At 39.5% G+C, this 57,671-nt stretch carries 44 protein-coding genes and 1 pseudogene (2 of these 45 cut by a window edge); 26 read left to right on the forward strand and 19 right to left on the reverse strand.

The window, feature by feature from the left end; genetic code table 11:
• The 4 genes from gltB to CXF74_RS13400 form a co-directional block, all read left to right on the forward strand.
• On the forward strand, nt 1–2,835 hold the 3' portion of the coding sequence (gltB, locus tag CXF74_RS13385; RefSeq protein WP_198552853.1) for a glutamate synthase large subunit. The gene continues 1,683 nt to the left of window position 1, outside the view; 2,835 of the gene's 4,518 nt are visible here — the last part of the coding sequence; its start codon lies beyond the left edge, outside the window; the stop codon is at nt 2,833–2,835.
• Nucleotides 2,835–4,304: a glutamate synthase subunit beta gene (locus CXF74_RS13390; protein ID WP_101082997.1), complete on the forward strand. Its 1,470-nt coding sequence runs from the start codon at nt 2,835–2,837 to the stop codon at nt 4,302–4,304. The genes gltB and CXF74_RS13390 overlap by 1 nt, the downstream gene beginning before the upstream one ends.
• 540 nt (nt 4,305–4,844) lie before the next feature.
• A complete protein-coding gene (locus tag CXF74_RS13395; protein WP_232772521.1) occupies nt 4,845–6,407 on the forward strand; it encodes a Na+/H+ antiporter NhaC family protein in 1,563 nt (520 codons plus the stop codon).
• Nucleotides 6,408–6,603: 196 nt separating this feature from the next.
• Entirely contained in the window at nt 6,604–8,223 is a 1,620-nt protein-coding gene (locus CXF74_RS13400; protein ID WP_101083001.1) for an NAD(P)/FAD-dependent oxidoreductase, read from the forward strand.
• A 109-nt stretch (nt 8,224–8,332) separates the two neighbouring features.
• Here CXF74_RS13400 and CXF74_RS13405 read toward each other — a convergent pair whose 3' ends face one another.
• Nucleotides 8,333–10,597, reverse strand: coding sequence for a sensor domain-containing diguanylate cyclase (locus tag CXF74_RS13405; RefSeq protein ID WP_101083003.1), 2,265 nt, complete (start codon nt 10,595–10,597; stop codon nt 8,333–8,335).
• Nucleotides 10,598–10,668: 71 nt separating this feature from the next.
• Between CXF74_RS13405 and CXF74_RS13410 the strand changes: the two genes are divergently transcribed.
• Both CXF74_RS13410 and CXF74_RS22550 read left to right on the forward strand, forming a co-directional pair.
• The gene (locus CXF74_RS13410; RefSeq protein ID WP_101083005.1) at nt 10,669–11,607 is read left to right on the forward strand and encodes a D-2-hydroxyacid dehydrogenase; all 939 of its coding nucleotides are present in this window, start codon (nt 10,669–10,671) and stop codon (nt 11,605–11,607) included.
• A gap of 930 nt (nt 11,608–12,537) precedes the next feature.
• Nucleotides 12,538–12,671: pseudogene (locus CXF74_RS22550) on the forward strand (IS110 family transposase); the annotation flags it as partial.
• 31 nt (nt 12,672–12,702) lie between these two features.
• Here the strand turns inward: CXF74_RS22550 and CXF74_RS13420 are convergent.
• The 4 genes from CXF74_RS13420 to cmoA form a co-directional block, all read right to left on the reverse strand.
• Nucleotides 12,703–13,311 (reverse strand): hypothetical protein, encoded by a 609-nt coding sequence (locus CXF74_RS13420; protein ID WP_101083007.1) that lies wholly within the window; start codon nt 13,309–13,311, stop codon nt 12,703–12,705.
• A 773-nt stretch (nt 13,312–14,084) separates the two neighbouring features.
• Nucleotides 14,085–15,380: an NCS2 family permease gene (locus CXF74_RS13425; RefSeq protein WP_101083009.1), complete on the reverse strand. Its 1,296-nt coding sequence runs from the start codon at nt 15,378–15,380 to the stop codon at nt 14,085–14,087.
• A 288-nt stretch (nt 15,381–15,668) separates the two neighbouring features.
• Nucleotides 15,669–16,655, reverse strand: a complete 987-nt coding sequence (cmoB, locus tag CXF74_RS13430; protein WP_101083010.1) for a tRNA 5-methoxyuridine(34)/uridine 5-oxyacetic acid(34) synthase CmoB — start codon at nt 16,653–16,655, stop codon at nt 15,669–15,671.
• 9 nt (nt 16,656–16,664) lie between these two features.
• Nucleotides 16,665–17,399 carry a carboxy-S-adenosyl-L-methionine synthase CmoA gene (gene cmoA, locus CXF74_RS13435; protein ID WP_101083093.1) on the reverse strand — a complete coding sequence of 245 codons (735 nt, stop codon included), beginning with the start codon at nt 17,397–17,399 and terminating at the stop codon, nt 16,665–16,667.
• A gap of 144 nt (nt 17,400–17,543) precedes the next feature.
• Here cmoA and aspS point away from each other — a divergent pair, with 144 nt between their 5' ends.
• Nucleotides 17,544–19,328 carry an aspartate--tRNA ligase gene (aspS, locus tag CXF74_RS13440; protein ID WP_101083012.1) on the forward strand — a complete coding sequence of 595 codons (1,785 nt, stop codon included), beginning with the start codon at nt 17,544–17,546 and terminating at the stop codon, nt 19,326–19,328.
• Nucleotides 19,329–19,469: 141 nt separating this feature from the next.
• Nucleotides 19,470–20,621, forward strand: coding sequence for an HD-GYP domain-containing protein (locus CXF74_RS13445; protein ID WP_101083015.1), 1,152 nt, complete (start codon nt 19,470–19,472; stop codon nt 20,619–20,621).
• Nucleotides 20,622–20,659: 38 nt separating this feature from the next.
• On the opposite strand, the gene CXF74_RS13450 is transcribed toward CXF74_RS13445, so the two are convergent.
• Complete coding sequence (locus CXF74_RS13450) at nt 20,660–21,295, reverse strand: carbonic anhydrase (protein ID WP_101083017.1); 636 nt, start codon at nt 21,293–21,295, stop codon at nt 20,660–20,662.
• 115 nt (nt 21,296–21,410) lie between these two features.
• Between CXF74_RS13450 and CXF74_RS13455 the strand changes: the two genes are divergently transcribed.
• Nucleotides 21,411–22,364: a LysR family transcriptional regulator gene (locus tag CXF74_RS13455; protein WP_101083019.1), complete on the forward strand. Its 954-nt coding sequence runs from the start codon at nt 21,411–21,413 to the stop codon at nt 22,362–22,364.
• Between the two features lie 38 nt (nt 22,365–22,402).
• Here the strand turns inward: CXF74_RS13455 and CXF74_RS13460 are convergent, their stop codons facing one another.
• Complete coding sequence (locus CXF74_RS13460; RefSeq protein ID WP_101083021.1) at nt 22,403–23,782, reverse strand: MATE family efflux transporter; 1,380 nt, start codon at nt 23,780–23,782, stop codon at nt 22,403–22,405.
• A gap of 98 nt (nt 23,783–23,880) precedes the next feature.
• On the opposite strand from CXF74_RS13460, the gene CXF74_RS13465 reads away from it, so the two are divergent.
• Complete coding sequence (locus tag CXF74_RS13465; RefSeq protein ID WP_101083023.1) at nt 23,881–24,780, forward strand: LysR family transcriptional regulator; 900 nt, start codon at nt 23,881–23,883, stop codon at nt 24,778–24,780.
• On the opposite strand, the gene CXF74_RS13470 is transcribed toward CXF74_RS13465, so the two are convergent.
• On the reverse strand, nt 24,758–25,666 hold the full coding sequence (locus tag CXF74_RS13470) for a LysR family transcriptional regulator (protein ID WP_101083025.1): 909 nt from the start codon (nt 25,664–25,666) through the stop codon (nt 24,758–24,760). The two genes, CXF74_RS13465 and CXF74_RS13470, sit on opposite strands and share 23 nt — an antisense overlap.
• Before the next feature lie 173 nt (nt 25,667–25,839).
• Between CXF74_RS13470 and CXF74_RS13475 the strand changes: the two genes are divergently transcribed.
• The 6 genes from CXF74_RS13475 (at nt 25,840) to ruvB (ending at nt 30,790) form a co-directional block, all read left to right on the forward strand.
• Nucleotides 25,840–26,862, forward strand: coding sequence for a Gfo/Idh/MocA family protein (locus CXF74_RS13475; protein ID WP_157822404.1), 1,023 nt, complete (start codon nt 25,840–25,842; stop codon nt 26,860–26,862).
• A 35-nt stretch (nt 26,863–26,897) separates the two neighbouring features.
• A complete protein-coding gene (locus CXF74_RS13480) occupies nt 26,898–27,362 on the forward strand; it encodes an SRPBCC family protein (RefSeq protein ID WP_157822405.1) in 465 nt (154 codons plus the stop codon).
• A 54-nt stretch (nt 27,363–27,416) separates the two neighbouring features.
• Entirely contained in the window at nt 27,417–27,938 is a 522-nt protein-coding gene (ruvC, locus tag CXF74_RS13485; protein ID WP_101083031.1) for a crossover junction endodeoxyribonuclease RuvC, read from the forward strand.
• A 78-nt stretch (nt 27,939–28,016) separates the two neighbouring features.
• Complete coding sequence (gene rarD, locus CXF74_RS13490) at nt 28,017–28,904, forward strand: EamA family transporter RarD (protein WP_101083033.1); 888 nt, start codon at nt 28,017–28,019, stop codon at nt 28,902–28,904.
• Nucleotides 28,905–29,102: 198 nt separating this feature from the next.
• Entirely contained in the window at nt 29,103–29,726 is a 624-nt protein-coding gene (gene ruvA / locus CXF74_RS13495; RefSeq protein WP_101083035.1) for a Holliday junction branch migration protein RuvA, read from the forward strand.
• 41 nt (nt 29,727–29,767) lie between these two features.
• Nucleotides 29,768–30,790 carry a Holliday junction branch migration DNA helicase RuvB gene (gene ruvB, locus CXF74_RS13500; RefSeq protein WP_101083037.1) on the forward strand — a complete coding sequence of 341 codons (1,023 nt, stop codon included), beginning with the start codon at nt 29,768–29,770 and terminating at the stop codon, nt 30,788–30,790.
• A 76-nt stretch (nt 30,791–30,866) separates the two neighbouring features.
• Here ruvB and CXF74_RS13505 read toward each other — a convergent pair whose 3' ends face one another.
• The gene (locus tag CXF74_RS13505; protein WP_101083038.1) at nt 30,867–31,988 is read right to left on the reverse strand and encodes an ABC transporter substrate-binding protein; all 1,122 of its coding nucleotides are present in this window, start codon (nt 31,986–31,988) and stop codon (nt 30,867–30,869) included.
• Nucleotides 31,989–32,443: 455 nt separating this feature from the next.
• Between CXF74_RS13505 and CXF74_RS13510 the strand changes: the two genes are divergently transcribed.
• From CXF74_RS13510 to cydX, 3 genes are read left to right on the forward strand one after another with little or no spacing between them, the layout of a single operon-like run.
• Nucleotides 32,444–34,033, forward strand: a complete 1,590-nt coding sequence (locus tag CXF74_RS13510; protein ID WP_101083040.1) for a cytochrome ubiquinol oxidase subunit I — start codon at nt 32,444–32,446, stop codon at nt 34,031–34,033.
• Nucleotides 34,033–35,172, forward strand: a complete 1,140-nt coding sequence (cydB, locus tag CXF74_RS13515) for a cytochrome d ubiquinol oxidase subunit II (RefSeq protein WP_101083042.1) — start codon at nt 34,033–34,035, stop codon at nt 35,170–35,172. The genes CXF74_RS13510 and cydB overlap by 1 nt, the downstream gene beginning before the upstream one ends.
• Nucleotides 35,173–35,186: 14 nt before the next feature.
• Complete coding sequence (gene cydX / locus CXF74_RS13520; protein WP_101083044.1) at nt 35,187–35,333, forward strand: cytochrome bd-I oxidase subunit CydX; 147 nt, start codon at nt 35,187–35,189, stop codon at nt 35,331–35,333.
• Nucleotides 35,334–35,482: 149 nt separating this feature from the next.
• On the opposite strand, the gene CXF74_RS13525 is transcribed toward cydX, so the two are convergent.
• The 6 genes from CXF74_RS13525 to queF all read right to left on the reverse strand — a co-directional run bounded on the left by CXF74_RS13525 (nt 35,483) and on the right by queF (nt 44,456).
• The gene (locus tag CXF74_RS13525; RefSeq protein ID WP_101083046.1) at nt 35,483–37,207 is read right to left on the reverse strand and encodes a hypothetical protein; all 1,725 of its coding nucleotides are present in this window, start codon (nt 37,205–37,207) and stop codon (nt 35,483–35,485) included.
• A gap of 101 nt (nt 37,208–37,308) precedes the next feature.
• Complete coding sequence (gene xni, locus CXF74_RS13530) at nt 37,309–38,094, reverse strand: flap endonuclease Xni (protein WP_101083048.1); 786 nt, start codon at nt 38,092–38,094, stop codon at nt 37,309–37,311.
• Nucleotides 38,095–38,184: 90 nt separating this feature from the next.
• Nucleotides 38,185–39,540, reverse strand: a complete 1,356-nt coding sequence (ppnN, locus tag CXF74_RS13535; RefSeq protein ID WP_101083050.1) for a nucleotide 5'-monophosphate nucleosidase PpnN — start codon at nt 39,538–39,540, stop codon at nt 38,185–38,187.
• Nucleotides 39,541–39,753: 213 nt separating this feature from the next.
• Nucleotides 39,754–41,214 (reverse strand): GGDEF domain-containing protein, encoded by a 1,461-nt coding sequence (locus CXF74_RS13540; protein ID WP_101083052.1) that lies wholly within the window; start codon nt 41,212–41,214, stop codon nt 39,754–39,756.
• A gap of 144 nt (nt 41,215–41,358) precedes the next feature.
• Nucleotides 41,359–43,569 carry a tetratricopeptide repeat protein gene (locus CXF74_RS13545; protein ID WP_101083054.1) on the reverse strand — a complete coding sequence of 737 codons (2,211 nt, stop codon included), beginning with the start codon at nt 43,567–43,569 and terminating at the stop codon, nt 41,359–41,361.
• 17 nt (nt 43,570–43,586) lie between these two features.
• Entirely contained in the window at nt 43,587–44,456 is an 870-nt protein-coding gene (gene queF / locus CXF74_RS13550; protein WP_101083056.1) for an NADPH-dependent 7-cyano-7-deazaguanine reductase QueF, read from the reverse strand.
• A gap of 121 nt (nt 44,457–44,577) precedes the next feature.
• On the opposite strand from queF, the gene syd reads away from it, so the two are divergent.
• Entirely contained in the window at nt 44,578–45,135 is a 558-nt protein-coding gene (gene syd / locus CXF74_RS13555) for a SecY-interacting protein (protein WP_101083058.1), read from the forward strand.
• Here syd and CXF74_RS13560 read toward each other — a convergent pair.
• On the reverse strand, nt 45,122–45,616 hold the full coding sequence (locus tag CXF74_RS13560; RefSeq protein WP_101083060.1) for a YcxB family protein: 495 nt from the start codon (nt 45,614–45,616) through the stop codon (nt 45,122–45,124). The genes syd and CXF74_RS13560 overlap by 14 nt on opposite strands.
• 104 nt (nt 45,617–45,720) lie before the next feature.
• Here CXF74_RS13560 and CXF74_RS13565 point away from each other — a divergent pair, with 104 nt between their 5' ends.
• Nucleotides 45,721–46,893: a cystathionine beta-lyase gene (locus tag CXF74_RS13565; RefSeq protein ID WP_101083062.1), complete on the forward strand. Its 1,173-nt coding sequence runs from the start codon at nt 45,721–45,723 to the stop codon at nt 46,891–46,893.
• A gap of 85 nt (nt 46,894–46,978) precedes the next feature.
• Here the strand turns inward: CXF74_RS13565 and CXF74_RS13570 are convergent, their stop codons facing one another.
• A complete protein-coding gene (locus CXF74_RS13570; RefSeq protein ID WP_101083064.1) occupies nt 46,979–48,301 on the reverse strand; it encodes a GGDEF domain-containing protein in 1,323 nt (440 codons plus the stop codon).
• A 254-nt stretch (nt 48,302–48,555) separates the two neighbouring features.
• Here CXF74_RS13570 and CXF74_RS13575 point away from each other — a divergent pair, with 254 nt between their 5' ends.
• From CXF74_RS13575 to CXF74_RS13595, 5 genes are all read left to right on the forward strand, one after another.
• A complete protein-coding gene (locus CXF74_RS13575) occupies nt 48,556–48,891 on the forward strand; it encodes a hypothetical protein (RefSeq protein WP_101083066.1) in 336 nt (111 codons plus the stop codon).
• 105 nt (nt 48,892–48,996) lie between these two features.
• A complete protein-coding gene (locus CXF74_RS13580; protein WP_101083068.1) occupies nt 48,997–50,256 on the forward strand; it encodes a TolC family protein in 1,260 nt (419 codons plus the stop codon).
• Between the two features lie 9 nt (nt 50,257–50,265).
• Nucleotides 50,266–51,723 carry an efflux RND transporter periplasmic adaptor subunit gene (locus tag CXF74_RS13585; RefSeq protein WP_101083070.1) on the forward strand — a complete coding sequence of 486 codons (1,458 nt, stop codon included), beginning with the start codon at nt 50,266–50,268 and terminating at the stop codon, nt 51,721–51,723.
• The gene (locus CXF74_RS13590) at nt 51,720–54,863 is read left to right on the forward strand and encodes an efflux RND transporter permease subunit (RefSeq protein ID WP_101083072.1); all 3,144 of its coding nucleotides are present in this window, start codon (nt 51,720–51,722) and stop codon (nt 54,861–54,863) included. Before CXF74_RS13585 ends, CXF74_RS13590 begins: the two co-directional genes overlap by 4 nt.
• A gap of 107 nt (nt 54,864–54,970) precedes the next feature.
• Nucleotides 54,971–55,648 carry a copper resistance protein CopA gene (locus CXF74_RS13595; RefSeq protein WP_232772522.1) on the forward strand — a complete coding sequence of 226 codons (678 nt, stop codon included), beginning with the start codon at nt 54,971–54,973 and terminating at the stop codon, nt 55,646–55,648.
• Between the two features lie 164 nt (nt 55,649–55,812).
• Here the strand turns inward: CXF74_RS13595 and CXF74_RS13600 are convergent, their stop codons facing one another.
• Nucleotides 55,813–57,252: a sensor histidine kinase gene (locus CXF74_RS13600; protein ID WP_232772523.1), complete on the reverse strand. Its 1,440-nt coding sequence runs from the start codon at nt 57,250–57,252 to the stop codon at nt 55,813–55,815.
• On the reverse strand, nt 57,242–57,671 hold the 3' portion of the coding sequence (locus CXF74_RS13605) for a response regulator (RefSeq protein ID WP_101083076.1). Its footprint extends 227 nt past the window's final position; only the last 430 of its 657 coding nucleotides appear in the window; its start codon lies beyond the right edge, outside the window — the gene reads right to left on this strand; it ends in the stop codon at nt 57,242–57,244. The genes CXF74_RS13600 and CXF74_RS13605 overlap by 11 nt, the downstream gene beginning before the upstream one ends.

The raw sequence follows: 57,671 nt of genomic DNA on the forward strand, positions 1-57,671 counted from the left end.
TGTCATAAAGTTGAACTTGAGTCGCCAGTATTAAGCAATGCTGAACTTGAGAAAATCAACGCGTTAGATGATAAACATCTACAAGCAAAAACGTTAGATACGTTATTTAGAGCCAACGGTAAAACCGGTAAACTAGATAAATCAATCAAACGTATTTGTCGTTACGCAGAAGATGCAATTAACGATGGTTACTCAATCATCATTCTTTCTGACCGTAATGCAACGTCTGATCACGCGCCAATTCCTTCAATGTTAATTACCGGTGCTGTTCACCATTACTTAATTAAGAAAGGCTTACGTGCTTTATGTGACATCGTTGTTGAAACAGGTGACGTGCGCGAAACACATCACTTCGCAACCGTTATTGGTTACGGTGCTTCTGCGGTAAACGCATACCTAATCGAAGAAATGGTTGTTGATCTACAAGCGAAGAAACGTCTACCTGCTGATAAAACAGTGGCAGAGTTATTTGCGACTTACAAAGGTGCTATCGACGCGGGTCTATTGAAGATCTTCTCGAAAATGGGTATCTCGACTATTCAGTCGTACCAAGGTGCACAAATCTTTGAAGCGCTGGGCGTAAGTAAAAAAGTAGTTGATGCTTACTTCACCGGTACTGTGACACGTATTCAAGGTCTATCGATTGATGATATCGCTGCTGAAGCGACTATTCGTCATCGTTACGCTTACCCATTACGCGAAGTACCAGTAACACGTTTAGATGTTGGTGGTGTTTACCAGTGGAAACAACGTGGTGAAAAACATCTTTGGAACCCTAAGACGATCTCTTTATTACAAGAGTCGACGCGTAACAAAAATTACGCGCAGTTCAAAGAATACGCAAATGAAGTTGATGCACAGGGTGAAAACGCGGCAACACTACGTAGTCAGTTTGAATTTGTACCAAAAGCATCGGGTCCAATCTCAATTGATGATGTAGAGCCAGCTGAAAAAATATTAAAACGTTTTGCAACGGGTGCAATGTCATTCGGTTCTATCTCGCACGAAGCTCACTCAACGCTTGCTATTGCGATGAACCGCATCGGCGCAAAATCAAACTCTGGTGAAGGTGGTGAAGATCCAGCTCGTTTCTTACCAAAAGAAAACGGTGACTGGGAACGCTCTGCAATCAAACAGGTTGCATCAGGTCGTTTCGGTGTAACGTCATACTACCTAACTAACGCAGCTGAAATCCAAATCAAAATGGCTCAAGGCGCGAAACCAGGTGAAGGTGGTCAATTACCAGGTCACAAAGTTGATGACTGGATTGGTCGTACACGTCACTCTACTCCTGGCGTAGGTCTGATTTCACCGCCACCGCATCATGATATTTACTCAATCGAAGATTTAGCACAGCTAATCTACGATCTGAAAAACGCGAATCGCGCTGGCCGTGTTAACGTTAAATTAGTATCAGAAGCGGGTGTAGGTACAATCGCATCAGGTGTTGCTAAAGCAAAAGCTGACGTTATCTTAATCGCTGGTTTTGACGGCGGTACAGGTGCATCACCTTTATCTTCAATTCGTCATGCGGGTTTACCGTGGGAATTAGGTCTAGCTGAAGCTCACCAAACGCTAATGAAAAACGGTCTACGTAATCGTATCGTTTTACAAGCTGATGGTCAGATGAAAACACCACGTGATTTAACTATCGCAGCACTTCTTGGTTCTGAAGAGTGGGGCGTAGCAACAGCCGCACTTATTGTTGAAGGCTGTATCATGATGCGTAAGTGTCATTTGAATACCTGTCCTGTTGGTATCGCAACACAAAACAAAACATTACGTGAACGTTTTGACGGTCGTGTTGATGATGTTGTTACCTTCTTTGGTTACATGGTTCAAGGCATGCGTGAAAACATGGCGATGTTAGGTTATGCAACAATCACTGAAATGGTTGGTCAAACGCAAAATCTAAAAGTACGTGAAGATATCAAGCACTGGAAATACAAAAATCTAGACTTGAGCACCATCTTATTCAAGCAACAAGGTAAAGCGGAAGACGGTATGTTTAACCAAACAACCCAAAACCATAACCTTGAAGCTGTATTAGATAGACAGCTTATCGAGCTTGCTAAACCTGCACTTGAAAACGGTGAAGCGGTATCGGGCGAGTTCCCTATCCTAAATACTGACCGTTCTTGTGGCACCATGCTTTCTAACGAAATCTCTAAGGTGTACAACGACGATGGTTTACCACAACCGATGAAAGTTAAATTCACCGGTTCTGCGGGTCAATCATTTGGTTGTTTCCTTGCAAAAGGTGTTGAATTTACGGTTGAAGGTGACGCGAACGATTACTGGGGTAAAGGTTTATCTGGCGGTCAAATCGTCGTTTACCCTCATCGTAATTCAGACATCGTTGCTAAAGACAATATCATTGTGGGTAACGTATGTTTCTACGGTGCAACGTCTGGTGAGTCTTACATTAATGGTATGGCTGGCGAACGTTTCTGTGTACGTAACTCGGGCGCAGAAGTGGTTGTAGAAGGTCTTGGTGATCACGGTTGTGAATATATGACTGGCGGCATCATGATTAACTTAGGTACGACGGGTCGTAACTTTGCTGCCGGTATGAGTGGCGGTGTTGCTTACATTTGGGACGAAGATGATTCTTTTGAAGCAAGCTGTAACATGGAACTTGTTGACCTAGATCCTCTTACTCAAACGGATAGAGACATTATTGTTGCCAAGGTAACAAAACACTTTGAGCTAACTGAATCTAACCTTGCCGCTGCATTCCTTGTGGATGTTAATGCGAGTTTAGCGAAAATGGTTAAAGTAATGCCGCGCGATTATAAAGCGGTATTAGCGGCACGTGTGAAAGGAGCAGCATAATGGGGAAGCCTACTGGATTTTTAGAATTAGGTCGTGAATTGCCAGGTAAATTACCGGTTGAAGAGCGTCTAAAAGATAATAAAGAATTCGTACAAATGGACGAGTTTGGTAAGAAAATTAATGACCAAGCTTCACGTTGTATGGACTGTGGTGTGCCTTTTTGTCACAACGGCTGTCCAATTGGTAACATTATTCCTGAATTCAATGATGCGGTTTACCGCGACAGCTGGCAGGAAGCTTGGGAAATTCTAAGCTCGACTAACAACTTCCCAGAATTTACGGGTCGTGTTTGTCCTGCTCCTTGTGAGAGTTCATGTGTACTAGGTATTAACCAAGATCCAATTACTATCTGTAACATCGAGAAAAACATCGTTGAAACAGCATACAAAAATGGCTACGTTAAACCAAAAATTCCAACTGCTCGTACTGGTAAAACAGTGGCGATCATCGGCTCAGGACCTGCGGGTCTTGCTGCTGCTGAGCAATTAAACTCTGCGGGTCATACCGTCACAGTTTATGAACGCGACGAGAAAGTGGGCGGTTTATTACGCTTTGGTATCCCAGACTTTAAACTAGGCATGGATGTTATCGATCGTAAAATCGCGGTAATGGAAGCGGCTGGTATCAAGATGGTTGTTAATGCACACATTGGTGTTGATTTTGACGCAAGTGAGCTACGCAAGCAGTTTGATGTTGTGGTCTTAACGGGTGGCTCTACAGTACCTCGTGATTTACCAATCCCAGGTCGTGATTTAAAAGGTGTTCATTTTGCAATGGAATTCCTAGGTCAAAATAACCGTCGTGCAAACGATATGGATTTAAAGACTGAAGAAATTCACGCTGCTGACGATCACGTTTTAGTTATCGGTGGTGGTGATACGGGTTCTGACTGTGTGGGTACTTCTAACCGTCACGGTGCAGCTTCTGTATTACAAGTAGAAATCATGCCTGTACCGCCTGAACAGCGTACACAAAATATGCCTTGGCCTTCGTACCCAATGATTCTTAAAACCACGACTTCTCATGAAGAAGGCGCAGATCGTAAATGGTCTATTCTAACTAAAGAGTTTATTGGTGATGAAAACGGCAACGTTAAAGAATTAATCATTGCTGATATCGAATGGGAAAAAGCAGAACCGGGCCAACGTCCGAACTTCAAAGAAATTGAAGGTTCTGTAAGAAGTGTTCCTTGTACTAAAGCATTCTTGGCAATGGGTTTCTTACACCCAGAACCAACAGGTGTTTTAGCACAACTAGAAATCGGTTTGGATGAGCGCGGTAACGTTAAAACTAACGATTACCAAACAACGCAAGCGGGTATTTTTGCTGCTGGTGATATGCGTACAGGTCAGTCTCTGATCGTTCGTTGTATCAATGAAGGCCGTGAAGCGTCTCGTGCTGTTGATGCTTACCTAATGGGTAACTCAAACTTAGAAGCAATGGCTGACTCGCTAATGCTATCTAACTAAGGATCGGCTTCAAAATTACTTGCGCTTTTGTTTTCAAAATAGCCAGTCACTTAAGACTTTTTGGAAGCAATTTAGCGCAAGTTATTGTGTAACGATACTAAGGATCGGCTTCAAAATTACTTGCGCTTTTGTTTTCAAAATAGCCAGTCACTTAAGACTTTTTGGAAGCAATTTAGCGCAAGTTATTGTGTAACGATACTAAGTTATTTACGGACTTTAGTTCGTTAAATAACGACTAAAAAAGCCCCTGTTTATTCATTTAAGCAGGGGCTTTTTTTATCGCTTAAGAAAATGATATTAAGCGTTCAGGTGAAAAATCGTTTAATAAATAAAACTTAAACTAAACATCTTCACAAATATAAATAGGAGTAAATGTCACTAGATTGTTTTGTTTTTATCACGTTTTCTACTCAGCCTGAGTCACATTGCATTATTTTGCCATTCCCTGTAAATTAGCGCCCATAGCTCAATGATTAGTTAGTTAAATACACAAGCCTCTTCCCAAACGGGAGAGGCTTTTCAATTTTAAAGGGAAAAATAATGTTAATCGATTTTGCAACGTCACCGTTGTCGATTTTACCTGCTGTTATTGCATTAGGTTTGGCTATTATCACACGCCGTGTTTTAGTATCGCTGGGTGTTGGTATTGTACTGGGAGCATTGTTACTTTCTAACTTTGCCCCTATTGAAGCACTCACTTATGTTGCAACCACAGTTAAAGGTGTCGTAATAGAAGATGGCGGTATTAATACTTGGAACATGAGTATTGTTGCCTTCCTATTATTACTCGGCATGATGACCGCATTATTGACGCTTTCAGGCGGTACGCGTGCATTTGCTAACTGGGCACTTGAGCATATTAAAGATAAACGTGGCGCTTCGCTACTGGCTGCCTTCTTAGGTGTGTTTATCTTTATCGATGATTACTTTAATAGTTTAGCGGTAGGTTCAATTTCACGTCCTGTGACTGACCGATTTAACGTTTCCCGCGCAAAACTCGCTTACATACTAGATTCGACAGCTGCACCTATGTGTATCTTGATGCCCGTTTCTAGTTGGGGCGCTTATATCATGACGATTATCGGTGGTATTTTAGTTAGCCACGGTATGACTGATTACTCACCTCTTGGTGCTTATATGGCGCTGATACCAATGAACTTTTATGCATTGTTCAGTTTATTAATGGTATTTGCTGTTATCTACTTCAAACTCGATATTGGTGCGATGAAACACCATGAACAAGAAGCTGAAAAACGTGGTGCTGAGCACGCGGGTGATAACAACGCGGCTAACTTAAAAGACGAACTAGGTATACATGAAAGCGAACTGGGTAAAGTTTCTGACTTAATCTACCCGATTTTAGCGCTGATTGGTGCAACCTTATTCTTCATGATGTACACAGGTAATCAAGCGCTTGCTAAAAGTGATTTAGCCTTTTCTGTATTAGGTGCTTTTGAGAATACTGATGTAGGTGCATCATTGGTTTATGGTGGACTTGTTGGTCTTTTATTAAGCTTAACAACTACTTTTAAGCAAAAACTACCGTTAAAAGAAATTGGTTATGCCCTATGGGTGGGTGCTAAATCAATGTTTGGCGCGATTATCATTCTGTTCTTTGCTTGGTCTATCGGCTCTGTCATTGGTGATATGAAAACTGGCGCTTACTTATCAAGCCTAGTACAAGGTAATATCGGTTTACATTGGTTACCGGTTATCCTGTTTGTTTTATCTGGCGCAATGGCGTTTTCAACGGGTACTTCATGGGGTACGTTTGGCATCATGTTACCGATTGCAGGCGACATGGCGGGTGCAACAGATTTAGCGCTAATGTTACCGATGTTAAGTGCAGTATTAGCGGGCTCTGTATTTGGTGATCACTGTTCACCTATCTCAGATACCACCATACTTTCTTCAACAGGTGCGCGTTGTAAACATATCGACCATGTTGCAACACAATTACCTTACGCGTTATCGATTGCTTTAATCTCTGCAATTGGTTTTGTTGTATTAGGTTTTACTAGTTCATTACTCGCATCACTGGCTGTTTGTGCTTTAGCCTTTGCAATTACGATTGTGATTATGAAACAGTTCTCGAAACGATAATTTTTTCAAAAACTGATTAAATAAAAAACCAGCTTCGGCTGGTTTTTTTGTTTTAGCTAAGCACTTCTATTTTACGTATTATTTGCTTAGCAACATGGTCTTGATTTGATTTCAATTTAGAGATAGATCACGTAAACTACGCGCTTATTTTTAAGCCAGTTTTTTAAGGCAACTTTTTCAAGTAACCAGGTGAATTATGATACGTCTCAACCAAGTTAAACTACCTCTCGATCACAGCGAAGATGCGCTGCAGCAGTTTGTTTTCGACAAACTAAATATATCTGAGCAACAGTTGGTTGATATTCATGTGTTTAAGCGTGGCTATGATGCACGTAAACGTAATGTGATCACGCTGATTTATACCCTTGATGTTACCTTAACGGATGTTGATGAAGCGCAACTGCTTATTGATTTAGAGAAAGATCAAAACGTGCGCATCTCGCCTGATACCGATTACAAATATGTTGCTAAAGCACCCGCTGATTTAAGCGAACGTCCGATTGTTATTGGCATGGGACCTTGTGGTCTGTTCACTGGGTTGATTCTTGCTCAAATGGGCTTTAATCCCATTATTTTAGAACGTGGTAAATCGGTGCATGAACGTGCAAAAGATACCTTCCGTTTTTGGCGTACCAGCGAATTAAATACTGAATCAAATGTACAATTTGGTGAAGGTGGCGCGGGCACATTCTCCGACGGTAAATTATATAGCCAAGTGAAAGATCCAGGTTTTCTTGGACTTAAAGTAAAACAAGAATTTGTTGCCGCTGGCGCACCTGCTGAAATTATCTACGTGAGTAAACCACACATTGGTACTTACAAGTTAGTGACTATGGTTGAGAAAATGCGCCGTAACATTATCGCGCTCGGTGGTGAAATTCGCTTTGAAACTCGCGTAGAAGAGATCAACATCGAAGGTGAGGGTGAAAACAGACAGGTTACCGGTGTTACATTAAACGGCGGTGAAGTGCTTCATTCTAAACACGTGACATTAGCAATCGGTCATAGTGCCCGTGATACCGTGAAAATGTTGCATGATAAAGGCGTACATCTTGATGCACAGTCTTTCTCAATTGGTTTCCGTATTGAGCACAAACAGGAGATGATCGATAAATGCCGCTTTGGTATTAATGCCGGTCATCCTATTTTAGGCGCTGCGGATTACAAATTAGTTCACCATTGTAAAAATGGCCGTAGTGTTTACAGTTTCTGTATGTGTCCGGGTGGTGTAGTGGTTGCTGCAACCTCTGAAGAACATGCGGTTGTAACAAACGGTATGAGCCAATATTCACGTAGTGAGCGTAATGCAAACAGTGCAATCGTGGTTGGTATTAGCCCAAGTGATTTTGATAACGATCCATTGCAAGGCATTGCCTTACAAAGAAAACTTGAGCGTCATGCTTATGTGATGGGTGGCAGTAATTATGATGCGCCTGCACAAATGGTAGGTGATTTCTTGAATGCAGGAAGTGGTAAACCGTTTGAAAATGTTGAGCCGTCTTACAAGCCAAATGTAAAAATGACAGACTTAACACCGGCATTACCGGGATTTGCGATTGATGCAATCCGTGAAGCGATCCCTGCTTTTGCGAAGAAAATCCGTGGATTTGATAGTGCAGATGCAATGTTAACAGGCGTTGAAACGCGTACCTCTTCTCCTGTGCAAATTAAACGTGGTAGTGATTTACAAAGTATTAATACTAAAGGTTTATACCCAGCTGGCGAAGGCGCTGGTTATGCGGGTGGTATTTTATCTGCGGGTATTGATGGTATTAAAATCGCAGAAGCCGTTGCCTTGGATATGCTAGAAAGCTAAAGGCTCTTAGTTGTTAGTTATTAGCTCTTAATTGTTAGCTATTAGCTATTAGCTGTTAGCTTTCTGCCTTTAGCTGATAACTGACAGCGAGTAACTGATCGCTAACCTACTACTTCTCATCATCACTCAAATCTTGATATGAGAAGTATTGCCCTTTGCCAAGGCTTTTAGCTTTATATAACGCCTTATCTGCACGATTAATAAACTCCTCCAAACTCATGGCATCCTGCGGTGAAATAGAAATACCAATCGTAGTGCCGACTTGTACCATTTGTCCGTCAATATTCATCGGTTTAGTAATAGTTTCAATGATTTTTTGTGCCGGTGAAATAGGATCAAAGTGGTCATTCACACTGTTTAAAATAATGGCAAATTCATCACCCCCTAAACGTGCAATCAAATCAACATTACGTGTGACATTTTGCAAACGGCAGGAGACACGTTGTAATACTTTGTCGCCAATATTATGCCCGTAGGTATCATTAATCGGCTTAAAGTTGTCCAGATCAATCATTAACAAACCAACACTGAGATTTAAGCGTTTTTTGTTGTCCATTGAGCGTTTCAATTCTTGATTAAAATGACGACGATTTGCGAGGTTGGTAAGCGGGTCGGTTAAGGCTAAATGCTGAATTTCATCTTCATCTTTTTTACGTTGAGTAATATCGCGAATAACCGCTGTAAACGTGGTTTCGTTATTAAACTCTGACTGCCCGAGGAAAATCTCGACAGGGAAAGTGGAATCATCAGCCCGTTTGATAGTCAACTCTCGACTATTTTTTTGTTCATTGATATTCTCTGGTTTATTAAATTCACTAATTATATGCGGGTATTGCGCAGCGACATCACTGGGCATTAATAAAATAATATTTTCACCTAATAACTCTACCTCTCGGTAACCCAACATTAACTCTGTTGCCGTATTGATGCTTTCAATGATACCCATTCTGTTGGTAGTGATAATGGCATCGTGGACGGTATTAAGGATGGTATTAACGCGACGTTGATTCTCGAGTGCATTGTTACGATCAAACTCCGCACTTTTTTGTAAATCAATCAGGTGGTTAGCAAGGGTTAATGCCTGCTCTGTTTTTTGCTCACTTTTAAGTTGTAACTCTTTAATTTCTACTAGTTGTTGCAGCGTGGTGCAGTTCATTTTTGTTAATGATTTTTCACTATGGCGACGTTTATTTTCGTTTTTCTTAAAGATACGAATAGAGCGAATCATCTGCTTAATTTCAAAAATCTGATAATCGGTAAAATTAACCTCTCTATTATATTTTTGACGTGCCAGTAACACCATTGCAGAGGTGACATTTTGCAACGGAATAATGACTTTTTTAAACATGATATAAGCAAAAAAGAGCAGTGAGGCAATGGTCAAAAAGATAATGCCTTTAATGAGATTCGTGATATTACCTTGGATGTGATGGATTTTTTCCCCCACGGAAAAAATTTTACTTTTTAGCTCTATTTCAATATGTTGCTGTAATATTTGTAGGGCATTAGAGGCCTCATCATTGGCGTTCTTTGAGGTGGTCGGGTTCATTTTTTCTTGTTTATTAAGCGGTCTTTTTAGGTTTGTTAACATGCTTTGATAGAAGTGAGTGGTGTTCTTTAAACTGGTTAATGCTTTTTCTTCTTCATTGGAGAGGGGAATTTTGGAAAATTTATCGAGTGTCACTCTAATATTATTAATCTTATTTTGTGACTCAATGGCGTAATAAGTATCAGCTCTTAGTTGTAAGTTTTTAATATGATGAATTAAACCACCATAACCAAGCTGAGCCACTAAATCGGTTAATAAAATAAATTTATCCGCGTGTATTGAATGCTTTTTTCCTTTGTGAACAATTCTATTTCGATTGTACTGATCTAAAATTTCTAGTCCTCGTAGTGCTGGTTTATCGTTGATACGCAGGAATTGGTCCAATTTTTTCTGAGGGACATTTTGCTGATACAGAGAGTGTAACTTATCGGTTTTTTGCTGATACTTCTTCACCACGGCTAAAATGTCGTGTAAAGCATAACGCTCAGCATTAGAAAGTTGGAATGAGAGGTAAAGTTGAATAATTGTTTCAACACTGTGAATATCGGATCTTATGCTATCTAACTGATCAAGATTATTATTTATAATGGCATTTTTAAGCTTGTGGATCATGCCGGAAAAACCCAAAAAAGAACGAATAGAGTTTTCCAAGCGCAATTTTTCTGATTGTTCTACTTGAACTTCATCCCAGAGTGTTTGAATGTTTAGGACATCTGATTTTATTTTAAGCATACTGGCAATTTGAAGGCTGGTCATAACTAAGATCAGTGAGATCAGCATTAAGCTAATAAATTTTAAGGTAATATAATGAGAAATTCTTTTCATAAAAAGCCTTTAACTGCGTATCAAAGTTAGTGTTAGTGTAGTTGCTTGTAAATGAAATAGAGGAAATAAAGATGAATATTGTATTGTTAGATGCATTAACACTGGGAGATAGTGATCTTTCCGTATTTTCTGCCTTAGGTACGTTTACAAATTATGATGTTACGCAACCCAATCAGCTCCTTGAGAGAATTGCAGGTAACGACGTTATTATTACTAATAAAGTGGTTATCGATGAGCAGGTTATTAATGCGAATCCACAGTTAAAACTTATTTGTATTGCCGCAACAGGCACCAATAATGTTGATTTAATCGCCGCTCAAAAAGCGGGTGTTATGGTTAAAAATGTAGCGGGTTACTCCACCGAGAGTGTGGCTCAAGCGACATTAGCGATGTTATTACAGCTTAATCAGCACAGCCGTTATTACGAGCAATATACGCTAGCGAAACAATGGTGTGCCAGCCCAACCTTTACACATATTGATGTTGGTTTTTCAGAATTAAAAGGCAAAAAGTGGGGCATTATTGGTTTTGGTGCAATCGGGCAGCGTGTAGCTGAAATTGCACAGGTATTTGGTTGTGAGCTTTGTTATTACTCTACCTCGGGTAAAAATACTCAGCAAAGCATTGAGCAAGTTGACTTTGATACGCTGTTATCAAGTTGTGACTTTATTACTATTCACGCGCCATTAAATGAGCAAACACAAAACCTCATTAATAAAGACGCACTGTTGAAATTAAAAGATGGCGCAATTATCTTAAACCTTGGTCGCGGTGGCATCATTGATGAAGAGGCAATGGCAGAGGCACTAGATGAGAAAGAGATTTATCATGGCACCGATGTATTAGCGATTGAACCTATGATTGAAAATCATCCTTACCTAAGTATTAAAAATCAAACTCGTTTAGTGATAACGCCACACACCGCATGGGCGAGTCGAGAAGCAAGAGCGACGTTGATTGGGAAGATTGTGGGGAATATAAAATCAGCTTTCAGTGAAGTTAAAACATAGCTGTCAGTAAGGTCAAAAGATAGCTGTCAGTTATTAGCTGTCAGCTATCAGTAAGGTCAAAACCTAGCTTCGAGTATCGAGCTATTAGCTACGAAAACAGGTAACGTTCGTCGCTAATTAACGCGTAGCTCGTGGCTTATTCCCGTCATTCCCGAGTTGTTTTATCGGGAATCCCAGAGGGGAAACATAGCGGTCAGTTGTTAGCTGTCGGCTATCAGTAAGGTCAAAATCTATCCACCGAAGATCGTCATTCCCGAGTTGTTTTATCGGGAATCTCAGAGGAGAAACATAGCGGTCAGTTGTTAGCTGTCGGCTATCAGTAAGGTCAAAATCTATCCACCGAAGATCGTCATTCCCGAGTTGTTCTATCGGGAATCCCAGAGCAGGTTACGGACTATATACATAGGTAACAGTGGTTCGCCTTCGCTCGTTGAAGCGGTGACTCTACTCACTTGGCAGTGGTTTCGCCTCTCGGCGAGTTACTTTCTTTGTGCGAACAAAGAAAGTAACCAAAGAAAATCGCCCGTATCGTTTTCTAATCTTGTCCAATAAATGACTTCTGATCGCACCAGCTCAAACAGTACATCCATGTACTGTCTTGAGCTTACCTAGGCATCCATGCCTACGGTTGCTGAAGTCATTCACCGCCCAAGGAAAACTCAAACGGTGATACGCGCAGCCACAAAGAGTTGTTTATTAGCAAAATTCAAGACTTGACCCGAATGGCACTGCATTAAGCTATAAACGCAATATTTTCAGGACATTAAAGATCAGAGTAAATTTAATGCCTTTGGTAAATCAACCTAAAAACATGAACTTAATGGGTTAACTTGAATTCGATCTCTCCCTGTAAAGCCTATTATCTATAGCTTTTAGGCTTAATGCAGTGCCATTCAGACTTGACCCGGCACTCCACACAACAGCTGCATAAGAGTGTTAGCGTTTAAGTGGGTAAGGTTAGTGTTTCGGTGTTGGAAAACGAGCACACCGTACGATGAGTCGAAATACTTGGAAGCACTAAAAAAAGAGGCTCTCCGTTGTTAAAGTTTGCCATTAATTGCTAATTATTACTGGCTGCCACCTCTGGGCGTGTTGTTAGTTGCGTTTTATGTGAGGACGCAAGTAATCCTCAATCTCCTTCACTGCACTTTGAATTTTTAAACTAAGCTCGTCATCATCCATTGACCAAACATCATCGCGAGCTTTTTCCGTTATATGTTCATAACCTTCAAACTTTCTCCCATCGCTAGCGATATCATCAACAATTTTTTTCATGGATCTATTCATTTGTAAACAACAACGTCTCAACTCAGTACATTTTGTTTTTATTTTGTCACCCCAAATCGCTTCTGCCTCTAGCAGTACAACTTCATAAGTTTGTACTGCTTCTACTACAGGCTTCCAACGATTAGTAAATGCATAACCATGTGCTTCGGCTGATGCTTTAGCATCATATTTCCCTGGTAATGGATTGTAACCATCAGGAAATTCATGTGCTAATGTCATAGGATTTCGTGCATACGACAACTGATCTCGAACTCGGTATGTTTCTTTTAAAAGACTTCGTGCAACTTCAAATTCAGCTTTCCCTTTTAGCTCTCGTTTCCAACTTTTTAACCCCAAAAGCGCAACGCTAGCAGTCGTAATGGCTGCAAAAGCAAGAAAAACATCTTTAATGGCTGTAATGATTTCTGAATCGGTCAAATTTCCTCCATAGCAACTAACTGCATGACTAAGCTGAACTATTCCGTTTATCTTGTGGATATACGGACTTTATCTGCTTATTAAACTTATTGAGAACATCATATCTTAAAACCTAAACCACTTAAATATCGATGCTCTATATTGCTTCGACAAATCTATGTGGCTGCGCGGATCCCGTTTAAGTTTTCCTTGGGAGAGTTATCACTTCAGCAATACCTGACAGGACGTCAGGTGTAGGCTCAAGACTGTACAGGGATGTACTGTTTGAGTCGGTGCGATCAGAAGTGAACATTCGGACAAGATTAGAAAACGTCACGGGCGGCATTTCCTTTGGTTACTTTCCTTTCGCCGTTTAAAGGAAAGTCACTCGCTCAAAAGGCGAAAACTACACAATGTAAGTTAATATTCAGACCGGACGAGCGAAGACGAGCAGGCGGAGGAACTGGCTGCTCGTGGCCTGTGTTTTTTACTGACAGCTGAAAACTGACCGCTGATAGCTATCCACTTCAATGAGATTCCGGCTAAAAAGACTACCGGAATGACGGCGGGGGAACTGGCTGCTCGTGGCCTGTGTTTTTTACTGACAGCTGAAAACTGACCGCTGATAGCTATCCACTTCCATAAGATTCCGGCTAAAAGACTACCGGAATGACGGATGGATTTGATTCGTCGTTTGTAAATAACACCCACAAAAAAGCCCCGCTTTATGTACATAAAGCGGGGCTTTTAATCTGTTACTGACAGCTGAAAACTAACAGCTGAACGCTATTCTATTAACCAGGGAAAAAGATCAATTTAGCTAAGAACAAAATAGCTAAGAACCAAACGCTTGCGCTTAATTCTTTTGATTTACCACTCGCTACTTTAATCGCAGCAAAAGCAATAAAGCCAATCGCAATACCATTTGCGATAGAGAATGTTAATGGCATCATGATAGCAACAATCACTACTGGTGCAGCTTCTGTAATATCATCCCAGTTAATGTCTTTTAGACCACCAACCATTAATACTGCAACATATAACAATGCACCGGCTGTCGCGTAGGCTGGAACCATGCCTGCAAGTGGAGCAAAGAACAGCGCTAGTAAGAATAAAACACCAACAACAACAGCAGTTAAACCAGTACGACCGCCTTCAGCGACACCCGCAACACTTTCGATGTAACTTGTTGTTGTAGAAGTACCTAACATAGAGCCGGCCATTGAAGCACCAGAATCCGCTAATAAAGCGCGGTCTAAGCGTGGTAGGTTACCGTCTTTATCAAGTAGCTTCGCTTTATCTGCTACAGCAATTAATGTGCCTGACGTATCAAACAGATCAACAAACAAGAAAGCAAAAATAACACTGATCATACCTACGTTAAATGCGCCTGCGATATCCATCTGCATGAATGTTGGAGCAATACTTGGTGGCATTGACATGATACCTGCGTATTGAATATCACCGAATAAAAGACCTAAAACAGTGATGCCTAATATAGCCAGCATTACGCCACCTTTAACGCGAAAATGTGCCAATGCAATAATCACGATAAAACCTAAACAAGCCAATGCTGCTGGTAATGCCGTTAAGTCACCTAAGCTCACTAATGTTGCTGGGTTAGCAACAACAATGCCTGCATTTTTAAGTGCGATTAAGCCAAGGAATAAACCAATACCGGCTGCAATACCTTTGCGCATTGGCAATGGAATTGAATTGATAATCCATTCACGGATTTTGAACAAACTTAATAGGGTAAAACAAACACCCGAAATGAATACAGCACCTAAGGCTACTTGCCAGCTGTAACCCATGTGTAAAACAACGGTGTAAGAGAAGAAAGCGTTAAGACCCATACCTGGTGCTAATGCCACTGGGTAGTTTGCGTAAAAACCCATAATGAAACAGCCGATAGCTGCCGCTAAACAGGTCGCTACAAATACAGCGCCTGGGTCCATACCGGTTGCTGATAACATCGATGGGTTAACAAAGATGATATACGCCATGGTTAAGAAGGTAGTGAACCCTGCAATTACCTCAGTTTTTAGCGACGTATTGTGTTCGCTAAGTTTAAATAATTTTTCAAGCATGTTGATAGACCTATTGAGTAGTGAGTATGAATTTCGCGCGATTATAAGGGGTTAAGGTAGTGTGAGCTAGTGATTTAACTCATTTTTAAATCATGAAATTAAACGAGGGGAGATGGCGTCAATTTTATTTATCAATTGTTGGTTGGTTGTTGATGTTTTGTTAGCGGTTTGTTGTGAGGGTTTTATTAAAAAATCTTCATTGGTGATTTTGAGGATGAAGAGCGTATTTGTTGTATTTAAACTAAATAGAACAAATACGCTTTTTGATCATGCGCTAATTTAATTTGCTTAGCTAAGTGGTTTTGCTGCTTTTTTAGCAATCAATAAAGCACGTTTTGGCGCCGGGTGACCTTCAACTGTTTTTGTTGGGTCATTCGGATCTAAATAATCTTCTAAAGATTCATTGGTCATCCACGCGGTACTACGCTGTTCGCCAGTTAAGGTATCGTTAATGTCAGCGATACGTACATCTTCAAAGCCACATTTGGTGACCCATAGTTTTAACGCCTCAGCGCTTGGCAAGAACCAAATATTACGCATTTTAGCGTAGCGATCATCTGGGACTAAAACATCGTTTTTGCCACCTTCAATGACTAAGGTTTCTAATACTAATTCACCACCTTCAACCAATTGATCTTGAAGTTGGGTGATATGGTCCATCGGTGATTTACGATGATATAAAACACCCATTGAAAACACCGTATCAAAGGCTTCTAGTTTTGGTAACTCTTGAATGCCTAAGGGTAATAGATTTACATTTTGGTCTTTGTTAGCAAAATGACGCACCGCTTCAAATTGGCATAAAAACAGATCACTTGGGTCGATACCAACAACAAACTGTGCGCCTTCACCACGCATACGCCACATATGGTAACCACTGCCACAACCCACATCTAAGACATAACGGTATTTGAGCGGGCTGATATGCGGTAAAACCCTGTCCCATTTCCAATCACTGCGCCATTCTGTGTCGATATGCACACCATGAATGTGGAAGGGGCCTTTGCGCCACGGGTGGAATTTTTGTAATAGGTTTTCTAGCTTTTTAGTTTCACCGATTGAAAGCTCATCGGCTTTACCAATCTCTACGCGCTCTTTTAATTCAATATTGTCTGTTTGAATATCGGGGAACTTGTTTAAAACACGAATCCAACTGGCTAGTTTTCCATGTACGTGCTTGTTTTCCCATTCATGTAATTGTGTTGGTAATATACGTAACCAATGGCTTAAACGGTTTTTAGCAATGGTGCTGTAGAAGTTACTGAAGTTGATCATAAATATTGCCTAGTCTTTAATGCTGATAATTGAGCCGAAATTGAAACATTGATACCATAAATTGTTATGCTTAAAACCCGCTTTTTGTAAACGTTGGTAGTGTTGCTCAACGGTATCAGCAATCAACACATTTTCAAGTGATGAACGTTTTTGGCTGATTTCTAATTCGCTATAACCATTGTTACGTTTGAAATCTAAATGCAAATCGATTAATAGCTGATGACTCACTGCATCTTCAAAAACAAACTTTTCAGAGAGTATTAATACGCCACCAGGTAATAAACCTTGGTAGATATTAGTTAATAGTTCTAAACGTTTTTCTGGGGTTAAAAACTGTAAAGTAAAATTAAGCACAACCACGGAGGCATTCTCAATTTTAATATTACAGATGTCATCCTGCAAAACAGTCACCGGTGTATCTGAACGATAAGCATGAATGGTTTCAGAGCAACGTTTTACCATCGCTTCGGAATTATCCACGGCAATAATCTGGCAGCCACTTGTTTCTTTTAATGCACTGCGCATTGATAGCGTTGCAGCCCCTAAGGAACAACCAAGATCATAAAGGTTACTGTTAGCAACGGCTTTACGCTCGGTGATCATGGCAATGGTATGAATCATTTTTTCATAACCTGGCACCGAACGTTTGATCATGTCAGGAAAGACTTGAGCAACCTGTTCATCAAACCTAAAACCGTCTACTTGCTCGAGGGGTTTATTATAAATATTGTCTGTTTGTGCCATTTTCATTCTCACGCTTAAATTTGAAGGCGTATTTTACTCAAATTAACTGCACGGGTCATTTTTTTATTTAGCCATATGACTCAAGGGCATTTTCTTTTATAATGGCGCCATTATTTTATATCGTACAAACAACAGGAATCGATGATGCGCACAATGTATTGTGGTGAAGTGACTGAAAAGAATATTGGTCAAGAGATTGTATTAGTAGGTTGGATCAATAAACAGCGTGATCTTGGTGGCGTAACATTTTTAGATTTACGTGATCGTGAAGGTATTGTGCAAGTATTCTTTGATGCGGATACGCCAGAAGCAACGGCGATTGCAACAACGGTACGTAACGAATTCTGTATTCAGCTTAAAGGCCAAGTACGTGCGCGTCCTGAAGGTCAAACAAATAAAGACATGACAACCGGTGGTATTGAAATCCGTGGTCTTGAGCTTGAAGTGTTAAACCGCTCTGAGCCTTTACCACTTGATAGCAACCAGAAAAACTCTGAAGAACAGCGTTTACGTTACCGTTATTTAGACTTACGTCGTCCTGAAATGGCTGAGCGTATGGTATTTCGTTCTAAAGTAAGTAGCTTTGTTCGTCGTTTCTTAGATGATGAAGGTTTCTTAGATGTTGAAACACCTATCCTGACTAAAGCAACACCTGAAGGTGCACGTGACTACTTAGTACCAAGTCGTACACATAAAGGTCAGTTCTTTGCATTGCCACAATCTCCACAGTTATTTAAACAACTGTTGATGATGTCGGGTATGGATAAATACTACCAAATCGTTAAATGTTTCCGTGATGAAGATTTACGTGCTGACCGTCAGCCTGAATTTACACAAATCGATATCGAAACATCATTCATGACTGGCGAACAGGTAATGGATAAAACGGAAGAGATGATTGTTAAGCTTTTCCAAAAAATGTTAGATGTTGATTTAGGCACTTTCCCTAAAATGACTTATGCAGAAGCAATGCGTCGTTTTGGTAGTGACAAACCTGATTTACGTATCGACTTTGAATTAGTAGATGTTGCTGACTTATTAAAAGAAGTTGAGTTCAACGTATTCTCTGGTCCTGCTAACGATGCAGAAAGCCGCGTATCGGTTATCTGTGTACCAGGTGGCGCTAAACTTTCTCGTAAAAACATTGATGAATACGGTAAATACGTGAACATCTATGGCGCGAAAGGTCTTGCATGGATGAAAGTGAACGAGGCTGCTAAAGGCCTTGAAGGTGTTCAATCACCGATCGCTAAATTCTTAAACGAAGAAATTGTTACTGAAATTCTTAAACGTACTAACGCACAAGATGGCGACATCCTGTTATTTGGTGCTGATAAAGCCAATGTTGTTTCTGAAGCTATCGGCGCACTACGTTTGAAAGTAGCTGAAGACCTGGGTCTTGTGAAAGATGAGTGGAAACCACTTTGGGTAATTGAATTCCCAATGTTTGAACCACTAGAAGGCGGTGCATTAACACCTCTTCATCACCCATTCACAGCGCCTATTAACCTGACTGCTGAAGAATTAGAAGCAAGCCCAGTTGGTGCTATTTCTGATGCTTACGACATGGTCTTAAATGGTTGTGAATTAGGCGGTGGTTCTGTACGTATCCACAAACAAGATATGCAAGCGGCTATTTTCCGTATCTTAAATATCTCTGATGAAGAAGCACAAGACAAGTTTGGTTTCTTATTAGAAGCATTACAGTTTGGCGCTCCACCACATGCAGGTCTTGCATTTGGTCTTGACCGTCTAGTGATGTTGATGACAGGTACAAGTTCGATTCGTGAAGTCATTGCCTTCCCGAAAACGGCTTCTGCTGCATGTCCATTAACTAACGCACCGGGTTTTGCTAATCCAGCTTCACTTGCTGAATTAAATATCGCGGTGGTTAAAGAAGAGAAGAAAGAAGCTAGAACAGAAGGCTAACCTCTTTTTCTTTTAAAACGGTGCCCTGTGCACCGTTTTTTTTTGTCTTTTATTTATTACCGTGTACATTAAATTTTAAAAACACTATATTTAAAAGTATTGTTAAAAGTCTTCTTTAAAGTGTTATTCATGGAGTGAGAAATGTTTGTAGAGATCGAGATCGCCAACCTAAAAGTTGGAATGTATCTCATTGAAATAATTAAACCTAAAGGTAAATTTCAATTACTTAAAAGTGCTTTAGTTAAAAATGAAAAAACAATCACCTTGCTTCAAAATAAAGGCGTTGAATTACTGTTAGTGGATCCTGCTCGCGCCCAGGTAATGACAGAGAAAAACAGTAATGAACCTGATTTATTTCAAGAACAGATTGCGAAAGCAAAATCAGTATTTAATGAATCTAAAAACATTCAAAAAAAGCTATTTTACGATGCAGAAAATGGCTCTCCGTTAGATTTAAGCTCAGTCAATAAGATCACCGATGAATCGATTGATCTTATCTTTGAAAACCCCGATGCACTTGCCTGTGTACTTAATTTACGTAATAAAGATGAATACCTGTTAGAGCATTCTGTTGCGGTTTCAGTATTAATCACCATGTTTTCTTTTTATCTTGAAATAGATAAATCGACGGTAAGAAAGTTAGCGGTTGGTGCATTTTTACATGACGTAGGAAAAATAAAAATTCCTGATTCCATCCTGAATAAACCGGGTAAATTAACCGTGCCAGAGTTTGAAATCATGAAAACCCATGCTTCGCATTCAATTGAAATCATTAAGAATACCCCTGGAATTGACCCAATTAGCTTAGAGGTAGTAGCGTTACATCACGAGCAATTAACTGGCAATGGTTATCCACATGGCGTGAAAGAAATATCTCTTTATGGGCGCATTATTGCAATATGCGATATTTTTGACGCGTTAACCTCAACACGTTGTTATAAAGAAGGTATGTCACAGGTCAAGGCATTTGGAATTTTGCGCAACTTAGCTAAAAGTAATCATTTAGATGTGGCATTAGTTGATAAGTTTATTCGTTGCATGGGGGTTTACCCGGTTGGGGCGATTGTGCAGTTAGACTCTAACCGTTTAGCGATTGTAGAAGCGCAGAACCAAGAAGATCCGATTAACCCTAAAGTCACCACGTTTTATAGTTTAGGGGATAAAGGTTTTGAGGTTGAAAAGAAAATCGATTTAGCAAAAAGTGAAGAGCAAAAAATTGTTAAATGTGTGCGCGCCGATGATTTTGATTTAGATATGAATCAAATCATCGAATACCTCGCACACCAGGGATAGCTTAGAGGGCTTAGCTTAAATGGGGTAGCTTAGGCGGGTTAGCTTATACGAGTAAGCTTCCCGCTTTTTTTATCCATTGCGCACAGTTCTGAGCTACTCAAATCATAACGCCAGCCATGTAATTTCAACGTACCTGCTTCAACACGTTCTTTTACCCAAGGGAAGGTCATTAAGTTCTGCAGTGATTGTTGTATGCCTTTTCGCTCACAGCAGTTATAGCGACTGATTTTAGTGGTGAGTGACTCATCTTCTAAGATGTCATTACGAACACCTTCAAGCTGTTGCATCCATTTACCAATAAACGTATCTGGCGCTTCAGTAGCAGGCGTATCCATCAATGCTTTAATGCCACCACATTGCGTATGGCCTAAAACAATAATACTTTCCACTTCAAGACCTGTTACTGCAAACTCTAATGCAGCACTGGTACCATGTAAGCTGTCGTTATCTTCTTTTGGTGGTACGAGATTTGCTACGTTACGAATAACAAATAGGTCGCCTGGTTCACAATCAAGAATAACACCGGGATCAACACGAGAATCAGAACAGCTAATAATTGCGATTTTAGGGAATTGGCCTTCTTTAGCTAGTTTCGATAATTGGTCTTTATTTTGTTCGTAATAGCCTTCGCGAAAGCGCTGGTATCCCGCGATTAACTTATCAGTTGCAGACATCAGTTTCCCCTTGTATTAATTAATGGCTCCATCATAGTGCATTTGTAGTATTAATAATAATTAAACTATATTATCAAAGCCATTAAAAAAACTTATACCTAAATGGAGCGAGGCAATGCGTACAACATTACATCAGTTAAAAGTGTTTAAGCAGGTCGCACTCTTGTTGAACTTCACTAAAGCGGGAGAGGTATTGGGCTTAACGCAACCCGCGGTGAGTATTCAAGTTAAGCAATTGGAGACAAACCTTGGCATTGCTCTTTTTGAAAAAATAGGTAAAACCCTTTATTTAACCCCCGCAGGTAAAGAGTTACGCTTATTTAGTGATGATATTTTTAATCGTTTTGAAAATATGGACATGTCACTGAGCGCATTAAAAGGTGAATTACAGGGCGACTTTTATCTCTCGGCTGTCAGTAGCGCCAAATACTTCACCCCACATTTGTTAGGGGCTTTTCATAAAAAATATCCCAAGGTAAACCTACATTTAGATATTGTTAATCGTGAAAATATCATTCAGCGTTTGCAGGAAAATAAAGATGATCTGGTTATTATGGGGCTATTACCTGAAATGATGCCGCTGGCGCGTTATCCCTTTGTTGATAACCCGATTATCTTAATTTCTAGTCCCGATCATCCATTAGCCAAGCAAAAAAACATTCCTTTAACTGCGCTTTCTGAATATGCCTTTCTGCATCGAGAAAAAGGATCCGGTACACGTAAAGCCTTAGAAGAATTTTTAGATGAAAAGTCGATTAACCTACAAGCAACAATGATGCTGGGTAATAGTGAAACTATTAAACAGGGCGTGATGGCTGATTTAGGTATTTCTGCAGTGTCTCGGCATAGTGTGTCGCTAGAACTTGCTACGAATACCTTGGTTGAGTTAGATGTAAAAGGCTTTCCACTAGTGAGAAGTTGGTATGTGGTACACCATGAGAGCAAGCACCTTTCGCCTATCGCAAAAGCCTTTATAGAGTTTGTATTATCGGAACAAGAAAACGTGCCCGCGTTATGTAACCGTTTTCTTGAACATCATTTTGATGAGTTTTCGGGCAATAATAAGTAATACAGTTTTTAACTTAACTTAACTTAACTTAACTTAAATTAATTGAGCTGCAACTGTGGATTGTGTACAAGTGGCTCTATTGTTTTTCCATTCAATCCTTTGATATCGCGATATAAAATAGGCGCGATGATCACTGTTAATAAAACATTAGAAAGCGGCACCGATAACCATACCCCATTAATGCCTAACCAATTCGGTAAAAAATAGAGAAATGGCAACTGCACCAACATATTTGAAGCAGAAATCATGATCGCTTTTGTACTGTTATTTATCGCGACATAAAACATAGCCACAACAAAAAGAAACCCATCTAACGCTAATGCAAACAGATGTAAGCGTAAGCCATTTTCAGTGATCGCTTGCAGGGCGAGATCTTCCTGAATAAAAAGTTGAATCACTTGTTCTGGCCATAAAAAGATACCTATCGCGGTAGCAAAACCACTGTAAAGTGTGATTTTTAACGTAAAGCTTAATGTCAGCTTTATCTGTGGGATCTGTTTTGCGCCAAAATAATAACTAATAGGCGGTTGCATACCACTGGCTAAGCCCTCTGCAAAAAAATAATATAAGGCCGCGATATAACCAATAATGGCAAAAGCGGCGACATGTAGCTCGTTACCGTATTGCATTAATAAATGGTTATGTACGGCCATAATAAAACTAAAATACAAGAATATGATCAAGCTGGACGTGCCTAAGGTTATAGACTGCTTAGCGAGATTAATATCGAATTTGAAATTGCTTAGATTAAGTTTTATTTGCGCCTGTGCTGAAAAGAAATACACAAGCGATCCCATCATCACCATGGCTTGTGAAATAAGCGTGGCAATAGCGGCTCCCTGCAAACCCCAATCAAAATGGGCAATAAAAATATAATCTAAAATAATGTTCAGCAGGGCACCGAATACCATCAATAAGGTGGCTACATTAGGGCTGCTATCGTTACGCACTAACATAGGTAATGCGCTAGCTGCGATCGTTAAAATAGCACCATAACTAAACCAGTGAATATATTGTTCTGCTAAAACAAAAACGTCACCCGATGCACCTTGAGCGATTAATAAAGGCTGGGCCAAAAAGAGTAAAAAAGCACTGGCGAATAAGGAAAATAAAAGCAGTAGGTAGAATGCACTGCTTAAGGTTTTTTGTGCTTGCTCACTTTTACCTTCACCACGGAAAATAGATAATAAACTGCCCGCACCTAAGCCAATCATTAGGCCCAATCCCATTAATAAACCTAACAGTGGAAAAGAGACATTAATCGCAGCTAACCCTTGATAACCAATGTAATGTCCAACAAACATACCATCGACAATTTGATATAAGCCATTGACCATCATAGCCACAACCGAAGGTATCGCATAACGCCAAAAAGTACGTTTTACTGAATGTAATGAAGTATTGTTAAGTGTATGCATAAAGCCACCTTGAGTAAGTTATCAGCGTATTATGCTAGTTTTTAAGATTGAACAAAGTTAGTATCCATCCGTTATTCGGATACTTTTGTGAGGTTGTTATGAATTGGACTATTGAACAATTAAAGACGTTTGTGACTGCTGTTAAATGTGGATCGTTTTCAGCGGGGGCGCGTCATTTAGGTAAAGCGCAATCACGTGTTAGCACTGCAATTAGTAATTTAGAGACTGATTTTGGCTTTGAGTTATTTGATCGTAGTCAGCGTTTACCGCGATTAACTGAGCGTGGCGAAGAGTTATACATTGAAGCGCTAGCGGTATTAGAGCAATGTCAGCGCTTGAATTCGCGTGCGTTGACCGTGTCAGCAGGACAAGAATTATCTTTGGTGGTGGCGATTGATGAAGCCGTGCCTATTAATGCTTTTGAAGAGTTTTTTGTCAGTCTTGCACAGCAGTTTCCGTTATTTAAATTAACTCTCATCCATGGCTCGCAACAGGATATTGCCAACTGGGTTGAGCAAGGCAAAGCTGACTTTGGTATTTTATTTTATTACTTGCAAGACTTACCGGAGATATTGGAATTTAAATCGCTAAGCGAATTCCATCAGACCTTAGTGGTTTCCCATAGCCACCCCTTGGCTTGCATTAATAAACCGACCGTGACGCAATTAAACCAATATCGTCAGTTAGTGATTTGTGACCGACTAGGCACTAGTCGTGAAAAACCGATCTCTTCTAATCACTGGCATCTTGATAGCTATTTCTATATTGCAGGTTTAGTAATGCGCAATGTTGGCTGGGCGATGATCTCTGAACATGTTGCTCGCTCAGATTGGTATGAAGGTCAGTTAAAGGAATTATCTACCGAGAATATTGCCGCTACTTTGCTGGTGGAAATGGAAATGGGCATGGTAAAACGCCGAGACAAAGGAGTGGGCCCGATTATGGAGTGGATCAGCGATCAATTAGTTGATCTATTTAAGGAATCGAGGAAAGTGTAAAATTCGCTAATATATAATCAATAAAAACACGTACCTTAGCGGGCTGTTGCGCTTTTGAAGCATAATAAAGCATGATAGCGGGTGTTTCACTTTGGTACTGTTCAAGTAAACTTATTAGCTCTCCTGTGGCGAGATAGTTTAAAACTAAACTACGGCTTATCATGGTAAACCCTAACCCCTGCAATGCCAATTGAGCACAAATTTCGATATTAGTAACAGAGATATTTGCTGCACATTTTATGGAAAAATTATCGCCATTTTCATCGATAAATGGCCAGGCGATATGACGTTCAGTATTTGGATTACGGTAGTTAATACAAGTAGCATTTTTTAACTGTGCGGGATGAGTTGGTGTACCGTTTTCTTTTATAAACAGCGGACTGGCGACAACAACTAAATCCAGCGGGCACAATTGTCGTGCAATAATGCCACTGTCTTGTTGATCAATATTGCCAATCGCGATATCAATACTGTCATCAACTAGATTCACTAGCTTATCTTCAAAGCGTAAATCGAGATTAATCTGTGGGTATTGTGTTTTAAATCCTTTTAGCAAAGGTAATAAATGCAAGCGTCCAAATTCGTAGGGCATGCTTACTTTTAGCGTGCCAGTCGCAACTTGCTGTAAGTTATGAGTATTAACTAAGATCGCGTTTAATTGATTAACCAAAGGCTCGACTTGTTGGTAAAAATGTTGGCCATCATTAGTTAAAGACAAGGCATGGGTTGTGCGGTGAAATAGGCGTAATCCTAGTTCTGTTTCTAATGCTTTAATGTTTTTACTAACGGCTGCTGGTGTAATACCCATTTCTCGCGCTGTTTGTGAGAAGTTAAGTGTTTCACTCGCTTGAATAAAGGTAGGTAAAAAACGTGCTAATGCGACCATTAAATTTCCTTTTTAAAATAGCTTCCATGTTTTATTTTATCAACGCTTGTAACGTTTAGTTAATACAGTTTATCCCATTTTGATACTACAAGTTACCACTAAACTCTTTACACTAACCTCTCCTACACTGAACTATCAACACTGAACGCATGAGAATAGGGGAGAAGATAAAGATGAAAGAGATTAAATGGGCCATTATTGGTGCGGGTAATATTGCTAAGCAGTTTGTTACAGAGCTGAATAAACAGCCACAGAGTAGCGTCGTTGCTATTGCATCACGACATATTGATTCTGCAAAATCCTTTGCACAACAATTCAATATCAATACCGTTTACGAGACTGATTCTGCGCTTGTCGAACAGTGCGATGCTGACATTGTCTATATTGCTTCTCCCCATCAATTGCATTTTTCACAGGCACTTGCTTGCTTAAATGCAGGTAAAGCCGTGTTGTGTGAAAAGCCGATGACCTTAAATGCGCAGCAATCAACACAGTTAATTCAACTTGCGCAGCAAAAGCAGTTATTTTTAATGGAAGCGATGATCACACCTTTGTTACCGGCTATACAAGCCGTGCAAACCTTAATAGCAAAAGGCGATCTTGGCAAAATTAAACGCATCCAGGCGGGCATGGGATTTCAAGCTGAAGCTGATTTATCTAGTCGAGTATTTAACCCTGATCTTGCTGGTGGAGCGTTGTTAGATGTTGGGATTTATCCGTTGGTTTTAGCGCAGTTATTGTTAAAAACGTCTCCTTGTTCTGTGTCTAGCGAAGTCGAAAAAGCAGTGACAGGTGTTGATCAGCAATCAATCGTCAACCTTAAATATACTGTTGAAAATGATGATAAACAGCGCTCTGAATATGAAACAAGCACGTTAGTACAATGTCAAAGCTCTGTGGTGAGTTTTTTACCCTGTCATGCTGTTATTTATGGCACTAAGTTGATTGCAGAGTTGCCTGACTTTAGTTGGTCTGGGCAGAAAATAATCTTAAAAAATCATCAGGGAGGGGTGGTTGAAGAAATAAATTATGCGCCTAATGAAAATGCCTATTTTATCGAAGCTGCCCATGTGAATCAGTGTTTACAGCAAGGGTTAATTGAAAGCCCGCTTGTATCACATCAACAAACAGTAGCCGTGCTTGAGATAATGGATACGTTACGTGCACAGTGGTCTCTGAAGTATCCCAACGAATAAGTGCAAATAGGCAACTTACTAGCAAGGAACGTTTTTTGCAAAAATTATCCATCAAACAGAGCATCGTTATTAATGCCCCCGCGCATGCTATTTATCAAGCACTCACTCGCAGTGAACAAATTCCACTCTATTTCCCGATTAAGCTGGTCATATCAAAATGGCGTGTAGGAGAAAGCGTTGAATATAAGGGGGAAATAAATGGGCTGCCGTTTACAGATTATGGAGTCATAGAGAAACTAGTGCCTAATGTGTGTTACCAATATCGCTATTGGAGTGATAATCATGGCACCCAGCAGTGCGCTGAAAGTTATGTCACGATTTGTTATCAACTGCAGGTGGTGAATCATCAAGTAACACGTTTATTGATGACACAAGATAATCTTGTTTCTGAAGAGATGTTAACAGTGATGGATGAAATCGTTTGGCCACAGCTGTTAACGGCACTAAAAAATCATGTACAAGCTAATTACCTGAAATCACAAATAACGGTCGCGCTATAGGGCGACAAGAAGTACAGTGTAACGCTGGTTTTTCGATAATCTTTTAGGTGCATTGTGAGTATTATTCTTGGTATTGACCCCGGGTCCCGGATCACCGGTTACGGCGTCATAGAACAAAAGGGCAGTAAATGTTTTTATATTGCCAGTGGCTGTATTCGCACCAAAGGTGATACGTTAGCACCTAAGTTAAATATGATTTTTAACGGGGTCAGCGAAATCATTAAACAATATCAACCCACTGAGTTTGGTATTGAACAAGTCTTTATGGCTAAAAACCCAGATTCAGCACTGAAACTTGGGCAAGCACGTGGCGCTGCCATAGTCGCTGCTACACAAGCAGACCTTTACGTGTGTGAATATTCTGCAAGGCAAATAAAACAAGCCGTCGTTGGAACGGGTGCTGCCACAAAAGAACAAGTACAGCTGATGGTGATGCAAATATTAAAACTGTCTGGTAAGCCACAAGCGGATGCCGCCGATGGACTTGCCGTCGCTATTTGTCATGCACATACTGCTCAGTCGCTGGTGGCGATGGCAGGTAAAGTGAAAAAAACAGTCCGTGGACGATTACGTTAATAACCACCTTTTAGTCTTTCATTATTATTATTGTATTTGTTCTCTGACCCTTTTATTCACCGCTAGGAAACCTAACTAATGAAGCAACTTTCTGACCTGCACTTAGGTGTTTTTTACGCGCTTGGCGCCTATTTGATGTGGGGATTTGCTCCCATCTACTTCAAATATTTAGAGTTTGTGCCGGTGAAAGAGATTCTCGCGCATCGTGTTATCTGGTCTGTATTTGTGACCGGGATTATTATCAGTGTGTTATCTGCTTGGCCTAGTGTGTGGAAAATCTGCAAAACCCCAAAAAAATTATTGTTACTGCTAGTAACCACGTTATTAATTAGTTGTAATTGGATGGTCTTTATTTGGGCGATTAATAATGAGCGCATGTTAGAGGCGAGCTTAGGTTATTTTATCAATCCAATTATTAACGTGTTATTAGGCCTGATTTTTTTAAATGAATCGCTGAGTCGAATTAAATGGTTCGCCGTAGGGCTTGCCTTTATAGGTGTGCTAGTACAAATATTGGTGTTAGGCGCTTTACCTTGGGTTTCATTAGTTTTGCCGATTAGTTTTGCTTTTTATGCGTTATTACGTAAAAAAATAAAGGTAGAAGCCTTACCCGGGCTGTTCATCGAAACCTTACTGGCTATGCCTATTGCACTTTATTATCTCTTTGCAATTGCCGACAGTGAATATGCAAATATGTTGGATAACAGTTTGTCATTAAACTTTTGGTTAATGTTTGCAGGTGTGGCAACAGCGTTACCACTTATCTTTTTTGGCCAAGCTGCATTACGTTTGAAACTATCAACTTTGGGTTTCTTTCAATATTTAGCGCCTTCATTACTGTTTGTATTTGCGGTGGTTTTTTATGGTGAGCCGTTAAGTTTAGATAAAACCATTACTTTTATGTTCATCTGGTCAGGCATCGTACTGTTTGCTTTTGAGAAGCAGATCCAACAAAAACTTAAATAATACTGGATATATACTCAGTCGTTTTTTATACTTCTAGGGTAACTACTCAGGCTGTCGCTATTAATACTGACTTCTACGTTGGAAAATACTCATTTGCAGGAGCAAACTGCGCTTTTCCGCCTTGAACTAAGCATTAATAGCTTAATCCTGAGCATTTACGGTTTATTATTCACATTAAATGATCACTAGGATAAAAAGATGATTGGAAGATTGCGCGGTATTTTATTAGAAAAACAGCCTCCAGAAGTATTGTTAGATGTGTCTGGCGTGGGTTACGAAATCCAGTTACCAATGAGCTCTTTTTATCCATTACCTGAAATCGGCGAAGAAGCGATTATCTACACCCATTTTGTGGTGCGTGAAGATGCACAGCTATTATATGGTTTTGCTGATAAACACGAACGTGCAATGTTCCGTGAGTTAATTAAAGTGAACGGTGTAGGCCCTAAATTAGCATTAGCTATTTTATCTGGCATGTCTGCAAACCAGTTTGTGCAATGTATTCATAACGATGCCGTGGGCAGTTTAGTTAAATTACCGGGTGTTGGTAAAAAAACCGCAGAGCGTTTAGTGGTTGAAATGAAAGATAGACTGAAAAACTGGGTGGGTGCAGATTTATTGACGCCTGAGTCAGATAAAATGGCCTTCGAAAATGGATTAAGTAATTCAGTGATTAGCGGTAATGCACAAGATGAAGCGATCAGTGCATTAGTGGCCCTCGGTTATAAACCAGCAAGTGCAGAAAAATCGATTAAACAGGTTTACCAAGCGGGTATGGATTGTGAAGCATTAATCCGAAGCTCACTGAAAAGCATGTTATAAACAGCATTAACGTATTAAACCGTTTCTAATTAGGTAACAAAATGATTGAAGAAGATCGCCTTATATCAGGTAGTCAAAAAACAGATGATAGCTTTGTTGACCGCGCGATTAGGCCTAAATTATTGGCTGATTATGAAGGGCAACCACAAGTTAATAAACAGATGGAGATCTTCATTGAGGCGGCAAGGCAGCGTAATGAAGCGTTAGATCATTTACTTATATTTGGCCCGCCTGGGCTGGGTAAAACGACGTTATCACACATCGTTGCGAATGAATTAGACGTTAATATTAAAACTACTTCTGGGCCTATTTTAGAAAAAGCGGGTGACCTTGCTGCTTTATTAACTAATCTCGAAGAAAATGATGTGCTTTTTATCGATGAAATCCATCGCTTAAGCCCAATTGTTGAAGAGATTCTTTATCCGGCAATGGAAGATTATCAGTTAGATATCATGATTGGCGAAGGCCCTGCAGCACGCTCTATTAAATTAGATTTACCGCCTTTTACGCTGATTGGTGCAACCACACGTGCCGGCTCATTAACGTCTCCTCTGCGAGATCGTTTTGGTATTGTGCAACGTCTTGAGTTTTACGAATTAAAGCCTTTGACTAAAATTGTATTACGTAGCAGTAAACATTTTAACCTTGATTTAGATGAATCGGGTGCCATTGAAGTCGCTAAACGTTCGCGTGGAACACCGCGTATTGCTAATCGTTTATTACGCCGTGTGCGTGATTATGCGCAAGTAAAAAAAGCAGATGTGATTGATGCTAACGTGGCTAAACAAGCACTTGATATGCTCGAAGTCGATAATCAAGGCTTTGATTATATGGACAGAAAATTGTTGATGGCGATTTTAGATACTTTCCAAGGTGGCCCTGTGGGCTTAGACAATTTAGCTGCTGCGATTGGTGAAGAGAAAGAAACCATTGAAGATGTATTAGAGCCTTATCTTATTCAACAGGGTTTTTTACAGCGCACCCCACGCGGTAGAATCGCAACTGATAGAACCTACCTGCATTTTGGTTTTGATAAGCCTGATAAACCTGATAAACCTGATTAACTAGCGTTAATGAGATTAGCTGACAATAGGGCGATTTGTGCTTCTATTGTTTGCTCGGTCTTTTTCACTGCCTATGTTAGCGATCAATCTTTAGTATTAATTTAGGGTTTAATAAGTAGCGGTTAAGTTGCTTATTATGGAATTTAGAATAATGACGGAAGTTGATATCCGCCCAATTTTTTTTATTAAGCTGCTCTAATAACGCTTTAACGTTACTCTGTGTGATCACCATAAACTGAGATTGATATTGATATTGAGATAGAGATTGATTTAAGTGGCTATCAGAAAAAGTAAAACCTTTGAAATAATCATAAAGAATAATGGTCGCCCAGCCAGCATCCATAAAATGCCCACCAACAGAAGTACTGATAATGTCTTTTTCTAGCGCATCTAAGCCCTGTGTTGTCCAATCTATGCCACCGGTTAAATAGTCTTTTCCCTGTTGTAAGCCTTGCTCTTCGAGCGCCAGATATACGCCAATTGCCATTAAATCACTGGCTGCCCAAAAAACCTTCGCTTGGGGATAGCGTTGATTGAGTCGTTTGGTTTGATAAATCGCTTTTTCTTGCTCCCACTCTGCATAGACAACTTGTACTATTTTACTGCCTTCTTCCTCCTGAACCGCTGCCTGTAAGCCGGCTAAACGCTGAGTAGAAGGGCCGTTACCGATTGACCCATTAATGGCGACTACTTCAATGATACCTTGCTCATTGGTTAAACTTTTTAGCTTAGCTTGCTTAATTAGTGATTTAGCAAGTAAGTAACCCGCCTGGTAATCATCGGGCATTAAGCTTGCTAACCAATATTTAAAATGTTGCTGTGGATCGCTGATATTTGGGCTTTGTTCTGTGCCAATATCAGCATTAAATAATAATGTCGGTAACTGTAAGGCTTCTGCTTTAGCGATGAATTGTGCTGCAACCGCTTCTGTATTACTAAAGATAACCGCATCAACGCCAAGATCGGCTGCTTTTTGTAGGTTAATGAGCATATGTTTTTTAGAACTTTTACCATGAAAAACAGTGAGCTTAAAACCGAGGTCTTTGGCTACTGCAAAAGCAAAGTCTTCATTTAGGGACCAAAATGCATCGCCGGCTTCACCTGGTGTTAATAGTGCAAAATGTAAAGCAGGGGCTTCGCTGGCAACGCTGAGGTTAATATTAAAGGCGATAAAAATAATCAGAATGAAATTTTTCATAACAACAGACCCTTAGCATTTATGAATAAGACTAATTATAGATGAGGAATAAATTGATGGATTATAAGGTATCAATGCATAGCACTAAGTAACTGAATATTAAGTGGAATGCATTGAAAATAGTTAATTAAAGTTGTTATAGATATGAACAAATTCACAAAACACACTGAAAATATCTGTTGATCTAAATCAATTTGCTCCGTATAAAGTAGTCCTTATGTATTGTAAGTGATTGATGTTAAAGGAGTGTTAAAGTTTATTTGTTAAATTGCGAATGTTTAACATTTGTTTAACATTTATTGTCGTGATACTGCCTTAGACTAAGGCACGTTTGATTACATAAAAATAAAGTGGCGTAATGCGCAAGGGAAGTTTTTTGCTTTCGAGTGATTCCCTAGCGGTTTCGCCATTCTTAGTAATCAAAGATTCAACATAATAATTCTTAGGAGAAAAAAATGGACGATCTAGTTGATCTGTCACGATTCCAGTTTGCCATGACAGCGATGTACCACTTTTTGTTTGTACCATTAACACTCGGCCTTGCTTGGATTTTACTTATTATGGAATCACTGTATGTGATGACCAAAAAAGAAGTCTACAAGGACATGACTAAATTCTGGGGAAAACTCTTTGCAATTAACTTTGCGTTAGGGGTAACCACGGGGTTAACCATGGAATTCCAATTTGGCACTAACTGGGCTTATTACTCACATTACGTGGGTGATGTATTTGGTGCGCCTTTAGCGATTGAAGGCATGATGGCTTTCTTTTTAGAGTCTACCTTTGTGGGTTTATTCTTCTTCGGTTGGGATAGATTAAGTAAATTACAGCATTTAGCGGCGACCTTCTTAGTGGCACTCGGTTCGAGTATGTCTGCATTGTGGATTTTAGTGGCTAATGCGTGGATGCAAAATCCGGTTGGCGCTGAATTTAACTATGAAACGATGCGTATGGAAATGACCAGCTTTGCAGAAGTGGTATTTAACCCTGTTGCACAGGTGAAATTTGTTCATACGGTTGCATCGGGTTATGTGGCTGGTGCGATGTTTGTTTTAGCCATTAGCTCTTATTATCTGCTTAAAGGCCGAGATATGGCGTTTGCTAAGCGCTCTTTTGCGATTGCAGCCGCCTTTGGTACAGCGGGTATCTTATGTACTATTTTACTTGGTGATGAAAGTGGCTATGAAGTAGGTGACGTGCAAAAAGCCAAATTAGCAGCCATTGAATCTGAATGGGAAACACACCCTGCGCCGGCTGCCTTTACGATGATTGGTATTCCTAATCAAGAAGAGCAACGTACTGATTATGCTGTTCGCATTCCTTATGCACTGGGTATTATTGCGACACGTTCATTAGACAAAGAAGTGAAAGGTCTAAAAGAATTAATGGATGTGCATGAAGTGCGCATTCGTAGTGGCATGATAGCCTATGGTTTACTGGAAAAACTGCGTGCGGGTGATGAAACACCTGAGAATATAAAAGCCTTTGAAGAGATCAAAGTTGACCTGGGTTACGGTTTATTAGTGAAAAGGTATGCGCCTGATGTGATTGACGCGACCGAACAACAGATTCAAATGGCCGTTGATGACAGTATTCCACGTGTCGCGCCGATGTTCTGGTCATTTAGAATCATGGTGGGATCGGGTATCGCGATGTTGTTTATTTTCTTATTCGCATTTTATCAGTCGGCGTGTAATAAAATTGGCAGTAATAAAACCTTCTTGAAAATCTGCTTATATAGTTTGCCATTGCCGTGGATAGCCATAGAAGCTGGGTGGTTTGTTGCAGAATATGGTCGTCAGCCATGGGCAATTGCAGAGATATTACCTACGCATATGGGCATCTCTTCAGTCTCTGTTGAGCAGGTATGGTTTAGTATTATTTCCATTGCGTCTTTTTACACTGTGTTACTAGTGATTGAATTGTTCCTGATGTTTAAATTTGCACGTTTAGGTCCAAGTAGTTTAAAAACGGGTAAATACCATTTTGAACAACTTGAAAATCAAATTGAGCCACAGCTTGAAGTGAAACAGGAGAGCAAATAATGTTTGATTACGAAACGTTAAAGTTAATTTGGTGGGTCTTGATCAGTGTCTTGCTGATTGGTTTTGTCATTACAGACGGCTTTGATATGGGGGTTGGCACATTAATCCCTATTATTGGTAAAAGCGATGATGAACGCCGTATGATGATTAATAGTATTGCGCCACATTGGGAAGGTAATCAGGTTTGGTTAGTATTAGCCGCTGGTGCTATTTTTGCTGCTTGGCCTGCTGTCTATGCAACTGCATTTTCGGGTTTTTATGTGGCAATGATGTTAACCCTATTTGCACTTTTCTTCCGTCCTGTTGGTTTTGATTATCGCAGTAAAATAGAAGATCCTCGTTGGAGAACGAGCTGGGATTGGGCTATTTTTACCGGTAGCACTGTACCACCGATTATCTTTGGTGTCGCTTTTGGTAATATTTTACAAGGTGTGCCATTTGTTCTAGATGAGTTTTTACGTGCAAATTATCAAGGTGGTTTCTTGGATTTATTGAATCCATTTTCACTATTGGTCGGTGTGTTTAGCTTGTGTTTATTTGTATTGCAAGGCTCTACTTGGTTACAAATGAAAACAGAAGGTGAAGTACGTGCTCGTGCTCGATTAGTGACAATGATTGTTGCACCTATTGCAGTACTTTTATTTGCAGTAGCGGGTCTATGGCTTGCGAGTGGTATTGATGGTTATGTTATTACCTCTGCTATTGACGTAGCGGGACCTTCTAATCCATTACTCAAAACGGTAGAGATACAACCGGGTGCATGGCTCGCTAACTATGAGTTATATCCACTGACTATGTTGGCACCGATTGTTGGATTGTTATTTCCATTGCTAGCACTATTGGCGAGTATATTTAATCGCAGTGCCTTTGCATTTATATCAAGCAGTATTGCGCAGTTTGGTGTATTGCTAACTTGTGGTATTAGTATGTTTCCATTCATCTTGCCATCAAGCCTTGATCCAAGCCATAGCTTCACGGTATGGGATGCGACTTCGAGTGAAGTGACACTTAATATTATGACGATAACCGCGATGATCTTCTTACCGTTGATTTTACTTTATACAAGTTGGGCATACTTCAAGATGTTTGGTCGAATCGGAAAGTCATTCTTAGATAAATATAGACATTCAGCATATTAATTAAGGATTATATTATGTGGTATTTTGCGTGGATTTTAGGCATTTTATTAGCCTGTTCATTAGGCATTATTAACGGCCTATGGTTAGAGCAAGTAGAAACAAATGAGAAAGAAGAGTTAGAGAAAGAAGCACTAAAAAAAGTGCAACAAGCTGAGACTTAACGCTTTGTAGTGCTTTAAGATAAAAAGGGATTAGTTGCTAAGCAACTAATCCCTTTTTTGTTTCTCTAACCTGATAAACGATAAACGCTAGACTTTAAGTGCTCATCATAGGTTCATGTTTATGATGAGACAATCGCGTCTATATTAGGTTATTTGGGTGCTCTATTATTGATGCTAGATTTGAAGATTAACCCTTGCTCAGTCGTATCAATGCTCATTGTCATACGTGCATCATATTCAGTTAAGAACATCATCTCTTCTGGGATTTCTTCTCCGGCAAGCTCTGTCGCAGTAATAATTGGCGTTACTATCTTCTTAAAGTCAAATCCGAAACTGTATAGACCATTTTTAGTAAGCGCTTCAGTTGATAGTTTAGCTGCTGCTTTCTCACCTTTTTCGCCATTATAGATAACTAAATGTTTACCTTTAATCGCTAACTTTGGTGAAATATTCAATTCACTTGGAATAGGCACAATTGTATTAAGATCAATGGCGTCCCCATCGGTCGTTAATTGTGTCTGTTGAAGCTCAGGTAGGAACATTTTAACAGAGTTAAATAACTGCTCTGGTTGCTCTGCTGAAATAGTAAACAGTGCATCTAAGCTATCTAGTTTAGGTGATTTATCAATCGTTGAGATAGTGTAATCAAGTAACCCAAGGCTGACGCCTTTAAGACCATTTGCCATGCTAGCGCTCATGCCAACCATACCGATAGAATCGCCTGATTGCTTGATTGTTGCTTGTATTTCAGCAAGTGGCTGACACGTATAGTTAGGCGTTTGTAAGTCGCTCCAAATACTATTGAGTGTATTACCAATTTGGTTAACATCTAAGCCTAAGCCAGTAGCAAAAACATTGTTTTCGATATCATCAACATAACTTGGTATAAAGCCACGTATCGCTGACAGCGCACCTAGAATTGCTTTGTTTTTACTTTCGATAATCATAGTGCCTGAAATGCTCGATGCTTCAGGTGAGATATCAAGTTGAGTATAACCGGCAACAGTACGAGGCCAGTTTTGGGCAATGTCGCTTAACTCGGTAGCACATTGCTCATTACGAATTTGTGCAAGGCCTGAATCATTGCCCGATTTAGCTTCAAGGGCAGTAATTTGTTTCGCAAGCTGATTGCCATCGGTGGTTGTTAAGCCTTTAATCAGTTCAATATGGTTGATAAAAGCAAGGCTCGCTTTTGTGAAGTTATATTGCTTGATGGTTTCATCGATAATCGCTGCATCTGCTAGTGATTTTTCTGCTTTATCTAAACCTAAGGCCATACCTAATAAAGCATCATCACTATAGCTACTGTTAAAAGTAATGGTTAATAAGCCATTATCAATCGCAACAATAAGTTCTGCATTAACGGCATCACTCTCATCAGAGATAGGGTAACTACGGTAGGTAAGTTCTTTTAGAGTGCCTGCTTTATGCGGGAAATTATTTTCAAGTTCTGCTTTATCCAGTAAATCCCAAATCGCTTTTTCGTTCGCCACTTCAATTTTAAACACGGGTAATAAACCTAATGTGTAAAAATAAGCGCGTACTTCATCAGACAAACCAAAGGTTTTCACCATCAGGTCTGCGTCGGATAAGCTTGATTGGTAGATTTTCATTAAACTTAATACAAAATTAGCACCCGGATGAGCGGGGTCAAATAAATCATCAATGCTTTGCTGATCGCTAGGGTCAACCATTTTAGGGGCTGAAGCGATGTAATCTCTTAAAGGAAAAGGTTCAAGCTGAGCTGCAAAAATAGGCGTATCGGCAGGAACGTAATCAAGTACGTTGTAGCCGTTGGTCGCGTTATTTTGATTGTAGACGTATGCACCAGCGCCGACTGCAGCGGCTACACTAATCATTATTATTTTGTTCAAGTGATGTACTCCATTGGATTGTATTAATTTCATGACATAATCACATATTACTTAAAATTTGATAGTAAGCCATTTAAAAATATCAGTTTTAGATGGTTTTTTTAAGATGTCTTTTGGTAGCGTAAATCCTGCAAGTTGAAACCTAATGGAATATCACTTTTTAAGGTCACCAATGTTTTTGCAAGTCGTGCTTCTTGTTCATTATTTTTAACTTTACTTAGGCGTTTATCTTTTTCATTAATCGGGCTATCAAAGATACCTTGCAACGTGTTGTAATCGTGTAAGAGTGCTAATGCCCCTTTTTCTCCGACCCCATCAACGCCTTTAATCGCGCTACTCGAAATGCCAGTTATCGCCCAAAAATCGGTTAATTTCTCAACCGGTAAACTCATCTTATTTAAGACGCGCCCTTCATCGGTATAACTATTTTGAAAATAGTCATAGATAAGTATTTGCTTATTAAGAAGCTGATAAAAGCCTTTATCGGTAGAAACGATAATAGATTTCTGGTTATTTTTGGCCATCTTAGTGGCAAGCGTCGCAATGAGATCATCGGCTTCATCTGTTTCGGTAACCAGAGATTCAATGCCAATATCAAAAAAACTGTCTTGTATGTTTTCTAAGTGCGCTTTTAACGCTGGGGGAATTGGTTTTCTTCCGTGTTTATATTGCGCATAAATTTGATGGCGCCAGCTGGGAGCATGACTATCAAAAACACAGATAACATGTGTCGGATGATGAAGATAAATTAATTTCTGTAGGGCATTACAGGCGGTATGCGTCGTTATCTCAAGTGCTTTTTTAATATCGGCATGTTGTTTTTCTTGGATTGCATAGATACGACGAATTAAATTCATCGCATCGATGATAAGAAGGGTTGAGGCCATTTAAATTGATTCCATCAAAAGCTTTACTAGTTGAGGTGAACTAGCTTATTTTATCCAGTAAGATTAAGCCACCTTTTAGTGGCCTTAATATTAGCTAATTATCTTATAACATGGCGTATAGACTGTGCCTGGTAGCTTCATTCTTCCCTGTTTTATAAAACTTTCTAATAAAACGTCCACTTTTTTCATTAGCTTTTTTTCGCCTTTGATCTGGAAAGGGCCGAATTCTTCAATGGATTTAATACCTTCATCTTTCACATTACCGCCAACAATACCCGAAAATACACGGCGTAAATTAGACGCTAACTCTTGCACTGGCTGTTCTTTATTTAAGACTAAGCTCGCCATGTTTTCATGATTGGGAATAAAAGGGTATTGAAAAGGTTCGTCAATTTTAAGTGACCAGTTAAATGAATAAGCATCACCAATGGCACGGCGATATTCAGTCACTTTATGCATTGCTCTTTTGATCACTTGAGCGACAAGCGCGGGGTCATCAATAATAATTTGGTAGTGGTGACGTGCATCATCCCCTAAGGTATCACCGACAAATTGATCGATCGCTTTAAAGTAAGGTTCGCTTTCTTTAGGGCCGGTTAAAATGATAGGCATGGGTTGACGCTTATTTTCCGGGTGCATCATGATGCCAAGAATATATAAAAGCTCTTCGGCAGTGCCTGGGCCACCGGGGAAGATGACAATACTATGTGCAATACGCACAAAGGCTTCAAGACGTTTTTCAATGTCAGGTAATATAACCAGTTCATTGACAATAGGGTTTGGTGGCTCAGCCGCTATGATGCCGGGCTCAGTTAAGCCAATATAACGGCCATCATTAACACGTTGCTTAGCATGGCCAACTGTTGCGCCTTTCATTGGGCCTTCCATTGCACCGGGGCCACAGCCAGTACAGATATTAAGCTCGCGTAATCCTAGTTGACTACCGACTTCGCGGGTATAGTTAAACTCTATATCATTGATTGAGTGACCGCCCCAACAAACGACGATATTAGGCTCAATGCCCGCTTTTAAAATATTTGCGTTACGTAAAATGGAAAACACTAAACTGGTGATCTGAGAGCTTTCATCTTCTTTTTTTTCAGCGGTGATCTCAAGGCGAGTATCAACATAAAGTAGGTCTCTTAACACAGAGAAAAGGTGCTCTTGAATGCCTTTTATTAACTCGCCATCAATGAATGCTTCTTCGGGTGGGTTTTGTAATTCAATTTTTACACCACGTTCTTGGTGTAAAACGTTAATCTTAAAGTCTTTATACTTTTCTAATATCTCTTTACTGCTATCGGTATGGCTACCTGAGTTAAGGACGGCCAAAGAACAATTACGAAAAAGTTGGTAAATTTCACTTGAAGCAGATTCTTGAAGTTGATTGACTTCAAGTTGTGAGAGTAGTGCCATGCTGCCAACGGGATTAATATGAGAGATCATAAGATTTCCTCGGGTGAGCGATAAAGAGGGGTTATCAGGTACCATTTAAGGTGTTTACTTGGATGTGAGGGGCTCTGCTTAGCGTTGTGACTGCTTGCTAGCGCTTTACATCATAAATGATAATGAAACTATGCTTATTAGATTATGCTTATTAAAGAATAAGCATAATCTAGATTGGCTAACATGCTAATTTTTCAGGTGAAAACTGTGCACTCACTCTTTTTCAAAACAAACAACTTGGTCTCGACCATTACCTTTAGCATGGTATAACGCTTGATCTGCTCGTTCAAAAGCACTATCAAGATCATCTGTTTGACAAAAGCTAGTACAGCCCACTGAAATAGTTATACTGATACTTTGTTTTTTAAATTTAAACGGTATCTTCTTGATTGTTTGGCAAAGCTTTTCTAGTGTAAGTTGACTTTGTTCAGTGGTTATTTCAGGTAATAAAATAGCGAACTCTTCACCACCATAACGTGCAATGAAATCAGTATTACGTATCGATTTTTGCAGCGTTTGTGCAATGACATTTAATACTTTATCACCGGCTAAATGACCAAAGGTATCGTTAATCACTTTAAACTTATCGATATCAATCACCGCAATGTTTAACGGGTGCTGGTAACGTTGGTAGCGCGTAAACTCAACTTGTAAACGCTCGCTCCAAGCCGCACGATTTGGAATTTTAGTTAAAAAATCAATATGCAGTTGTTTGCTTTGCTGCTTTAGTGTTTTTTGATAATTGTTGGTTTCATTTTGTAGCTCTTTTATTTGTCTTGCCATACCTTGGAATTGTTGACGAACTTGTTGTTCTTTTTCATCTTCTCTTGATTGAATCATATCCTCCACATTTTCAACATAATCGAAAATATGTTTCTGCAAGGAGATAAGATCAACGCTATTCTGTGTTTCTTTTTTAAGTGCTATTGATTGTTTTTGAATGCTTTTTACGCATTTATCTTGTTTTTCAAAAGCGGATTCTGCTAATTTTATATTTTTAGAGAAATTCAAATAAAACTGAGTCAGGCTGTCATTGAGGGTATATAAAAAGTGGCGTGAAGAACGGCGTTCTTCGCGCGTGCTATCGATAATAATTGAGATGATTTCTAAACAATATAAGGGTAATGCATTGGCATTATTTTCATTAGAAATCTTTTTTCTGATTGCTTCTAATTTCTTTATGTACGCTGTGCCTACATCAAGATTAAGAATAACCTGCTGTAATTCATCACAAATATTATTAACGAGTGGTGCATTAGTTGCACATGGAGATGCATCTTTATTTTTATTTAGCTCAATGACAACACGTTGGTAAATTTTAATTATATTGCTTAATTCACTGTGATGCTCAATGATCGAGTAGGGCTGTGAAATGCTTTTAGAGGCTTCTATTTTTTGGTTAATTTGATCTGATAAATGGGATAATTTTTGCAGTTGTAATTGAGATTGAGAAACAATTAAACGCCCTTCAGATAAGGTGTCTTCGATAGGCGCTGGGAGCTCAGAAATTTGCGTAATACATTCATCGTAAAGTGATTCTGTAATCGTGTCGGAGTTGCTGTTTTGTAATTTTTTTAAGAAAGAAATTTTATATTTATCAAACGCTTTGTCTTGGCGAGCAATGCGCTTTAATAGCTGTTGTAGTAGTTTTAAGGCAGCTATAGGGGAATGCATAATATTTATTCCATTAATTTATAGTTATTATTATGGTTGTTAGCAAGTGTTGAAAGGGGAGCTAACGGCATTTAGCAAATAGTAATTATTATTAATAAAGCACTAATGTGCAAGCTTAGTCAGTAAGATAAATGACAAAATGCGTCATTTATCTAACTCTGGCCAATAAAAGGTGTGGTTCTGATGGCTACTGTTTATTTTTACTACGCCTTTTTGAATCGCCAGTTGTCCCAGCGTCCATAAATCCCCATCAAAAAAGGCCGGTTGTAAGTTATCAATGGCATATAATTCAAGCCAGCTATTCCCCTGATAATGATCTCGTAGCTGGCTAGCACCAAATAAAGCCAGACTACTGAGGTTTAGCATACGTGTTGGGGTGATCGCTCTGCTGACATTATTCAAAAATGGAAAAGCCACTATACCAATTGAAATGTTATTGGGTAAATCATATTTTTCAGTAAATAACATGAAAAATTGTTCTATTTTCACAGTGAAGTCTTGCGCACTTTGGTGGCCTTTCTGTTTACTAATAAACAGAATTTGATTGTCCCTAATTTGAAAAATATCGGCACTATTAGTAAAGAAAATAGTCAGTGCTTGGCCCAATTTTCTTTCCAGTTTTGCGCCTGAAAATATACCTGATAATTCATTTAACTGGGACAAAAAAGGAATGTTGACCAAGGCGTAATAGAGAGGCTCATCGTGATAAATATAGTTAAATTCATTGCCTTGCGCCTGTTGCGAAGGTAATTTTGTACGTGGATGAAAACTGAGTTGACGCTGTGAGCGGCTGTCTGATTCGGTGAGTTTTCTATTACAAATTAGAATGTAAAAGAAGCTTAAGAGAGAAATTACCAGTAGCGTGATTGCACCATAGGTCAATGTTTTGAAACGTGCATTGGTATTCTGTAGATCATTATTTTCTATTTCGAGTTGTCTTTGCTGCTGTGTTCGCTCTACTAATTGCAGTTGCTCGTTAATCTGTAACTGTTGCAAAGTAAACAAGCGCTCTTTAATGCTATTTTGTAACGCATGGAAATTTTTAAAATGCAAAATGGCTTGTTGATGGTTACCTGTTATTTCGTAACTGGATGCAAGCATCTCAAATGCCTGAACACGTAAGGTTGGGTAATTACCCGCAGACAAACGTAATATTTTTTCAAGCTGTAAAATAGCCAGAGCGGGATCATCATTAATGATATTAAGACGAGCAAGTAACAGTAAGCTTTCTATTTGGTAACGCACTTCTTTTAAACGCGTAAAGTGGTAACGCGCATTTTGTAAATATTTTTGCGCTAATAAGCGTTCTTTTTGTTTGTCTTTATTCGTGACATGGCCACTGTAAGTGCGTCCTAATTCAAGGTAAATATGTGCAAGTAAGCTACTGTTTTTCTTGTTTTGAATTAATTCCAAGGCATTAAATAAGTAGATCAGCGCTTGGTTTTTTTCATTGTTTTGTTTTTTTAGTATGGCGAGCTGAATCAAGCTACCCGCTTGTTTAATCGTGTTATTTGTTTGTATATATAACTCAACACGACGACTGGCAAAGTCGATAGCACGACTGAAAAGATGTTTTTTCTGATAGAGGTCGGCAATGCTTTTTTTAGCTTGTCCACTTAGCTTGATAAAATTGTGCTTCTCTGCAAGTTTGTCTGCTGTAAATAAATTTGAGACCGCGAGTTGTTGCTGATTTATTTTTTCGTAATAAAGCCCGTAATAATAGGTTAACCATCCATGTAGTTTGGTATTTTGTTTGTTTTTTAACAGTGTCTTAGCGCTCTCTAAAGCAAGGTTAGCACTACGGTATTGATTACTTTGCAAGGAAAGCTTAGTAATCGTTAAGAGTAGCTGCACTTCTAAATTAGGTGCATTGACAAAAGGGGATGCCTCCAATTTTTTCAAGCTGGTGGTAAATATTTTTATCAATAATTGATTACTAAATTCGAGGCGTTTCTCTTCGGGAATTTCAGAGGCTAATATATTTAATGTACGTAGCTGCTCATGAGAAAAAGTCTGCTGTTTTAATAGGCTAGAGAGTAAAAGGTAAGCTTGTTGATATTCTTCGATTTGTGCATAACAGAAGGCTAATAATTGTACCGGCAAGGCACCATTGTTAGCCAACTCATCACTCTCGTCAGTAATTGGCGCCGAATTCATATCAAAGGCTTGTTGGTTTTTAATATAACCTTTGCTTGTTTCAATACAAATTTCAGGAGCTTTGTAACGGCCATGGTACGCATTTTTTAAAGGCGCAGGAATATGAGCATCGAGCAACTCTATCGCTAAAATCGCGGGGGAGAAGGATAGCAATAAATAAGCGAAAAAAGCGGTTAGACAATGCGTGATATATCTCATAAGAACCAATCTGAGGCTTATTGACGTAATAAGCGAATGTTATTTAAACTGTTGTTTTTATTTTCGTTATTTTCAGTACAACGATACGGGTTAATATCTAAACCACCTCGGCGAGTATAACGTGCATAAACTGAAAGCGAATCAATTTGTCCGAATTTCATGAGGTCACAATAGATTCTTTCCACACATTGTTCATGGAATTCATTATGTTGGCGAAATGAGATAAGGTAACGTAATAGTTTTTCTTGGTCTATTTGCTTGCCGGTATAGATGATTTCTACACTGCCCCAATCCGGTTGATTGGTGATCAAACAGTTAGACTTTAAAAGGTTAGAGTAAAGCGTTTCTGTGACCGTTTCTGATGAGCATAAGTCGGTTAATATTTTTGCTTCAAAATGATATTCGTCAACTTCTATATCTAAATCATCGATACAAGTACCAGCAAAGATTCCCAATTTTTCTGGGAAAATGCTCATATCACCTTGTAATTCAACGCTAACCAATTTATTTGCACAGGCCGAAAGGTCGTCGATTAAACACTGCTGAACGGCTTCTAAACTGTCGAATTTACTTTGATTAAAACTGTTTAGGTACAATTTGAACGATTTAGATTCAATTAAGTTTTCACTATCAAAAGGTACTTTTAGCACACCCGTTGCAACTATTGGTTTGCCTTTGCTGTTTAACCACGACAATTCATAAATATTCCATAAGTCACATCCTACAAAAGGTAAGGACTCTGCTGTTAATGCCAGCTCATCTCGATTTAAACTACGAGGCACGCCTTGCAATAAACTGACATCATATTGGCTTTTATATTCTGTCGCTTGTCCAAGTGATAGGTTTTGTAGTGCAGGTGATTTTTCGTAGAGTGGCTTCTTTGTCATGGTAATTTATTTCTCAGTGTTTAAAAACAGTTCAAACTTTTATAGGAAGTTGAAGTTCCGCACAGATTCATATCTGTGTACAATAAACCCATTGTAACTAATTAAAAGAAATTTTCGAGCAATGAATAATACAATAAAAACAGCACTCTTTGATCTCTTCGAACGTAATGCACAAATTTGGAAATCTGAGAAGGGTACTTTGCCTCAACAGCAATTTGATGCAGAGTGGCAATCGTCTTGCGAACAAGAGAAAATAGCCGATGGCTTAGTCACTTGGTCTCCTGTCGAACGTGATATAGAACTCACTCTAAGCAATATTGAAGATGCGCTTGAGGTAAAATTGCACCCTAGTATTCATCAGTTATTTTGCTCGTATTATGCCGATGGCATAACGTGTTTGTTTGATGGCCATCCGGTTGATCTGATTCAAGTATGGAATGAAGATGACTTCAAACTATTACAAGAAAATATGATTGCACATTTTATGATGCAAAAAAGACTCAAGAAACCTGCCTCTATGTTTATCGCAAGTTGCAGCGATGAAATGCAGGTTATCTCGATTTTAAATGAAACCGGTGAAGTACAATTGGAGACATTAGGTAAAAAGCAGGAGGCGGTATTAGCGCCAAATATTGAAACGTTTATCAATAACCTGCAACCTGTTATTAATTCTTTGTAACGGGCATTACGGCTTCAATTTTTGATTTGATAAAGGCGATAACTTCATCATTTAAGCTACTTTTAGAAAGGTAGCTTTGACCGCCTTTTTTGAGTTTTAGCATCAGTCCAGCTGGTGTTTCTACAACTGTTTCAATATCTTGCCAAGTGAAGCTTTGGTTTTGATATAAGCTGATAATCTTAATTTCATTATCGTCAATCGACAGGGTAATTTTATTACCAGAATTTTTACTCCACATCTGTCTTGATAACCACCACGCTTTACCATATTTAAAGCTAAAAAATTCCACAAAAGCCAAACCAACAAAAAACAGCCCAACAGCAACGGATTGATCCGTCATGATCATAATTAAAAAACCGAAAGCAACTAAAGCCCCAATGAATTTATAGCGAATTTTCTTAGCGGGATTAAGCAATGCAGATTGTTCATAACATTCTGAAAAGTGCGCGCGATCAAGCGTAAAGTGAGTGGTAAATTGCATTGTTTTCCTTTGGCGTAAGATATGCGTTTTTGGTTGTGTTTAAAATATAATGAGATGTTAATATTACTGGGTAATTATAACTAATTTAACACTGGAAGGCACCGATGAAAAAAGAAACACAAATTGTTAGCTTAGGTCGTGATAAAAAATGGACTAAAGGTGTGGTTAATCCACCTGTATTTCGTGCTTCAACCATGCTTTTTGAAACTATGGAAGAGATGCGTTTTGCCAGTAAAAACAAAACCAATGGTGAAATGTTTTACGGACGCCGTGGTGGCCCGACTCACTTTGCCTTTCAAGCTGCCATTGCTGAATTAGAAGGCGGTGTTGGTACGGCGCTTTACCCATCAGGCTCTGCCGCTATTAGTGGTTGTCTATTATCTTTTTTAAAGGCGGGCGACCATCTTTTAATGGTTGATAATGCTTATGAACCTACGCGCGCTTTATGTGATGGGCTACTGGCTGGTTTTGGTGTTGAAACAACTTATTATGACCCACTGATCGGTGCAGGCATTAAAGATCTTATTCAAGAAAATACCAAAGTATTATTTTTAGAATCGCCTGGTTCTGTGACCATGGAAATTCAAGATGTGCCAACATTAAGCCAAATAGCACACGATCATAATATGATTGTTATGCTTGATAATACTTGGGCATCTCCTATTAACTCTCGTCCATTTGAAATGGGTGTAGATATTTCTATTCAAGCAGCCACTAAATATATTGTCGGCCATTCTGATGTCATGATGGGCACGGCAACGTCTAATGAAAAACATTGGGAACAGCTGCGTGAAAACAGTTACCTAATGGGTCAATGCACTTCGCCGGATGATGTTTATCTAGCAAGTCGTGGTTTACGCACATTAAGTGTACGTATGAATCAACATGAAAAGAATGCGCTAAAAGTAGCAAATTGGTTAGCGACACGTCCAGAGGTTGACCATTTACGTCATCCGGCGTTTGAAACTTGTCCGGGTCATGAATTCTTTAAGCGTGATTTTAGTGCGTCAAATGGGTTATTTTCTTTTGTCTTAAAAGAAGGCAACGTAAAGTCGGTGACTGCACTTGTTGAGAATATGCACCATTTTAAAATGGGCTTTTCATGGGGCGGATACGAAAGTTTAATTCTACCTGTATTTGGTATTGAAAAATTACGTACGGTGACAAACTGGGATAGCAAAAAACCATTAGTTCGTGTGCATATCGGTCTTGAAAATGTTGATGATTTAATTGCGGATTTAGAAGCAGGATTTGAGCGCTTTAACGCAGCGTTATAAAATAAAACAGCAGAGAATCTAATTCTCTGCTGTTTTTAGTAAGGTAAGCGGTTACTTAATCGCGTTTTTAGAAAAACGCTTCTTATTACTGACTGTTTGCTTTCACTTGATTACGGCCATTGGCTTTTGCGTCATACAAGGCTTGGTCGGCACGTTCAATAAAGTCGCGTGTTGATTCGGTTACTTTCATTTGTGCAACACCAAAACTCGCGGTTATTTTTAAGTCATTAACAAATGCCTTTGCTTCGATCACTAGGCGTAATTTCTCTGCCATGTGTATGGCACTTTTTAAATCACTGTCTTTGCAAATTAAAATAAACTCTTCGCCTCCCCATCGACCTAACTTATCGGCAATACGGATGTTTCTGTAAATAGTTTGTGAGAAAGCAACAAGAATATCATCCCCTACATTGTGACCATGGGTATCATTTACTTGTTTGAAAAAATCGATATCAATAAAAACAATGCAAAATGGCATTTTTTTCTCTATTAATTCAATCCCGCATTGAGAGAAATGTTTACTTAATCCGGCTCGATTGCGTAGTCCTGTTAATACATCACGCTTTGCCATTTTGTCTATCTTATCTTTTTCAATCTTCAGCGCATGCATCACATCGAGCAAGCGGGCCTTAGAAAGCTTGGCATTGATTAAACGTATTCGATATAAATTACTTTGCAAAAGTAAGTAGATGAACGCAGATCCAACCCACATTGCAATCGTGGCAAGGAGCAGGTTTTCTTTGGAAATATAAAAACGCCTAAAAGTGATTTCATGTAATAAGACTTCCATTTCGCCGTACTCTACGTAGCCTGATGAAGCTACCTCGATAAGTGACACATTAGCAAACTCATGGCCTTGTAAGTTTTTTGGCAGTTCTCGTACGCCACTCCACCATGAAGACACATTAAAATCTGTTAATTTAAAATGCTCTCCTTGAGGGCTTTTATTAGGGCTAAATTTTAGTTCATTGACCTTCATCGAGTTTTCATCAACTGATAAATCAGTATAGGCAGGGTTATAGTTTCGCAGGTATATACGTAATCGTTGTGGGTCTTTGCCCGTGTAGTCAGCATTTAAATAAACTTCTTCGTATTCAGATAGGTCAATCCCCTCTGAGTATTGAAAAACACCGTTTTCATCTTTTGGGGATAAATGAATTTTAAGCTCGCAGTAAGGCCAGCGGTACTCTGCAACAATGTTACATTTAAAGTAAATACCGTTGTCTCTTTCTTCAACATCAATTGTTGATTCGCCCCCTTGCGCAGCATCACTGACGCCCTCGATAACATAGGTATCATCGAGTTTAATGGTAAATGTTTTATAGAGGCCGGTTGTGTAGGCAAACAGTAATGCAAAAGTAGTTACTATTAAGACTACGAGCGCTGAAAATTTATTGATATATTTCATGTAGTTCCCTTTATTTCATCATTTATAATAAATAAACAAGTGACGGACTGCCAAGATATTGAGAAAAATATCGTATGTATAGTGCTTTAAATTTATAAAGTTAGGTGTGTTTTTTGTTGTTCTTTTTTCTTGTTTTTTTTTGTACTTTTGTTTGACCCTGCCCCTAGGGGAAGCATTAACATTGTTTCATTCTCATTTTTTCAATGATTGTTTTTTAATTCTTGAAAGCTCACTTTTAGAATCTGACGTTTACAATGAAACGATTTATCACCTTATTACTAATGGTTACAACATTACTTACTTTTACCCAAAAAGTGATGGCTGTTGCACCTCTATTAGAAGGTGAAACGCAATCAATGCAACATTGTAATATGCAAGAGATGGTAGATGATTCCGGTTGTGTGGAAGCGATGTCGGGCATGGAAAACTGCCAAAATGATTGTGAAATGATGAATGTTGGTGTATTAAATTTTATTGAACATCAACAACTGCTCTCGTTTGATGTTTCACTACAGCGCTATGAGCGCCTCAAACTTTCCCCAAGTTACTCTATTTTCGAAACCTTATACCGTCCTCCCTTTGTAAGTTAATTCTCTTCAGCACCGATCTATTTATTTATCTATTTATCGATCAGATCAAACGAATTAATTATTGTTCCTATTGGAAAACTCCTCTTGGAAAACAAAGGAAAAGAGATGAAAATTTCTATTTTACTGCTGTTTTTATTAATAACAGTGACTGCTAAAGCATCGCCCTTAACACTGCAAGATGCACTGAAAACCGCACTTGATAACGATCCTGCTCAACAAATATATCAGGCGCAACAAGCCTCGCTGATTGCCCAAGGTAAATTCAGTGCCACACTCGCCGATCCGATGATAAAACTAGGTATGGCGAATATGCCTACTGACAGTTTTTCGTTAGATAGCGACCCGATGACGCAGCTTAGTGTCGGTATTTCTCAACAATTTAACCGCGGCGATACTCGTAACATCAGCCAACAGGGTTTTAATTTACAGTCGGAAGTGGCTGGTTTTCAAGGTGAAGACAGGCGTTTGATGGTCAAGCAAACGGTACGTAATTTATGGTTTAGCATTCTTTTTATTGAAAAATCAAAACAACTTGTGACTGAAAAAAAACGCTTGTTCAACAGTTTTTATCAGGATTTGTCGTCACAATTTAGCCTGGGTCTGGCTGATAACGAAGACTTAATCACCGCTGAAATTGAGCTAGGCCAGTTCGATGAAAAAATTGCTAAATTGAAACAGCAATCTTTAGCATATCGAAGTTTGTTAAGTGAATGGATTGGCGCGCTTGCTTATCAAGCTCTACAAACAAAAGTGCCCGATTGGGCGGAGACATTAACCTATATTAACGCCAGTGAAGCGTTGAACTATCAACATTACTCACTGTTAATGAATCACCCTAAAGTAAAGGCACTCAATCAGAATGTATTAGTTGCGGATAGTAATGTTGAATTAGCCAAGCAAGATTACAAACCCAGCTTTAAAGTCGAATTAGGTTACGGTCATCGTTTATCTGAGACGGACAATGGTGAGCCTCGTGCTGACCTATTAAGTGGTTTTCTGTCTATGGATATCCCATTGTTTACCGATCAACGCCAAGACCAAAAGATGATTTCAGCACAACATAATAAAGGCCAAAAGCAAGCGGAGCATCGTTTGTTAATACGTCAACTTAATGCGCAACTCAATGCAGAAATTGTTAATTATCAGCAACTAGTTTCCCGCCAAAACCGTTACCAAGATAGCTTACTCAAACAAGCCAAATTGCATGCTCAAATTTTAGAGCAAAGCTATCAGTCTAATACTCGTCCATTTAAAGAAGTGATTCAGGCTTACATTCATGAATTGAATCTCTCTATTGAATATCAGCAACTCTATTTTGATGGTCTGAAAAGTCTAACCAATATTCGTTACTTTCAGGCACTTTAAGGAAAAATTATGCGCTATTTATTAATATTATTAGTGGGTGTCATTATCGGTTTTTCATCCAGCCAGAGTGAAAAATTAACAAACCTATTCGTAGGAGAGGTGGGCAATAGTGAGCCAGAGGTTCTGTATTGGGTTGCGCCGATGGACGCTAATTATCGTCGCGATAAACCCGGTCAATCGCCAATGGGTATGGATTTAGTCCCTGTGTATGCGCAGGCTGAAAAAGCACAACCGAAAATACTCTATTGGGTTGCACCGATGGATGCGAATTATCGCCGCGATAAACCCGGTCAATCGCCAATGGGTATGGATTTAGTCCCTGTTTATGAAGATAGTGGTGCGGATGATGAAGCGGGTACGGTTAAAATATCTGCTACGGTTGAAAACAATTTAGGCGTACGTACTGCAGTGGTTAAGAAAGCAGACTTTAACCTGTCGATTAAAAGCTTAGGCAGTGTGCAAGCCAATGAAGATGCGTTATGGCAGATAAACAGCCGTGTTTCAGGTTGGATAGAAAAGTTATATGTAAAATCAGTGGGCACTCAAGTGCAAAAAGGGCAAAAATTATATGCGCTTTATTCGCCTGAATTAGTCAAAGCGCAGGAATCTCTATTTAATGCCATTAAGCTTAATCGTGGCACATTAGTGCAATCGTCTAAAGCCAGATTACGCGCGCTAGGGGTCAGCAATCAACAAATAAAACAGATTGTTAAAACTAATAAAGTACTTCAACGTATCACAGTCTACGCGCCACAAAAGGGCACGATATCGGCGTTAACAGTTAACGAAGGGGCATTTATCTCTCCGGCGACCACTGTGGTAAAAGCGGTTAATTTAGATACCGTTTGGGTTGATTTTGAGGTGTTTGCGGCCCAAGTTTCATTAATCAAATTAAATGATGTTGCTAGTATGACCTTGGATTATTTCCCCGGGCAATCATGGCAAGGAAAAGTGGATTTTATCTATCCTGAAATGAGTGCTAGCAACCGTACCTTACGCGTGCGCCTGCAATTTGATAACCCTACCGCGCAACTCAAACCTAATATGTTTGCCAGTGTCACCTTAACACCTACTATGACGGAGCCTCGTCTGCAAATTCCACGTGAAGCGGTTATCTATGCGGGTAATATGAACCGTGTGGTATTAGCGCTTGGAGAAGGGAAATTTAGGTCGGTATTAGTGAAGGTGGGATTAGAAAGCGCAGGCCTTGCGGGTAATAGTGTCGTGGAGATTATTTCTGGTCTTGAAGAAGGGCAAAAAGTGGTGACCTCTGCACAGTTTTTATTAGATAGTGAATCAAGTATTAGTGCTGATTTTGAGCGTATGTTAGAGGTTCAGAAGCAACAAGAAGCTGAAGTGCAATATGATCCTAATCAAGAGGATGAAGATTTAGATTGGTTAGATCTTGGTATGCAGGATGATAAAGAAACTCGCGCTAGCATGGTAACTCAAGTGGTGATCCTATGATTGCTAAGGTTATTCATTGGTCGATAAAAAATCGTGTTTTAGTCTTGCTGATGACACTTGCCATTGTGGCTTATGGTGTATTTTCATTACAGAAAACACCGATAGATGCGATTCCTGACTTGTCTGATGTGCAGGTGATTATAAAAACGTCTTACCCCGGTCAAGCGCCACAAGTGGTGGAAGATCAGGTGACTTACCCATTAACCACTGCAATGCTCAGTGTACCGGGTGCAAAAACAGTACGCGGTTACTCCTTTTTTGGTGATTCTTACGTCTATATTATTTTTGATGACAATACCGATATGTACTGGGCGCGCTCACGTGTTTTAGAGTATTTATCGCAGGTAGCACCTGATTTGCCGCCACAAGCGCGCTCTGCTTTAGGGCCTGATGCCACCGGTGTTGGCTGGATATTTAGTTATGCATTAGTCGATAAAAGCGGCAAACATGATTTAAGTGAACTGCGCAGTTTACAAGATTGGTTCCTTAAATTTGAATTACAAACCGTGCCCGGTGTGTCGGAAGTAGCGACTGTCGGCGGCATGGTTAAGCAGTATCAAGTCCGTGTTGATCCCAATAAATTACGCGCTTATAACATATCGTTAACGCAAATTAGCACGGCAATAAAAAATGCCAATCAAGAGTCTGGTGCCAGTGTTATTGAGATGGCAGAAGCGGAATACATGGTGCGTACTTCGGGTTACATATCTTCAATTAAAGACTTAAGATCAATACCGCTACAAGTGAATGAACGAGGCACGCCACTGTTATTAGATGATGTTGCTGAAATTCGTTTAGGGCCACAGATGCGCCGTGGAATCACTGAGCTTAATGGTGAAGGTGAAGTGGTCAGTGGTGTGATTGTGATGCGTTTTGGTGAAAATGCACAGGCAGTGATTGAAGCGGTAAAAGATAAACTTAATGAACTACAAAAAAGCTTACCCGACGGTGTTGAAATCATTCCAACCTACGATCGCTCTGAACTCATTAACTCTGCCGTAGAAAACCTTTTTGATAAGTTATTAGAAGAGTTTATTGTGGTTATCTTGGTCTGTGCTGCCTTTTTATTCCATTTCCGCTCATCATTAGTGGTATTACTCAGTTTACCTGTGGGTATCTTTGTAGCCTTCATCATTATGTCGTGGCAAGGCCTTAATGCCAATATTATGTCCTTGGGTGGTATCGCAATAGCGATTGGTGCGATGGTTGATGGCGCGATTGTGATGATTGAAAATGTACATAAACACATGGAGAAAACCACCTTAACCGATGAAAACCGTTGGCAAGTGATTGCTAAAGCGGCGACAGAAGTGGGTCCGGCACTCTTTTTCTCGTTGTTGATCATTACTTTCAGTTTCTTACCCGTTTTTGCCTTAGAAGGGCAATCAGGCAAGATGTTTTCACCGCTCGCGTTTACTAAAACCTATGCGATGGCGGCCTCTGCTGGGTTAGCGATCACCTTGATTCCGGTATTAATGGGCTATTTTATTCGCGGGAAAGTATTACCTGAACATAAAAATCCGCTTAATCGATTAGTCATCGCCATTTATAAACCTTTTTTAACCTTTAGTTTACGTTTTCCTAAACTGCTTATTGGTTTCGCTTTATGTTTGTTAGCTGTTGGATTTTATCCTGTGACTAAAATTGGTAGTGAGTTTATTCCGCCATTGGATGAAGGGGATCTCATGTATATGCCCACCACTTATCCAGGTATCTCTATCGGTAAAGCGCGCCAATTATTACAGCAAACTAATAAACTCATTAAAACCGTCCCTGAAGTGCATACGGTATGGGGAAAAATTGGCCGCGCTGAAACCGCTACGGATCCTGCGCCACTGACCATGATTGAAACGGTGATTCAGTTCAAGCCACAAAGTGAATGGCGCGAGGGCATGACAAAGGAAAAAATAAAACAGGAGCTGGATAGCCTTATTCAATTTCCCGGGCTCACTAATGCATGGGTGATGCCCATTAAAACCCGTATTGATATGTTAGCGACAGGCATTAAAACGCCTATCGGTATCAAGATTGCCGGTGGCGATTTAGTGGAGATTGAAAAAATAGGTAAACAAGTCGAGAGAATATTAAAAGATGTTGAAGGCACGGCTTCTGTTTATGCCGAGCGTGTTACCGGTGGTCGTTATGTCAAAGTGGATATCGACCGTGAAAAAGCGGGCCGTTATGGGCTTAATATTAAAGAGATTCAACAGTTGGTGGCAGTGGCAATTGGAGGCCAAAATATCACCGAAACGATTGAGGGCTTAGAGCGTTACCCGGTTAATTTACGTTATCCGAATGATTATCGTGATTCATTAACCGCGCTTAAAGCATTACCGATTGTTACCCCATCAAAAATGACTATTAGCTTAAATGATGTAGCAAATGTGTATGTTGAAGCGGGCGCACCAATGATAAAAACCGAGAATGCGCGCTTAAATGGTTGGATATTTGTTGATATTGAAAATCGTGATTTAGGCTCTTACGTTAACGATGCTAAAAAAGTGGTCAGTGAGCAATTAGTACTTCCTGCGGGTTATTCGCTGGTCTGGTCTGGTCAATATGAATATATGGAAAAGGCCAATGCGCGGTTAGCCAAAGTGATTCCGGTGACCATTGTCATTATTATTATTTTGCTCTACTTAGCCTTTAGGCGTGTAGGGGAAGTGTTACTGATTTTATCAACCCTGCCTTTTGCATTAATGGGCGGTATTTGGTTGATGTTCCTGCTTAACTTCAACTTTTCTATTGCGGTGGGAGTTGGTTTTATTGCCCTTGCAGGGGTCTCAATTGAGATTGGCGTGATCATGTTGCTCTATTTAAACCAGTCATTAGAAGCGAAGAAACAGCAACGTTTTGCGCATTTTAATGTTGATGACTTACGTGATGCGGTGATGGAAGGTGCAGGGCTACGTGTACGTCCGGTGATGATGACGGTTGCCACTGTGGTAATTGGTTTAGTGCCGATTATGATTGGAGAAGGTACGGGGTCTGAAGTGATGCAACGTATCGCCACACCTATGGTCGGCGGCATGGTGAGCGCGATTGTTTTAACCCTATTAATATTGCCTGCTGTTTATTTTCAATGGAAAAAAATCAGTATGCGTAAACAGTTTATTGCCAATAACCAAATAACCAAATAGTTAACGACATAACTATTTACATAACTAATTACATAACTAAATACATAGCTAAATACATAATTAAATACATAACTAAATAACTCAGTAAATTTGAAAAGGATAAACAGATGAACATGAAAAAAACAAAACTAGCATTAGCGTTAACAGGCGCACTTTTTTTAACGCTACCCGTGAGCCAAGTTTTTGCACATGAAAAACATTGTGATATCAAAGAGACACAACTTGGTGAAACAATGAAACACATAAAAAGTGAGTTACGTGCTTATGTTAAAGGTTTCAAAAAAGATGACGCTAATAAAATGCAAAAACATGCTTTAGAGTTAATTAAATTAACTGAGCGAGCGATCAATGAAACACCTATGAAAATAAAAATGATGGGTCATGAAGGAATGCCTAACATGGAAGGTATGGACCATAGCAAAATGGAGATGGCTGACATGAAAGGCATGGACCATAGCAAAATGGATATGGCTGACATGAAAGGTATGGACCATAGCAAAATGGACATGGCTGACATGAAAGACATGGATCATAGCAAAATGGACCATGGCGATATGAAGTTAAGTAGTCCTGAACACGATATGTCTAAAATGCCCTCTATGAAAGGTATGAGTGCTGAGCAACACCATCAACATATGATGTACATGCAAGGTATGCAGCAGTTAAAAGCGCTATTTGAAACATTAGCCAACACATCGGAAAAAAATGAAATAAAACAAACGTTAGGCGAAATTAAAGAACACAGTAAAAAAAGCCATCAACAATATCGCTTAGATTGTAGTTAATCCAAGTGCCTGTGAACCTTGTTTGATCAAACAGGCTGAAATGCGTCATTCTGGTTTAGATGTTTTTACTTTATTAACCATCTACTCCAGAGTTATCGTATTTTACGCAGCAGTATATTAACTATCTTGAAATGCCTCCTGATAAAGAGGGGGCATTTATTCTTTTAGACTTGTCCTTTTTTGGCCGCAGGAAGTGTCACTTTAAAGGTATTGTTATGGTGAGTTTGATAAGGCAATAGTTCAATTTTACCCTGGTGTGATTTTATAATATCTAAAGCAATCGACATACCGAGTCCTGCACCATCACCTCTGCCTGTTTCTCCTCTGAAAAACTTTTCGAATATATTCTCTCTAATATTTTCTGAGATCGCGCCACCGCTATCACTTATCTGCACCTCAATGATCTCCTGTGATGGATAATAAACCTGTGTGATCATGATTTGTGAGTGCTGGCCAGAATAACGGATAGCATTATCAATAATATTATTAAACAAAATGCCCAGAAAGGTCGGCTCCCCGATCATAAAGAGTTCTTTTTCAGACTCAAAAATAATTTCTTGTTGTTGCTTTAAGGCAATAGGCACAAGGTTCGCAATAACCTCTTGAATTAATAGCGTTGAATCAACCGGGTTAAGTTGCAACTGCTTTTGTCCTTCAACACGCGACAGCATGAGTAACTGTTGGATAAGTCGGTCTGTGCGGTCAATGCCCGCTAATATTTGCTTTAAGTCATTATCTAATTGTATTTTGTTTTGGCTGTTTAATGCATTTTCTGCATTGAGTTTTAACACTGTGAGCGGGGTTTTAAGCTCATGGGCGGCGGTACGTGTTAAGCGTCTTTCTCGTTGCCAAGCATTGTCTAACTCATTGAGTAAATAGTTTAGTTGAGCAACTAAAGGCTGTAATTCGCGGGTAGGCGTGGTGACCGTTATTTCATCTAAGTGATTTATATTTCGCTGTGCAATCGCGAGGCGTAATTCATCAATGGGTCTGAGCAACTTATTAATTAGCCAAGTGAGCATCAGCGCAAGCGAAGGGATTAAAAAAAGCAACGGTAGGGCGGTCGACATTGCAATTTCATTGACCAACTCTTTTCGAATGGATTGTCGTTCTGCAACAATTAAATAAATAGTTTTATTTTCTTTGGATAAGTTCAGTTGAAAATAGCGCCACTTTTGTTGCTTAACCGTGGTAAATGCAAAACCCTCTTTTTCCTCTTTTCCTAAAAATTGTGTGGGGGCACCTTGTGATTTTAGCGCTATTTTATCATCCATATAAAACTGGAAGAGGATATTCTGCTCGTAAGGGTGACCGTAGGGGGTTACGGTATCGTCATCATTGTTAGCAAAACGGAGAATATCACTGAGATGTTCATCATAATGTAAGGTTTTATTATTGTTCAACGCATCGACTAGAATCGGTGCGCTGAGTGCAAGTACCTTAGCTGATTGAGCAAGGCGAGCATCATAAACTTCATCGATTTCACTGCGCGTTTCAGCGAAGATGAATGTCCAAGATATCAATATCATTAGGGAAACTGTCAATACGCTGGAAACGATTAAACGTTTCTTGATGGAGAAGGGGGATCTCGGTTTATTTTTCAATGATATATCCTACGCCACGAATGTTTTTAATAAAACTACTGTCAATTTTCTTACGTAAGTTATGAATATGTACTTCAATGGTATTTTCACTCGCCATCTCATCCCAGCCATGCAAACTTTGTTGTAATTTATCTTTACTGAGTACTCTGCCTGCTTTGGTGACGAGTGTAGATAACAGTTTAAATTCATTTTTAGTGAGTTTGATGGGTAAGCCAAGATATTCAACATGGTTGTTTACTAAGGATATTTTTAGGCCATTTAGTTCAATGGTGGACTCGACGTTACCCGCGACACGACGAATTAATACACGCAGTCGTGCTAAAAACTCACGCAGTGAAAAGGGTTTTACTAAATAATCGTCAGCACCTCCATCTAGCCCTTTTACACGATCGTCAATATCATCACGAGCGGTCAGTATT

This window comes from Psychromonas sp. Urea-02u-13 (assembly GCF_002835995.1).
In the GTDB taxonomy this organism is placed as follows: Bacteria; Pseudomonadota; Gammaproteobacteria; order Enterobacterales; family Psychromonadaceae; genus Psychromonas.

Bases quoted from the DNA above. Each gene is read 5' to 3' on its own strand.
- CXF74_RS13390 (WP_101082997.1), top strand. From the start codon at position 2,835: ATGGGGAAGCCTACTGGATTTTTAGAATTAGGTCGTGAATTGCCAGGT.
- CXF74_RS13395 (WP_232772521.1), top strand. From the start codon at position 4,845: ATGTTAATCGATTTTGCAACGTCACCGTTGTCGATTTTACCTGCTGTT.
- CXF74_RS13400 (WP_101083001.1), top strand. From the start codon at position 6,604: ATGATACGTCTCAACCAAGTTAAACTACCTCTCGATCACAGCGAAGAT.
- CXF74_RS13405 (WP_101083003.1), bottom strand. From the start codon at position 10,597: ATGAAAAGAATTTCTCATTATATTACCTTAAAATTTATTAGCTTAATG.
- CXF74_RS13410 (WP_101083005.1), top strand. From the start codon at position 10,669: ATGAATATTGTATTGTTAGATGCATTAACACTGGGAGATAGTGATCTT.
- CXF74_RS13425 (WP_101083009.1), bottom strand. From the start codon at position 15,380: ATGCTTGAAAAATTATTTAAACTTAGCGAACACAATACGTCGCTAAAA.
- cmoB (WP_101083010.1), bottom strand. From the start codon at position 16,655: ATGATCAACTTCAGTAACTTCTACAGCACCATTGCTAAAAACCGTTTA.
- cmoA (WP_101083093.1), bottom strand. From the start codon at position 17,399: ATGGCACAAACAGACAATATTTATAATAAACCCCTCGAGCAAGTAGAC.
- aspS (WP_101083012.1), top strand. From the start codon at position 17,544: ATGCGCACAATGTATTGTGGTGAAGTGACTGAAAAGAATATTGGTCAA.
- CXF74_RS13445 (WP_101083015.1), top strand. From the start codon at position 19,470: ATGTTTGTAGAGATCGAGATCGCCAACCTAAAAGTTGGAATGTATCTC.
- CXF74_RS13450 (WP_101083017.1), bottom strand. From the start codon at position 21,295: ATGTCTGCAACTGATAAGTTAATCGCGGGATACCAGCGCTTTCGCGAA.
- CXF74_RS13455 (WP_101083019.1), top strand. From the start codon at position 21,411: ATGCGTACAACATTACATCAGTTAAAAGTGTTTAAGCAGGTCGCACTC.
- CXF74_RS13460 (WP_101083021.1), bottom strand. From the start codon at position 23,782: ATGCATACACTTAACAATACTTCATTACATTCAGTAAAACGTACTTTT.
- CXF74_RS13465 (WP_101083023.1), top strand. From the start codon at position 23,881: ATGAATTGGACTATTGAACAATTAAAGACGTTTGTGACTGCTGTTAAA.
- CXF74_RS13470 (WP_101083025.1), bottom strand. From the start codon at position 25,666: ATGGTCGCATTAGCACGTTTTTTACCTACCTTTATTCAAGCGAGTGAA.
- CXF74_RS13475 (WP_157822404.1), top strand. From the start codon at position 25,840: ATGAAAGAGATTAAATGGGCCATTATTGGTGCGGGTAATATTGCTAAG.
- rarD (WP_101083033.1), top strand. From the start codon at position 28,017: ATGAAGCAACTTTCTGACCTGCACTTAGGTGTTTTTTACGCGCTTGGC.
- ruvA (WP_101083035.1), top strand. From the start codon at position 29,103: ATGATTGGAAGATTGCGCGGTATTTTATTAGAAAAACAGCCTCCAGAA.
- ruvB (WP_101083037.1), top strand. From the start codon at position 29,768: ATGATTGAAGAAGATCGCCTTATATCAGGTAGTCAAAAAACAGATGAT.
- CXF74_RS13505 (WP_101083038.1), bottom strand. From the start codon at position 31,988: ATGAAAAATTTCATTCTGATTATTTTTATCGCCTTTAATATTAACCTC.
- CXF74_RS13510 (WP_101083040.1), top strand. From the start codon at position 32,444: ATGGACGATCTAGTTGATCTGTCACGATTCCAGTTTGCCATGACAGCG.
- cydB (WP_101083042.1), top strand. From the start codon at position 34,033: ATGTTTGATTACGAAACGTTAAAGTTAATTTGGTGGGTCTTGATCAGT.
- cydX (WP_101083044.1), top strand. From the start codon at position 35,187: ATGTGGTATTTTGCGTGGATTTTAGGCATTTTATTAGCCTGTTCATTA.
- xni (WP_101083048.1), bottom strand. From the start codon at position 38,094: ATGGCCTCAACCCTTCTTATCATCGATGCGATGAATTTAATTCGTCGT.
- ppnN (WP_101083050.1), bottom strand. From the start codon at position 39,540: ATGATCTCTCATATTAATCCCGTTGGCAGCATGGCACTACTCTCACAA.
- CXF74_RS13540 (WP_101083052.1), bottom strand. From the start codon at position 41,214: ATGCATTCCCCTATAGCTGCCTTAAAACTACTACAACAGCTATTAAAG.
- CXF74_RS13545 (WP_101083054.1), bottom strand. From the start codon at position 43,569: ATGAGATATATCACGCATTGTCTAACCGCTTTTTTCGCTTATTTATTG.
- queF (WP_101083056.1), bottom strand. From the start codon at position 44,456: ATGACAAAGAAGCCACTCTACGAAAAATCACCTGCACTACAAAACCTA.
- syd (WP_101083058.1), top strand. From the start codon at position 44,578: ATGAATAATACAATAAAAACAGCACTCTTTGATCTCTTCGAACGTAAT.
- CXF74_RS13560 (WP_101083060.1), bottom strand. From the start codon at position 45,616: ATGCAATTTACCACTCACTTTACGCTTGATCGCGCGCACTTTTCAGAA.
- CXF74_RS13565 (WP_101083062.1), top strand. From the start codon at position 45,721: ATGAAAAAAGAAACACAAATTGTTAGCTTAGGTCGTGATAAAAAATGG.
- CXF74_RS13570 (WP_101083064.1), bottom strand. From the start codon at position 48,301: ATGAAATATATCAATAAATTTTCAGCGCTCGTAGTCTTAATAGTAACT.
- CXF74_RS13575 (WP_101083066.1), top strand. From the start codon at position 48,556: ATGAAACGATTTATCACCTTATTACTAATGGTTACAACATTACTTACT.
- CXF74_RS13580 (WP_101083068.1), top strand. From the start codon at position 48,997: ATGAAAATTTCTATTTTACTGCTGTTTTTATTAATAACAGTGACTGCT.
- CXF74_RS13585 (WP_101083070.1), top strand. From the start codon at position 50,266: ATGCGCTATTTATTAATATTATTAGTGGGTGTCATTATCGGTTTTTCA.
- CXF74_RS13590 (WP_101083072.1), top strand. From the start codon at position 51,720: ATGATTGCTAAGGTTATTCATTGGTCGATAAAAAATCGTGTTTTAGTC.
- CXF74_RS13595 (WP_232772522.1), top strand. From the start codon at position 54,971: ATGAACATGAAAAAAACAAAACTAGCATTAGCGTTAACAGGCGCACTT.